Raw genomic sequence first — 55447 nt, forward strand, 5'->3', positions numbered from 1 at the left:
GACCTCGGCAGCCACCCGTACACGGTGAAGGTGCAGTTCCAGGACGTGCTCGACCTCGTGCCGCAGGCCGGGGTGAAGGTGAACGAGGTGCCGGTGGGGCGCGTCGAGTCGATCGGGCTCACGCCGGACCACTGGCACGCCGAGGTGACCCTCCAGGTCAACGGCGACGTGAAGCTCCCGGCCAACACGCTGGCGAACGTGAAGCAGTCGAGCCTGCTCGGCGAGAAGTACGTGGAGCTGTCCTCGCCCGGCGGGACCGAGGCGCAGGGGAAGCTGGCGGACAACGCCACCATCCCGCTCGCCCGCACCGGCCGTGACGTCGAGGTGGAAGAGGTGCTCGGCGCGCTGTCGCTGCTGCTCAACGGCGGTGGTGTCGCCCAGCTGAACACCATCACCAAGGAGCTGAACAACGCGACGGCCGGCAAGGAGCCGGACATCAAGGCGCTGCTGGACAACGCCAACGAGCTGGTGACCAACCTCGACCAGCAGTCGTCGAACATCACGCGCGCGCTCGACGGGCTGAACCGGCTTTCGATGACGCTGAAGGACCAGAAGGACAAGCTGGTCGGCGCCGTCGACAACCTCGGCCCCGGCCTCGGCGTGCTGGAGCAGCAGCGCGGCCAGCTCGTGACGATGCTGAACGCGCTGAACAACCTCTCCGGCGTCGCGACCGACACGGTGAACAAGAGCAAGGCGGACCTCGTGGCCGACCTCAAGGCCCTCACCCCGACGCTGCAGAAACTCGGCGAGGCGGGCAACGACCTGCCGAAGGCGCTGCAGATCCTGCTGACGTTCCCGTTCAGCGACCAGGCCTACAACGACGTGAAGGGCGACTACTTCAACCTCTTCGCGAAGGTCGACCTGAACCTGAAGGACATCATCGACAACCTCGGCAGCAGCCGGCAGAACGGGCTCTCCGGGATCCTGCCGGTGCCCGGCCTGACCGGCGGGGTCAGCGGCACGCCGGGCAACCAGGCGCCGCCGTTGCCGATCCCGGGCCAGACCGGTTCGGGCTCGCAGCCGAACGCTTCCGGCGGACAGGGCGGCGGGCAGCCGCAGCAGCAGAGCGGTCTCGCGGGCCTGTTCGGCCTGCTTTCGGGAGGAGCGGGCTGATGCTGCTGCGCAAGACGAAGGTCCAGCTGGTGGCGTTCGCGATCATCTCGATCGTGGCGCTGGTGTACGCGCTGATCCGGTTCGCCGGGCTCGGCACGGTGTTCGGCGGCAGCGGCTACACGGTGAAACTCGAGCTCAACACCTCGGGCGGCATCTTCACCAACGCCGAGGTGACCTACCGCGGCTTCAACATCGGGCGCGTCGGGCCGCTGCGGCTGACCCAGACCGGGCTCGAGGCGGACCTGAACATCGACCCGTCGGCGCCGCAGGTGCCCTCGAACCTCGCCGTGGTGGTCGCGAACCGGTCCGCGGTCGGCGAGCAGTACGTCGACCTGCAGCCGAAGGTGGACAGCGGCCCGTACCTGGCGGCGGGCTCGGTGATCCCGGCGGCGAAGACGTCCACGCCGGTGAGCACCGACCAGCTGCTCTCGGACCTCGACACGCTCGCCGCTTCGGTGCCGACGAACTCGCTGCGCACCGTCGTCGACGAGTCCTACGACGCGTTCCGCGGCACCGGCGGCGACCTGCAGACGTTGCTGGACACCGCGCGCAGCTTCACCACCACCGCGCAGCAGTACCTGCCGCAGACCGTCAACCTGCTGGACGCCGGCGGCCAGGTGCTGGACACGCAGAACCACGAGGCCGCCAACTTCGCCGACTTCTCGAAGAGCCTCAACGAGCTGACCGGCACGCTGAAGAGCTCGGACCCGCAGCTGCGCAAGCTGATCGGCATCACGCCGCAGGTGGCGAACCAGATCACCCAGGTGATCACGGAGACCGGGCCCGGGCTGGGCGCGCTGGTGGCGAACCTGCTGACCACCGCGAACCTCACCGTGACCCGCCTCGACGGCATCGAGCAGGGCCTGGTGACCTACCCGGCGCTGGCGGCCGCGGGGCCCAGCGTCGCGCCGGGCGACGGCACCGCGCACCTCGGGCTGGTGCTCAACCTGTTCAACCCGCCCTCGTGCACCAAGGGTTATCTGCCGTACAGCCAGTACCGCACCGGGGCGGACCTCGCGGCGCGGCCGGCGGACGACAACGCCTACTGCGCCGAGCCGAAGGGCAGCCCGATCAACGTCCGCGGCTCCCAGAACGCGCCGTACAACGGCGTTCCGGTCGCGCCGTCGCAGCAGGACGTGAACAACAACGCCGGGCGGCCCGCGCAGGAGCTGCAGGACCAGCGCGACGCGCAGGTGCCGGGCGTAGCCGGGAGCCCGGGTGTCTCGTTGAACAGCCTGGGAGCGCTGCTCGGGCTCGGCTGACATGGATTTGATGACCGTTACCTACTCTGGAGCGTTATGAGCACGAACCCAGCCACCACCGAGGAAGCCGAGGAAGAGGTGACCCCCTCGGTCGCTGCCCCGTCCCATCGGGCGCTGCCGGGGTCGCCGCGTATCTGGCTGTACGGCGCCGGCGCCTTCGCGCTCGCCGCGCTGGTGGTGGCGGTCGTGTTCGGCATCATGTGGTTGTCGGCGTCCTCGGGCGACAACGCCGCGCTGGCGAAGTCGCGTGACGACGTGGTCGAGCAGGGCACCAAGGCGGTGAAGGCCTACACCGAGGTCGACTACACCCACCTCGACGACTACTTCGCCAACCAGAAGGCCGTGTCGAACGCCGACATGGCCAAGCAGATCGACGCGGCCCGCCCCAACTACTCGAAGGCGCTGACCGACCAGAAGGTGAAGGTCAGCACCACCGTCCAGGACATCGCCGTCGAGGAACTCGACGACCACGAGGGCAAGGCGAGCTTCCTGGCCGCGATCACCACGATGAACAGCGCGGGCGGGCAGACCGCTTCGAAGGCCATCCGCCTCGAGGTCTCGATGGTCCGCGTCGGAAGCGACTGGAAGCTGTCCGGCATCGACAACGTCCCCCTCGTCGCCGCCGGCCAGTAGCTCCACCCAGAACGGAGTCCCGTAGTGCCCCCCTCTCGCCGCCAGCCGCCCCGCAGCAGCACCCCGCCGGCCCGCCGGCCGAAGGTGGCCGGGCTGCGCAAGCCGCCGAACGCGGACCCGGCACCAGAGCCCGTCGAGCCGGCGCCTTCGGTTTCGCCGGCGCCTTCGAAGCCCCGGCCGCGTCCGGTGCCGCGGCCCGGCCCGCTGACCAGCTCGGTCCCGTCGGCGGCCGAAACCACGCAGGAGATCCGGCTTCCCGGCGGCATCAGCCGGGCGAAGCCGGTCACCGAGGCTGAGTCCGTCGAGGCTGAAGCCCCGGCCGAGGTCGACGCGCTCACCGGCGAGGAGGTCAAGGAGGACTCGTCTGACGCCGCCGACGCTGATGCTCCGGCCCGGCCTCGCCGCAAGCGCCGCGACGAGGGCACGTCGAAGCCCGTCGACCTGGACGAGGCGGAGGCCGAGGCTCCTGGCTACGCGTACGCCCGCGTCCCGGCGCCGCATCCGGACCGCCGGATCGGCCAGACGCTGACCATCGGCCTGGTGATCGTCGGCCTGGTGCTCGCGGGCTTGGCGGTGTTCTTCAAGCTGCAGTACGACACCGCCGAGGGCGCCACGAGCAACACCGCGCTGCTGGACGTGGCGAAGACCGCGCAGGTCAAGGACCAGGTCTCGCAGGCGACCGAGTCCCTGTTCTCCTACGACTTCAACAACATCAAGAAGACCGAGGACGCCGCCAACAACCTGCTGGCGAACAACGACGTCAAGGCGAAGTACAACTCGCTGATGGGCGAGGTGAAGCGCCTGGCGCCGCAGCAGAAGATGGTGGTGACCTGCAAGGTCACCCGCAGCGCCGTGATCATGCTCGACGGCGACCGCGCGCGCGTCATGGTGTTCGTCGACCAGACCTCCACCCGCGCCGACACCAAGCAGACCACCGCCGGCAGCGCCCAACTCCACGTCGACGCCCAGCTCCAGGGCAACACGTGGAAGATCACGGACCTGGACACGTACAAGGCCCCCCCGGCGCCTTCCGGCCAGGCTCCGGCTTCGTCGGCTCCGGCCTCGCCGCCGCCTTCGAAGTAGGTCTTCTTCGCTGATGCCCCGCCCTGGGATTTTCCGGCGGGGCATCAGTCGTAAGAGCGCGATGCCGTCTTTGCGGGCCAGCCAGAGCACGTCCAGCTGACGGTCGTCGCGATGCCCAGCTCGATGACCTCCGGCGACCAAGCTTTGCTCAGAGGGCGCGGAGCTTCTGTCTGGCGGTACAGGCCCGCGCCCGCAACGCTTCCTCCTGCCGAGCACGGTCGTCCGCTGAAGTACCCGGCGGCACGAAGTACTCGTCGATGTGGAAGAACAACTCGTCGATGACACCGAAGGCGGGGTCGCCGTGAATGACCTCGTCGTCCTTGACCATGCGCAGGTATTCGGCCTCGAACTGTTCGGCGTCGATCTCCCGGCCGACGAACCGGTCGATCAATCCCACGTAGCCGACCAGATCACTTCGAGTTTCCAGCCTTGGTGTTCGCTGGATCCTCCGCGAATTTCTTCAACGCGTCCTCGTACGCCTTGGCGGCGGCATTGCTCCAATTCTGGTCAACGCCGAAGTCTTTCGCGTGCTTGAAGTGGCTTTGCAGCTGACTCTTGGGGTAGTTCGGCTCTGGCAGACCCCGATCCGCCACCTCATCGCTGATCTTGGTGGCGTCGGCGCCCTCGATGTCCGGGTTCGGGGTGTTGCTCATCGCCGCCTGCATGGCCGGTCCGACGCCCTGGGTGATGGTGATCGCGCCGCCGGCCACCACCAGGATGGTCTCGGCAGCGGCAGCGGCAGCGGCAGCGGCAGCGGCAGCGGCAGCGGCAGCGGCAGCGGCAGCGGCGGCGACTTCGGCGAGGGCTTCGATCACGCCGACGAGCAGGGCGTCCAAACCACCGTCGGTCACGATGCTGCCGACAGCCAGCAGCACGCCCAGCGCGCCGAGACCGTCGATCACCGACTTGATCTTGTCGCGGATTTTCTCCTGGGTGTCGGTGTTCCACACCCGAAAGCCGACCAGGCTGTCCGCCAGCTGGTCGAGTACGACTGGCAGCTCGGCCAGGATCGACTGCGGCCCGGCGGCTCGCTGCCAGAAGTCCTCCAGCGCGGTGACGTCGTCGGAAGTGTTGTTGCCGGTCAGGCTCAGCAGTTCGGTGTGCAGATTCCGCACGAGTTCCCGAATCGCACCGGCCGCGTTGCGGCAGGCCGCGGCCGCGTCCGAAGGCACGATCTTCACCGGCGTGACCGGGCCGCCGTCGGGTCCTCGGCCCATCAGCCGCGCCAGATGGTGACGTTGGTCCGCACTGCCTCGGCGTGGTTGTCGTGCGCGTTGGTCACGACGTCGCGGATCCAGTGGAGGCGGTCACGCAGATCGCGCGCGGCTGAGGACCATTCCGTGGCTGCTTCGTGGAACGCGTCGTGCGCGTCGCCAGTCCAGGTCGCGCCGAGATCGGTGACCACCTTGTCGACCTCGTCCACCCTTTCGGTGGTGGCGTCGATGTGGTCGGTGATCGAGTCGGCCCGCGCCGAGAGTAACCGTGTGCGGCTTCGGTGAACGCCTTTCCGTGAAGTGTCCGCGAAGCCGCCTATGCCCGTTTTCTCAGCAGACCGACCGCAAAGCCGTCCGCAAAGCGTTGCGGTGCAAGGCGTCCAGCCGGTCGATCACGATCGCCGACAGCTGGGCCTCCGCGACCTCCACGCGGCAGCCGATGCCCGGGTGTCGGACCCCGTCGGTGGCGACGAGCTGGGCCAGCAGGGAGGTGGTCAGCTGGTCGAGTTCCGCGCGGATCACGTTCAGGTCCGGGCGGGTGGTGGGGGCCTGGTCCGGGTGCCTGGTCCAGCGGTCGAACAGGCCGCGCTGGACGACCTTGCTCGCGGCGATCTGGTCCTCGAAGAAGGCCGCCGTGCGGTCCGGGTCGATGCCGAGGGTGGCGGCCTTCGCGCGGACCTCGGCCAGCTCCTGCTGTTCGCGCACCGGGTCGTCGATGGGCTTGCCGGTGCCGAACTTGGCCGCCGCGACCTGGTCGCTCACCTGCAGCCGCTGGACCACCAGGTCGGTCAGCGGGCCCAGCCGGCCGGCGGCGTCGGGTGCGGCCATGGCCTGAGTGCCTCCGATGGTGAGTGCTGCCAGAACCACCGCGATGGTCACGGCGAACCGCCGCGCGGACCTCGACACGGACATGGGTCTTTCCCTTCGACGCGCGACACCGGGATCGCGGGCGATCTTACCGGCGGTCGCGGCGCGGGGCCCGCGATTCCCGCCGGGTGGACGCGATTCCTGCCCGAACTCCACAGTGGACTCGCGCCGCGTCCCGGCTAGGTTGGGGCGGTGACTGATCAGCAAGCGTTCGCGAGCCTCCGTGGGCTCGCCGTCGGCGACGCGTTCGGGGCGCAGATCCTGCTGCCGGGGGACCATCCCGACGTCGTCGGACGGCAGTTGCCCGCCCCGCCGTGGCGATGGACGGACGACACCGAGATGGCGTGCTCCATCTTCGCGGTGCTGCGGCGCGAAGGTCACCTCGACCAGGGCGCGCTCGCGGCGTCCTTCGCCACCCACCACGATCCGGACCGCGGATACGGCTCCGGCGTCGCGCGTCTGGTGCAGGACATCCGCGCGGGGCAGCCGTGGCCGGAGCTGGCCGCGACGGCGTTCGGCGGCAACGGTTCGTGGGGCAACGGCGCCGCGATGCGAGTGGCCCCGCTGGGCGCCTGGTACGGCGCGGACTTGCCGCGAGTGCTGCGCGAGGCCGAGCAGTCGGCCGTGGTGACCCACGCGCACTTCGAAGGCGTGGCGGGTGCGATAGCGGTCGCGGCGGCTGCGGCGCTGCGGGCCGTCCAGCCGACACTCGGTGGCCCGGACCTGCTGTCCTCGGTGATCCCGTTCGTCCCGCCAGGCCGCGTCCGTGACGGCCTGACGACAGCGTTGGACCTCCGGCACGCCGACCCCGCCGACGCCGCGAGCGCGCTCGGCACCGGCCGCGAGATCGCGGCGCACGACACCGTCCCGTTGGCGCTCTGGATCGCCGCCCGCCACTCCGCCGCGTACGTCGAGGCGATGTGGCTGGTCGCCCGGCTCGCCGAGGACGTCGACACCGTGGCGGCCATCGCGGGCGGCGTGCTGGCCGCCGGCGCCCACGAGATCCCGCCGGAATGGCTCCAGGCAACGGAACCCCTGCCCGACTGGCTTTGACCGTGTCCGGGACGTGGCTACAGGTCCATCCCGGCCTCGACCAGATGAATGCTGTCCACGGTCACCCGGTGCTGCTGCGCCCAGCCGCCGACCACGCGGTTCCAGCTCGTCACCGACAGTTCGCGGCCGGTCAGCTCGATGCTGAACCCGCCGTACTGGCCGGGGATCGGGAACCACAGGCGTGGGCGCGTCAGCTCGGTCAGCGGGCCCAGCTGCGGCAGCCGCAGCCGGTGGCGCACGACGAGTTCCGCGGAGCGGCCCCGGATCAGGAGGTGGAGCTGCGCGCTGAGGCCGTCCAGGACGTCGTCCGGCACCTCGCGGCGCGGGGACGGCGCCAGCAAGCCCGCGGTCTCCTCGTGGCCGCGCTCCGCGGCGACGTCCGCGGCGCGCTGGCCGTACAGCCCGGTCCGCAGCGTTCGCCACGCGCCGCGGTCCAGCAGCTCATGGACGACGTCGCGAGGAGCGCCGTGCCAGGCCGCCTGGTGCAACGGCGAGCAACCCCGGCGGCTGCCCAGTCGCGACGCGTTGACCAGGTGCGGAGCCGTCTCCAGGGTGGTGAGCACCGTCGTCCAGTCGGCGGCCGAGGCGGCGTCGGCGAGCTGATCGCGCACGGCCAGGTCGCGCGGGTCGTGCCCGTCCCGGCTCGTCACGCCGTCCCACTCGGTCTGCTCCACAGGGTCAGCGGGGTCCACGAAGCGACCGTAGCCCGGCTGCCCGGTGGCCGGGGGCGTGACGGGGAACACCGCTCAAGGGCCCGATACCGGCTGCCCGAAACGGCCGCCGCGGCCCGATCCCGCAGGTACCCGGGGGTAACCGGGATGATCATCCCGGTTGTCACCCTCCGCACCCCCTGTTCAACGCTGCGCCAACCGGCGGGACCCCCGTGTGGCATCTTGACTCTCGCGCGCCGTGGGTTCAGGCTTACTGCCAACGGCGACAGCCGGGGAACGCGAACCTTGCGGGAGGGGCGCGAAACCGGGTAAGCCGGAGGCATTGCTGGGAGCGTTGCGCAGCAGGCTGGGCCCCATCGGGAGCGCCCCCTGGACAGACCGCGACGCTCGGGCTAGACTGGCTCTTTGCGCTGCCCTCTTTCAGGCTGCCCGGAGCCGGTAGTTAGAGTAGTGGGCACACGGCACCCTTGACAGTCCGCGACAGCTGTTGCCATCGCGGCTGCTCACCGCTCATTGTCCCCGGAAGGACGCATCTTGGCAGTCTCTCCCGCGAACCAGGCCACTGCTGCGACCACCTCGGCTGTATCTCGCTCGGAGTCCACAGGTATCCCCGGCGCACCCAAGCGAGTCTCTTTCGCAAAGATTCGCGAGCCTCTGAACACCCCCAACCTGCTGGACGTGCAGCTTCAGTCGTTCCAGTGGTTCACCGGAGCCGAGGCGTGGTTCGAGCGCCGCGTCAACGAAGGTGAAGAGAACCCGGTCGGCGGTTTGGAGGAGGTCCTCAACGAGATCTCCCCGATCGAGGACTTCTCCGGTTCCATGTCGCTGTCCTTCTCCGCCCCGCGCTTCGACGAGGTCAAGGCCTCGATCGAGGAGTGCAAGGACAAGGACATGACCTACGCGGCCCCGCTGTTCGTCACGGCGGAGTTCGTCAACAACAACACCGGCGAGATCAAGAGCCAGACGGTCTTCCTCGGCGACTTCCCGGTGATGACGGACAAGGGCACGTTCATCATCAACGGCACCGAGCGGGTCGTCGTGTCCCAGCTGGTGCGTTCTCCGGGCGTGTACTTCGACAGCAGTGTCGACAAGACGACCGACAAGGACGTCTTCAGCGTGCGCGTGATCCCGAGCCGCGGCGCGTGGCTCGAGTTCGACGTCGACAAGCGCGACACCGTCGGCGTCCGCATCGACCGCAAGCGCCGCCAGCCGGTCACCGTGCTGCTGAAGGCGCTCGGCTGGACCACCGAGGCGATCCGCGAGCGCTTCTCGTTCTCCGAGACGCTGCTCGCCACCCTCGAGAAGGACCACACGGCCGGCACCGACGAGGCGCTGCTCGACATCTACCGCAAGCTGCGCCCGGGCGAGCCCCCCACCAAGGAGAGCGCGCAGACGCTGCTGGAGAACCTGTTCTTCAAGCCGAAGCGCTACGACCTGGCCAAGGTCGGCCGGTACAAGGTCAACAAGAAGCTCGGCCTGACCACCCCGTACGACACGGGCACGCTGACCGAGGAAGACATCGTCAGCGCCATCGAGTACCTGGTCCGGCTGCACGCCGGCGAGGACAAGATGACCAGCGTGAACGACGTCGAGGTGCCGGTCGAGACCGACGACATCGACCACTTCGGCAACCGTCGCCTGCGCACGGTGGGCGAGCTGATCCAGAACCAGATCCGGGTCGGCCTCTCCCGCACCGAGCGCGTGGTGCGCGAGCGCATGACCACGCAGGACGTCGAGGCGATCACGCCGCAGACCCTGATCAACATCCGCCCGATCGGCGCGGCGATCAAGGAGTTCTTCGGCACCTCGCAGCTGTCGCAGTTCATGGACCAGAACAACCCGCTGTCGGGCCTGACGCACAAGCGGCGTCTGTCGGCCCTCGGCCCCGGTGGTCTGTCCCGTGAGCGCGCCGGCATGGAGGTCCGTGACGTCCACCCGTCGCACTACGGCCGCATGTGCCCGATCGAGACGCCGGAAGGCCCGAACATCGGCCTGATCGGCTCGCTCTGCTCGTACGCGCGGGTCAACCCGTTCGGCTTCATCGAGACGCCGTACCGCAAGGTCGTCGAGGGCCAGGTCACCGACCAGGTCGACTACCTGACCGCGGACGAAGAGGACCGCTTCGTCAAGGCGCAGGCCAACGCGCCGCTGACCGAGGACAGCCACTTCGTCGAGAGCAAGGTCCTGGGCCGTCGCAAGGGCGGCGAGGTCGAGCTGATCGACCCGCTCGACATCGACTACATGGACGTCTCGCCGCGGCAGATGGTCTCGGTCGCGACGGCGATGATCCCGTTCCTCGAGCACGACGACGCGAACCGCGCGCTGATGGGCGCGAACATGCAGCGCCAGGCGGTGCCGCTGCTGCGCAACCAGGCGCCGTACGTGGGCACCGGGGTGGAGCTGCGCGCCGCGGTCGACGCCGGTGACGTGCTCGTCGCCGAGCAGGCCGGCGTGGTCGAGGAGCTGTCCGCGGACATCATCACGATCATGCACGACGACGGCACGCGGAAGAGCTACGGACTGTACAAGTTCCGCCGCTCCAACCACGGCACCTGCTTCAACCACCGCCCGATCGTCAACGAGGGCGACCGGGTCGAGCAGGGGCAGGTCATCGCCGACGGCCCGTCCACCGAGAACGGTGAGATGGCGCTGGGCAAGAACCTGCTCGTGGCGGTCATGCCGTGGGAGGGCCACAACTACGAGGACGCGATCATCCTCTCCGAGCGCCTGGTGCAGGACGACGTGCTCACGTCGATCCACATCGAGGAGCACGAGATCGACGCCCGCGACACCAAGCTGGGCGCCGAGGAGATCACCCGGGACATCCCGAACGTCTCCGAGGAGGTGCTCGCCGACCTCGACGAGCGCGGCATCATCCGGATCGGTGCCGAGGTCCGCGACGGCGACATCCTGGTCGGCAAGGTCACGCCCAAGGGCGAGACGGAGCTGACCCCGGAAGAGCGCCTGCTCCGCGCGATCTTCGGGGAGAAGGCCCGCGAAGTCCGCGACACCTCGCTGAAGGTGCCGCACGGCGAGACCGGCAAGGTCATCGGCATCCGCGTGTTCTCGCGCGAGGACGACGACGAGCTGCCCCCGGGCGTCAACGAGCTGGTCCGCGTCTACGTGGCCCAGAAGCGCAAGATCCAGCCGGGCGACAAGCTCGCCGGCCGGCACGGGAACAAGGGTGTCATCGGCAAGATCCTGCCGGTCGAGGACATGCCGTTCATGGAGGACGGCACCCCGGTCGACATCATCCTGAACACCCACGGTGTGCCGCGACGGATGAACATCGGCCAGATCCTCGAGCTGCACCTGGGCTGGCTGGCCTCGCAGGGCTGGACGATCGAGGGCGACCCGAGCTGGGCCGCGAACCTCAACGAGGAGCTCTACGACGTCGCGCCGAACACGAACACCGCCACCCCGGTGTTCGACGGCGCGAAGGAGGAGGAGCTGACCGGGCTGCTCGGCTCGACCAAGCCGAACCGCGACGGCGAGCGCATGGTCAAGGAGAACGGCAAGGCCACGCTGCTCGACGGCCGCTCCGGCGAGCCGTACCCGTACCCGGTTTCGGTCGGCTACATGTACATCCTGAAGCTGCACCACCTGGTCGACGACAAGATCCACGCCCGCTCCACCGGCCCGTACTCGATGATCACGCAGCAGCCGCTGGGTGGTAAGGCGCAGTTCGGTGGCCAGCGCTTCGGTGAGATGGAGTGCTGGGCGATGCAGGCGTACGGCGCTGCCTACACGCTGCAGGAGCTGCTGACGATCAAGTCGGACGACGTGGTCGGCCGCGTCAAGGTGTACGAGGCGATCGTCAAGGGGGAGAACATCCCCGAGCCGGGCATCCCGGAGTCGTTCAAGGTGCTCCTCAAGGAGCTCCAGTCGCTGTGCCTGAACGTCGAGGTGCTCTCCAGCGACGGTGCGGCCATCGAGATGCGCGACTCCGACGACGAGGACCTCGAGCGCGCCGCGGCGAACCTCGGCATCAACCTGTCCCGCAACGAGTCGCCCTCGGTGGACGACGTCGTGCACTGATCGCGAGCTGAGCTGGGACCTGCCTCCCGCGGGTCCCAGCTCGCCCGCCAATTCCTCTAGTCGACTGGGATTTCTGGGGAGCGACCCCCAGACCCCCGAACTACCCCAAGGGGATGCAAAGACGTGCTGGACGTCAACTTTTTCGATGAGCTCCGGATCGGTCTCGCCACCGCCGACGACATCCGTCAGTGGTCCTTCGGCGAGGTCAAGAAGCCGGAGACCATCAACTACCGCACGCTCAAGCCCGAGAAGGACGGCCTCTTCTGCGAGAAGATCTTCGGCCCGACCCGGGACTGGGAGTGCTACTGCGGCAAGTACAAGCGGGTCCGCTTCAAGGGCATCATCTGTGAGCGCTGCGGCGTCGAGGTGACTCGCGCCAAGGTGCGCCGTGAGCGGATGGGCCACATCGAGCTGGCCGCGCCGGTCACCCACATCTGGTACTTCAAGGGTGTTCCGTCGCGCCTGGGCTACCTGCTGGACCTGGCGCCCAAGGACCTCGAGAAGATCATCTACTTCGCTGCTTACGTCATCACCGGCGTGAACACCGAGCTGCGCCACACCGACCTGCCGACCCTCGAGAACGAGATCGGCGTCGAGCGCAAGAACCTCGAGACCAAGCGTGACTCGGACATCGAGACCCGCGCGCAGAAGCTGGAAGCCGACCTGGCCGAGCTGGAGGCGGAGGGCGCCAAGTCCGACGTGCGCCGCAAGGTCAAGGAGGGCGGCGAGCGTGAGATGCGCCAGCTGCGCGACCGCGCCGGCCGCGAGCTGGACCGCCTCGAGGAGGTCTGGACGACCTTCACGAAGCTGGACACCCGCCAGCTGATCGCCGACGAGCTGCTCTACCGCGAGCTCGTCGACCGCTACGGCGAGTACTTCACCGGCGGCATGGGCGCGGAGGCCATCCAGAAGCTGGCCACCGAGTTCGACGTCGCGGCGGAGGCCGACAACCTGCGCGACACCATCCGCAACGGCAAGGGGCAGAAGAAGCTCCGCGCGCTGAAGCGGCTCAAGGTCGTCGCCGCGTTCCAGGCGACCGGCAACGACCCGCGCGGCATGGTGCTCGACGCCGTCCCGGTCATCCCGCCGGACCTGCGCCCGATGGTCCAGCTCGACGGTGGCCGGTTCGCCACCTCGGACCTGAACGACCTGTACCGCCGCGTGATCAACCGCAACAACCGCCTCAAGCGGCTGATCGACCTCGGCGCGCCCGAGATCATCGTCAACAACGAGAAGCGGATGCTGCAGGAGGCCGTCGACGCGCTGTTCGACAACGGCCGCCGCGGCCGCCCGGTGACCGGTCCCGGCAACCGCCCGCTGAAGTCGCTGTCCGACCTGCTCAAGGGCAAGCAGGGCCGGTTCCGCCAGAACCTGCTCGGCAAGCGCGTGGACTACTCGGGCCGTTCGGTCATCATCGTCGGGCCGCAGCTGAAGCTGCACCAGTGCGGTCTGCCGAAGGACATGGCGCTCGAGCTGTTCAAGCCGTTCGTGATGAAGCGGCTGGTCGACCTGAACCACGCGCAGAACATCAAGTCCGCCAAGCGGATGGTGGAGCGCTCGCGGCCGCAGGTGTGGGACGTGCTCGAAGAGGTCATCACCGGCCACCCGGTGATGCTGAACCGCGCGCCGACCCTGCACCGCCTCGGCATCCAGGCCTTCGAGCCGCAGCTGGTCGAGGGCAAGGCCATCCAGCTGCACCCGCTGGTCTGCGAGGCGTTCAACGCGGACTTCGACGGTGACCAGATGGCGGTGCACCTGCCGCTGTCGGCCGAGGCGCAGGCCGAGGCCCGGATCCTGATGCTGTCGGCGAACAACATCCTTTCGCCGGCGTCGGGCCGCCCGCTCGCCATGCCGCGTCTGGACATGGTGACCGGTCTGTACCACCTGACGCGGCTGAACGAGAAGGCCGACGGCGCGGGCGGCGCGTACTCCTCGCCGGCCGAGGCCATCATGGCCTTCGACCTCAAGGCGCTGAGCCTGCACGCTCCGATCAAGATCCGCGTGTCCGACCGTCAGCCGGCGAAGGCCGACGAGGCGCGGCTCGCGGAGGGCGGCTGGGAGCCGGGCAAGACCTGGCTGGCCGAGACGACCCTGGGTCGCGTGCTGTTCAACGAGCTGCTGCCGGCGGACTACCCGTTCATCAACGAGCCGATGCCGAAGAAGCGTCAGGCCGCGATCGTGAACGACCTCGCCGAGCGGTACTCGATGACGCAGGTCGCGCAGACCCTGGACCGGCTGAAGGACGCCGGCTTCTACTGGGCGACGCGCTCCGGCGTCACGGTGGCCATCTCGGACGTGCTGACCCCGGTCGGCAAGAAGGCCATCCTCGACGAGTACGAGGGCAAGGCCGACCAGGTCGAGAAGCGGTACCAGCGTGGTCAGCTGTCGCACACCGAGCGCAACAACGAGCTCGTCAAGGTGTGGACGCAGGCCACCGAAGAGGTCCACAAGATCATGGAGACGGCGCTGCCGGACGACAACCCGATCGCGATCATCGTGAAGTCGGGTGCGGCGGGCAACATGACGCAGGTCCGGTCGCTGGCCGGGATGCGTGGCCTGGTGTCGAACCCGAAGGGCGAGTACATCCCGCGTCCGATCAAGGCCAACTTCCGTGAAGGCCTGTCGGTGGCGGAGTACTTCATCGCGACGCACGGTGCCCGTAAGGGCCTGGCGGACACGGCCCTGCGGACCGCCGACTCGGGTTACCTGACCCGTCGTCTGGTGGACGTTTCGCAGGACGTCATCGTCCGCGAGGTCGACTGCGGCACCACCCGCGGCATCAACATGCCGATCGGCGAGGAGTTCGACGGCAAGGTCATCCGTGACCAGCACGTCGAGACCAGCGTGTACGCGCGGAACCTCGCGACGGACGCGGTGGACGCCAAGGGCAACGTCGTGCTCAACGCCGGTGACGACGTCGGCGACCCGGCGCTGGACAAGCTCATCTCCAGTGGCATCACCAAGGTCAAGGTGCGCTCCGTGCTCACCTGCGAGTCGGCGGTCGGCGTGTGCGCGACCTGCTACGGCCGTTCGATGGCGACGGGCGAGCTCGTCGACGTCGGCGAGGCCGTCGGCATCGTCGCGGCCCAGTCGATCGGTGAGCCGGGCACGCAGCTGACCATGCGTACGTTCCACCAGGGTGGTGTCGCCGGCGACGACATCACGACCGGTCTGCCCCGTGTCACCGAGCTGTTCGAGGCCCGGGTGCCGAAGGGCAAGGCGCCGATCGCGGACGTCGACGGCCGCGTGCGGATCGAGGAGAGCGAGCGGTTCTGGAAGATCACCCTGATCCCGGACGACGGGTCGGAGGAGATCGTCTTCGACAAGCTGTCCAAGCGGCAGCGGCTCGCCAACACCGCGAACGGCCCGCTGGGCGACGGTGACCACGTGTCGGTCGGCCAGCAGCTGCTCGAGGGCACGCCGGACCCGCACGAGGTCCTGCGGGTCATGGGGCCGCGCGAGGCGCAGATGCACCTCGTGGACGAGGTGCAGAAGGTGTACCGCGCCCAGGGTGTGTCGATCCACGACAAGCACATCGAGGTCATCGTGCGGCAGATGCTCCGCCGCGTGACGATCATCGACTCCGGTGCCACGGACTTCCTGCCGGGCGAGCTGCCCGAGCGGACCAAGTTCGAGGCGACGAACCGGGCGTCGGTCGCCGAGGGCGGCGAGCCGGCTTCGGGTCGCCCGGTGCTGATGGGGATCACGAAGGCGTCGCTCACCACGGACTCGTGGCTGTCGGCGGCGTCGTTCCAGGAGACCACCCGCGTGCTGACCGACGCGGCCATCAACGGCCGCTCGGACAAGCTCGTGGGCCTCAAGGAGAACGTGATCATCGGTAAGCTGATCCCGGCCGGTACGGGCATCAACCGCTACCGGAACATCCAGGTGCAGCCGACCGAGGAGGCGCGGGTCGCGGCGTACGCGATCCCGTCCTACGACGACGGCTACTACACCCCGGACGTGTTCGGTTCGGGCACCGGTGCCGCGGTTCCGCTGGACGACTACGACTTCGGTCGCGACTTCCGCTGATCCGCCGGCTAGACGAGAAGAGCCCCCATCCCGGTCCGCCGGGGTGGGGGCTCTTTCGTCGGCCGGGCTAGGGTGGCGTCATGCTGCGACAAGGGGTGACCAGGTCGATCGGGATCGCGGCGAGGCCGGCGGACGTGGTGGCGTTCGTCGCGGATCCGGAGACGATGCCGCGGTACGCGCCGGAGTTCGCGAAGTCCGTGACGCCGTCCGGGGCAGCGTGGGTGGCGGAGACCAGCCGCGGCACGCTTCAGGTTTCGCCGGTGGTCGCGGCCGCCGCCGGCACCGTGGACTTCCACCTGACCGCCGCGGACGGCTCGGTCACGGTGGCGCACACCCGCACGTTCGCGAACGGGGACGGCGCCGAGTTCGTCTTCACGCTGCTGCTGCCGGAGTCCGCGGCGGCGGACGTCCTCGCCGACCAGGGGCGGGTCCTCGAGGTCGAGCTGGCACGGTTGAAGGAGCTGTTGGAGACGTCCTGACGCAGTGGGAGTTCACGGACAGCTTCTCCGACCTGGACACCCGCGCCAAGCTCACCAACCGCCTGAGTTCCCGGAACTCGGTTACGAAAAGGTCACGAACATAATGGGCAAACGGCCCGTCGCCGAGCGCCGTTGTGACTACTCGTGACACCGCCGAACGGGCTATCGCAGGTCGCGAAAACGAGCCCACCCGTTCGGTCTAACAGGGCCGCGCAAGTCGGTCCAGGCTGTGGGACATTCACCCCTTTGACGGACGTTCCAGCCATTGATCACACGATTGACAGTAAGTCCGATTCGCAAGACGATTTCGCGCATGCCCTCTCCTGTCGCCTTGGTGTGGCGCCGGCACGTCGACCTGCGCCAGCAGGCCAGCGCGCTGTGTAGGGATTTCTGAATCAATTCCCGTCGACCGGACGCGACTCTTTCCCTTGTGCGGTAACGCTTCAAGCGGGTGCTGAGCTTCTCGGCATTCGCTGGTTCGTCGTGTCCGCTCGGCATTTTCGCATTACTGAGAACAGGGAGACACAATGCGATTCAGCTCCTCCTCGGGTGCCCCGCCCCGATGGCGGAAAGCGCTGACGGGCACCCTCGCGCTGGCGCTCGCCGTCGCCGCGGTGACCTACACCGGCGCCACCACCAGCGCGTACGCCGACGTCCAGGTCCTCACCGACTCGAAGACCGGTGCCGACGGCAAGCAGTACTGGGTGCAGAACCACCTGGTCACCAAGGACCTGGCCGCGCAGTCCCGCGCGGGCGGCACCCCGAAGAAGTGGCTGCTGGTGTGGGCCGGTGACGAGAACATCGCCGACACCGTGGTGAAGGACGTCAAGAACCTGCCCGGTTCACTCGGCGGCGGCCTGAACAAGGTGAAGAACGCGTTGCCCGGCCCGGACTTCCTCGCGGTGATCGACGCGACGCAGGGCTCGGCGACGTACGGCAAGGTGGTGAACACCGCCACCGTCGGGCCGCTGGTCGAGAACGAGCCGCACCACATGCAGTACGTGTGGCACAAGGGCGACACGGTCTACGCCGGCGCGCTGTTTGCCGCGGCGACGTATGCGTTCGACGTCAGCGCGCTGCCGCAGCTGAAGCTCAAGGGCGTCAGCCTGCCGACGCAGACGCTCGGCGGCTCGGTCCCGGACGCCTACTGGGTCCTCAAGGACGGCTCGGCGTACGGCACGTACATGGGCGGCCCGGTAGTCCCGGGGCCGTACACCTACCAGGACGGCTCCACGCAGATCGGCAACGGCTTCGCGGGCAGCCCCGGCGAGGTCGTGCACTTCGACCAGAACGGGCAGGTGCTGTCGCAGAACCCGGCGGCGACCCCGCAGGGCGACAACCCGAAGCTGTGCGACAACCTCCCGCAGCTGGGCAAGCCCTCCTGCGCGAACCCGCACGGCGTCCAGGCCCGTGAGGACCTGAACACCCTGGTCACCAGCGACTACGCCGAGCCGCGCAACATCATCCTCGATCCGGTGAAGCAGCCGTCGCCGTACCTGCGGCGGCCGACCATCCGCACCTGGGACATCTCCGACCGCAACCACCCGAAGCTGAAGACGGTGTCGTACCTGCCGGACGGCCCGCGCGCCGACCCGGCCGACCCGCTGCACTCGGAAAGCCGCGCGGCCATGGAGACCACGGTGACGAACCTGCCCGGCCACAAGGGCGCGTTCGCCGAAACCATGCAGGGCGGGGCGGTGTTCTACACACCGGACATCACGGCGAAGGAGCCGCACTGGATCGAGGTGTTCGACGACGGCGCCGCGAACAAGGCGATGTACGCGCAGAACGACTCGAACGGCGCCAGCTCCAACGGCGGCTGGATCCAGACGAGCCCGGACGACCGGTTCCTGTACCGCGCCATCGTCGGCCGCCAGAAGGGCACCCTCTCGGCGGACGACCCCGGCACCACCGGCGGCGTCTACGTGCTGGACATCCAGAAGCTGCTGGCCGCCGGCGACAACGTCGACGACATCAAGGGCCGCATAGATACCAAGGAAAAGGCGCAGCAGGGCGGCGGGGGCGACCTGCCCACCGTCGTCGGCGCCGCGCCGATCAACCCGGGCACCGCGGCGGCCGGGCCGCACTGGGGCGCGTACGACAACCTCACGCTCGGCAGCGACGGCTTCTACCACGAAACCACGCAGCCGCAGCACCTCGCGGTGTCGAACTACTTCGTCGCCCGGTCCGGTTTGGACGGTGACCACAAGGTCAACCTGCTGAACCTCTCGCCGGACGGCCAGGTCGCGGTCGACCAGAACTTCCGCGACGAGTTCACCGGCCAGGTCGGCATCAACTTCAACCGCAAGTCCTGGCCCCACGGGGACTTCGGCAACGCGAAGCCGCACGCGGAGCTGTTCGTGGTCGCGGACCAGAACCTGAAGTGACCCCGCCCGTGGCCGGTCGGCTGTGCTTCCCGGCCGGCCACGGCTTCCGTTCATTCCCGCCGGTGCCCCGGTTCTCGGGACACCGGGCCGCCGGCTCCCCGTTCCCCGGAAGGTCTCCATGGATCACCACGTCACGCCGGTGAGCACCGGTTCGTCCGGAGTGGACATCGCCGCGCTCGTGCTGCGGCTGGTGCTGCTGCTGGCCACCGCGTTCCTCGCCGGCACCGGGATTCTCCGCCCGCTGGTCGGTGACCTGCCACGGAAGCTGTGGCTGACCGTCGGCGGGCTGGGTGTGCTGTCCGCGGTGCTCGCGGCGGTTTCCGCGGCCACGGTCGAGGTGAACCTCGCCGCCCTGATCATCCACATCGTGCTCGCGCTGGCCGTGCCGGTGCTGCTGCGCCGGCCGTCGGCGGGCCGCTGGGCGTCGCTGGCGCTGGTGGTGCTCGTCGTCCTGGAGACGTCACTCGACGGCTCGGGCATCGACTTCGCCATCGACACCGTGTACGTCGCCGCCGCCGCGCTGTGGTTCGGCATCACGCTGCTTTCGGCCTGGGTGCCGGCAGATCAGTGGCGCGCGACGCAGTTCCGCGTCGGCCCGCTGTCGGTGACGCTCGGCGGGCTGCTGACGCTCGCGGGCGTGGTGCAGCTGGTGCTGTCCGGCGTCGGCTTCGATCGGCGGCTGTACGAGTCGCTGTTCGGCATCGCGTTGCTCGTGGTGGTCGCGCTGCCGGCCGCGGTCGCCGTGCTGTCCGGAATCCTGTTGTCCCGCAACGGTTCCACCCGCGTCTATCGCTATGGCGTGATCGGCGTCGCGGCGGGTTTCATCGCGTGGAGCGCGCTCGCGGCGGTGCCGCAGCCGCCGCCGTTGCCGATCCCGGGGGTACCGCTGCTGGCCGACGCGACCGTCGGCGGTGGTTCGGTGCCCGTGCTGCTCAGCCCGCAACGGCCGGGGCGCAACCTCGTGCATTTCCCGCCCAGTGCCGGTGAAGGCCTTTTCGCCGGCACCGAGGGCGGCCTGATTTCACCCGCCGTGGCACGCGGCGGCGCCGAGGGCACCTGGGCCGACGTCGATCTGCCGCCCGGCCGCAGTTCCCTGGTGATCAAACGCGGCGACGCCACCACCACCGTCGAGGTGGACGCCGGCACCGCGCCGGGCCCGGTCATCGCCGACGCCGACGCGCCCGAATGCGCCTCGGCCGCGCTCGGCGGGCTGGTGGCCGAGAAACACGACGTGCTCACGAGTTGCCCGTCCGACGCCCTTTCACCCGAAGACAGCGGCTCGCTGGTGAAGCTCGTCGAATTCCTGGCCGGCCGCAAGCCTTCGGCGATCACGTTGGTCGAGGACTCGTCGCCGCGCGGGGTGGCGGCCGCGCGGCTGGTGCGCGAAAACGCCGCGCGCCTCGGCCTGCCCGTGCAGCAGGACGCCGGCGCGGACACCGCGCTGGTGGTCGTCTCCGGCTGGTCCGGCGGCTACCTCGCGATGACGCGGGCCGCCGAGTCGCAACGCCTGAAGCCGACGCACCAGTACGGCCTGTACCTCGCGCCGTGGCTGCTGAACGGCCCGATCGTGAACGCCGTGGCCAGCTCGTCGATGCCCCTGCGCTTCGACCCGCGCGACCAGCTGGCGGTGAGCTACGCGGTCACGGTCGGCAACACCTTCGGCGGCGAAAGCCCCACCGTCGGCGGCTTCCGGACCTGGCTGGGCCCGCAGTGGCAGTCCGTGAACGGCGAGGTCCAGATGTTCGCCGCCGCCCAGGTCAACGCGATGCCCATGTACCCGGGCGAGCAGCACGCCCCCGGCATGGAGGCCGCCCGCGACTACGCCGGCCAGTGGATCCCGGACGGCACCATCGTGCCGGTCAGCGGACTGCTGCGATGAATTCCGGCGTGCCGGCCAGGACGCCGGTCCGGTGCGGTCCTGCGTCCTGGCCGCCGGTGCGGTCCGGCGTCCCGGTCGGCAAAGCCCACCGATTCGGCCCACCGGTTCGGCCCACCGATTCGGCCCACCGGTTCGGCCCGGCGTGCCGGCCGGTGTCACCGGCGAAGCCCCGTTCTTCCGCCCCGGCGGGCGGATTCCGCTCAACCGGGCGGAGAAGTGCCCCATCGAAGTGGCGCCGTCGAAGTGTCCCCGCAGTGTCCCCGAATTGCCCCGAGGAGAGGAACCCATGAAACGCACCATTGCCCGTGCCCTGCTGCCGCTCGCCGCGGCCGGCGCGTTCGCCGCCCTCGCCGGGGGAGTGGCCGACGCCGCTCCCTCCGCCCCGGCCGCACCGGCACCGGGCCTGCCCGCGCTGCCGAGCCTGCCGACCGCCGCCCTGCCGACCGCCGGCCTCCCGGCCCTGCCGACCGCCGGCCTTCCGGCCCTGCCGACCGCCGGTCTGCCTACGTTGCCGACCGGTGACGGCACGGCGATCTGGGCCATCCCGGGGCTCGACCTCGGCGGGCTGCTCGGTCCGACCGTGCAGGCGCCGACCGAGCTGCTCGCGCCCGTGTTCAACCTCATCACCCCGATTTCCTGAACCAGCGAAAGGAAAATCCCATGAAGAAGACCCTCACGCGGACCGTCGCGATCGTGGCGCTCGCGGGCGCCGGGGTGCTCGGCGCGGCCATGCCGGCGCTCGCCGCGACGGCGGACCAGCCGGGTGTTGTCGTGGTCGACGAGCCGGACACCAGTGGTCTGAACAACCTGTGGACGTTCGCCCCGCTGGGCGTTCCGGTGCTCGGCCTGCTCCAGTCGATCAACGGCGTGCCGGGCAAGCTCCTGCCGGCCCCCGCCGGCGGCTACTGACCGGCGATCACCCGGTAACGGCGGCCGGTGGCTCCCGCGCGGGAGCCACCGGCCCCTCGGCGAGAGGAACGGGGAAGTGGACAGACAGATCGTCGGCAGGCTCGCGATCGCCGGCATCGCGGTGGTGGCCGTCGCGGCCGTGGTGGTGATCCTCGGCTCGGGCGGCGACCCGGCGCCGGCCCCGGTGGCCGTGGTGGGGGAGCCGTCGAGGCCCGCGCCTCAACGAGGCCCGGACCAGACGGTGACCCGCACCCTCCCGCCGTCCACCTCGGTGGCCGCGGCCTCGAACGACTGGCCGGTCACCTACGAGCTCACCGGAGCGGGCACCGCCACCGTGGTCTACGACGAGAACGGCCTGGGCCTGGTGCACCAGGAGCTGTCCGTCGCGCTCCCGTGGCGCAAGGACCTGACGTGGCCGAACACCGGCGTCCCGCCGACCGTCCAGCTGATGGGCCAGGGCACCGGCGCGGTGGAGTGCCGGATCTCCATCCGCGGTGTGGTGGTCAAGACGGAGAAGTCCGCCCCCGGCGAAGTCGCCTCCTGCGCCGGCCGTCTCAGCTGACCCCGGCCCGTCGGGAGCCGGCTCAGGTCAGGTTCTTCGAGAACCAGTGCTCCGCGTACTTGTCGTTGTTGAAGGGCTCGACCTCGGCGTAGCCGGTGCGGGCGTACAGGGCCCGGGCTTCCACGAGGTCGTCTCGGGTGTCCAGGCGCATGACAGTCGCGCCGAGGCCCCGGGCGGCGTCCTCGGCGGCCGCGACCAGGCGCGCACCGGCGCCGTGCCCACGGTGGCCTGGACGGACGTACATCCGCTTCAGCACGCTCAAGCCCGGCTTCTCCACACGCGTGCCGACGCAGCCGGCCATCGTGGCGTCGGGCAGCCGCGCGATGAGGAAGACGCCGGTGGGCGCCACCAGATCGTCGGTCGGGTCCTCCGCCAGCGCGGTGTCCACCTCCGCCTCGGTGGCCGGCCGGCCCCAGTACCGCGACGCGATCTCGGCGATGTACTCCCGCATGATCAGCCGGGCGTCCGGATGGTCGACGGGGGTCTCGGTGATCGTCCAGCTCTCGTTCACCGCTCCATCGTCACCAGGTTGTCCACCGAAATTCACGCCCGGGCCAGGCCGCATCCAGCCGCCGCCAAGGGCCGTCAACCCCCGTCAACCCGCCGCCGAAGCCCGCAAGCACCGAGGCGTTCGTCACCTCGCTCCCCCGCCCGGGGGAGCACGCCGCCCGCTCCCCGGCCGGCCGCCACCGCGGCCCTCGAAGCGCGCGCCGGCGCCCCGGCACCACCGCCGGACCCACCCGCGAGCTGGCCGAACCCTCCCCGCCACCACGCCACTCCTCTCCTCGACCCCTCCTCGACGACGGCGCCTCCCGCGCCCTCTGCCCCCCGATGGTGACCGCCCACCCCGACAGAAACGGCGCGAATGGTGCGTTACGGCCATGTGTGTCACTCGAACGTGGAATGGGTACCGTGCGAGCCGCAAGGGGAAACCGAATACCAGGGGAGTGCGTCATGGACGGCAACGGGACCGAAGAGAAGAAGGACCAGCCGAAGGGGAGCCACGCGGCGCCGGAGGGAGCCGGGGTCCACCCGCTGATCGACCTCTCCCGCGACCCGCACCCGGGCCGGCCCGACCACGCCAAGCCGGACGAGGAATAGGCGCTCGTCGCACCATGTTCTAACCACTGGGAAGCTCTGCGCGGCTCGGTCGGACGAGGCCCGCGCGAGCCCCAGCTGGGGTTACGATGGGCGGTCGCCGTTCCTTCGGACCCCCCGCCCGGACCTACTGGGAAGTGGCCGGGTATCTTTGGAGACCGTGCCCGGCAGGCGTCGGGCCGCTCCGCGTGCCGTATGGCATGAGCGGGGTGCTCGCGCACCCGGTTCACCGGCCTGGTTCACGTGGGGTTCCGACGGAAATCCCTCCGGGAAGTTACCGGTCGAAAGACCGTGACGCGGGCCGACACGCCCGACCGCGGGGGCCGGTGAAGACACGAAGAAGCAAGATCACGACAGGAAGCTGGTCCATTGCCCACGATCCAGCAGCTGGTCCGCAAGGGCCGCCAGGACAAGGCTGCCAAGCAGAAGACCGCGGCCCTCAAGGGGAGCCCGCAGCGTCGTGGCGTGTGCACCCGCGTGTACACCACGACCCCCAAGAAGCCGAACTCGGCGCTGCGCAAGGTCGCGCGTGTGAAGCTGACCAGCGGCATCGAGGTCACGGCTTACATTCCCGGTGAGGGCCACAACCTCCAGGAGCACTCGATGGTGCTCGTGCGCGGTGGCCGAGTGAAGGACCTGCCGGGTGTCCGCTACAAGATCATCCGCGGCTCTCTCGACACCCAGGGTGTGAAGAACCGTAAGCAGGCGCGCAGCCGTTACGGCGCGAAGAAGGAGAAGAGCTAATGCCCCGCAAGGGTCCGGCCCCGAAGCGGCCGCTGATCTCCGACCCCGTCTACGCCTCCCCGCTGGTCACCCAGCTGGTGAACAAGGTGCTGAAGGACGGTAAGCGTTCGCTGGCCGAGCGCATCGTGTACGGCGCCCTCGAAGGCGCCCGCGAGAAGTCCGGCACCGACCCGGTCGTCACGCTGAAGCGCGCCCTGGACAACGTGAAGCCCACCATCGAGGTGAAGAGCCGACGCGTCGGTGGCGCCACGTACCAGGTGCCGATCGAGGTCAAGCCGAACCGCTCCACGACCCTCGCGCTCCGCTGGCTGGTCTCCTTCTCGCAGGCCCGTCGCGAGAAGACGATGATCGAGCGCCTGCAGAACGAGCTGCTCGACGCGAGCAACGGCCTCGGGGCCAGCGTCAAGCGCCGTGAAGACACGCACAAGATGGCCGAGTCCAACAAGGCCTTCGCGCACTACCGCTGGTGATTTCCGCCCGGCTGCCGATCCAAGCCATGCCGGGCCCCACGCTTGAGACAGGGGAACATTCTCGTGGCACGTGACGTGCTGACAGACCTGAACAAGGTCCGCAACATCGGGATCATGGCGCACATCGACGCCGGTAAGACCACCACCACCGAGCGGATCCTGTTCTACACCGGGGTCAACTACAAGATCGGTGAAGTCCACGACGGCGCCGCCACCATGGACTGGATGGAGGAGGAGCAGAAGCGGGGCATCACCATCACCTCGGCTGCCACCACCACCTTCTGGGACGACAACCAGATCAACATCATCGACACCCCGGGCCACGTCGACTTCACCGTCGAGGTGGAGCGCAACCTCCGGGTGCTCGACGGCGCGGTCGCGGTCTTCGACGGCAAGGAAGGCGTCGAGCCGCAGTCCGAGCAGGTCTGGCGGCAGGCGGACAAGTACGACGTCCCGCGCATCTGCTTCGTCAACAAGATGGACAAGCTCGGCGCGGACTTCTACTACACCGTGAAGACCATCGTCGACCGCCTCGGCGTCCGGCCGCTGGTCATCCAGCTGCCGATCGGTGCCGAGAACGACTTCGAGGGTGTTGTCGACCTGGTCCGCATGAAGGCGCTGACCTGGCGCGGCGAGGTCAAGAAGGGCGAGGACTACTCGATCGAGGACATCCCGGCCGAGCTTGCCGAGCTGGCCGCGGAGTACCGCGAGAAGCTCGTCGAGACCGCCGCCGAGGCCGACGACACGCTGATGGAGAAGTTCCTCGAGGGCGAGGAGCTGACGGAGGCCGAGATCAAGTCCGGCATCCGCAAGCTCACCATCGCCCGTGAGGTCTTCCCGGTGCTGGCCGGCTCCGCGTTCAAGAACAAGGGCGTGCAGCCCATGCTCGACGCGGTCGTCGACTACCTGCCGTCGCCGCTGGACATGCCGCCGGTCGAGGGCTTCCTCGCCGACGGCGAGACCCCGGTCACCCGCAAGCCCTCGGTGGACGAGCCGTTCGCCGCGCTCGCCTTCAAGATCGCGGCGCACCCGTTCTTCGGCAAGCTGACCTACATTCGGGTGTACTCGGGCAAGGTCGCCGCCGGCGCGCAGGTCGTCAACGCGACGAAGGAGCGCAAGGAGCGCATCGGGAAGATCTTCCAGATGCACTCCAACAAGGAGAACCCGGTCGAAGAGGCCCAGGTGGGCCACATCTACGCGGTCATCGGGCTGAAGGACACCACCACCGGTGACACCCTGGCCGACGCGCAGAACCCGGTCGTGCTGGAGTCGATGACGTTCCCCGAGCCGGTCATCCGGGTCGCGATCGAGCCGAAGACGAAGGCCGACCAGGAGAAGCTCTCCCTGGCGATCCAGAAGCTGGCCGAAGAGGACCCCACGTTCCAGGTGAAGCTGGACGAGGAGACCGGTCAGACGATCATCGCCGGCATGGGCGAGCTGCACCTCGAGGTGCTCGTCAACCGGATGAAGTCCGACTACAAGGTCGAGGCGAACATCGGTAAGCCGCAGGTGGCCTACCGCGAGACCATCCGCAAGACGGTGGACAAGCTCGACTACGTCCACAAGAAGCAGACCGGTGGTTCCGGCCAGTTCGCGAAGGTCATCGTGAAGCTGGAGCCGCTCGAGCGCACCGACGGTGCTCTCTACGAGTTCGACAACAAGGTCACCGGTGGCCGCGTGCCGCGGGAGTACATCCCGTCGGTCGACGCGGGCGCGCAGGACGCCATGCAGTACGGCATCCTGGCCGGCTACCCGCTCGTCGGGTTGAAGTTCACCTTGTTGGATGGTGCGTACCACGAGGTCGACTCTTCGGAAATGGCCTTCAAGGTCGCCGGTTCGATGGCGATGAAGGAAGCCGCGAGGAAGGCCAGCCCGGTCATCCTCGAGCCGATGATGGCCGTCGAGGTCACGACGCCCGAGGACTACATGGGCGACGTGATCGGCGACCTCAACTCCCGCCGTGGCCAGATCCAGGCCATGGAGGAGCGCGCCGGTACCCGTGTCGTCAAGGCACTGGTCCCGCTGTCGGAGATGTTCGGTTACGTGGGCGACCTGCGGTCTCGTACCCAGGGTCGTGCGAACTACTCCATGGTGTTCGACTCCTACGCCGAGGTTCCCGCGAACGTCGCGAAGGAAATCATCGCGAAGGCGACGGGGGAGTAGTCCCCGTTCGCTCGCGGGCATAAGGGACACTCCTGAACGTCCGCAGCACAGACGAGAACAATCGTGGGCCGGCAGCCACGCCGGCCCACGAGCACAAAAGCGAAATCAGTCCAGGAGGACATTCCAGTGGCGAAGGCGAAGTTCGAGCGGAGCAAGCCGCACGTCAACATCGGGACCATCGGTCACGTTGACCACGGTAAGACGACTCTGACCGCGGCGATCACCAAGGTTCTGCACGACAAGTACCCGGAGCTCAACGAGTCGCGTGCGTTCGACCAGATCGACAACGCGCCCGAAGAGCGCCAGCGCGGTATCACGATCAACATCTCGCACGTCGAGTACCAGACCGAGAAGCGTCACTACGCGCACGTGGACGCTCCCGGCCACGCGGACTACATCAAGAACATGATCACCGGTGCCGCTCAGATGGACGGCGCGATCCTCGTGGTCGCGGCGACCGACGGCCCGATGCCGCAGACCCGTGAGCACGTGCTGCTCGCCCGCCAGGTCGGCGTGCCCTACATCGTGGTCGCGCTGAACAAGGCCGACATGGTCGACGACGAGGAGATCCTCGAGCTCGTCGAGCTGGAGGTCCGCGAGCTGCTGTCCTCGCAGGAGTTCCCGGGCGACGACGCGCCGGTCGTGCGCGTGTCCGGCCTCAAGGCCCTCGAGGGCGACGAGAAGTGGGCCGAGGCCGTTCTCGAGCTCATGACCGCCGTCGACGACAACGTGCCGGACCCGGTGCGTGAGCTCGAGAAGCCGTTCCTGATGCCGATCGAGGACGTCTTCACGATCACCGGCCGCGGCACCGTCGTGACCGGCCGTGTCGAGCGTGGCGTGGTCAACGTCAACGAAGAGGTCGAGATCGTCGGCATCAAGGAGAAGTCGCAGAAGACGACTGTCACCGGTGTCGAGATGTTCCGCAAGCTGCTCGACTCGGGCCAGGCGGGCGACAACGTCGGCCTCCTGCTGCGTGGCATCAAGCGCGAGGACGTCGAGCGCGGCCAGGTCGTCGTGAAGCCGGGCACCACCACCCCGCACACGAGCTTCGAGGGCCGGGTCTACATCCTGTCGAAGGACGAGGGTGGCCGTCACACCCCGTTCTTCAACAACTACCGCCCGCAGTTCTACTTCCGCACCACGGACGTGACCGGCGTCGTGACCCTCCCCGAGGGCACCGAGATGGTCATGCCGGGCGACAACACCGACATCTCGGTGGAGCTGATCCAGCCGGTCGCCATGGACGAGAACCTGCGGTTCGCCATCCGTGAGGGTGGCCGGACCGTCGGCGCGGGCCAGGTCACCAAGATCAACAAGTGATTTAGACGCCCCGCCCGGAGGTCACTACACCCCCGGGTTCGGGGCGTCAAATCACCTGTGCGACACTAATCAGGTTGCTCGTCCCGGGGCGGCCGAATCCCAGAGTTGTGCGAATGACTCAGCGGGTTCCGGCCGCCCCTGTACGAGTGGCCACGGTCCGTCCAGCTCTTCCTTCGGGGTGCGGCTAGCGGGCAAAGGCCAGAGGTCGGCTGCGCTGTCAAAGGACGGCCGGCCCGCGGCCACCTCACGTTGAGGAAGACCAGGCAGGACGATCCCACGGGATCCGTCTGTGCGTCGGGCGCGACACGCCCGACCGCGTGGACCGGGGACAGGGCCGTTGAACTGCTGAAACCGAGGCTCAGGCCCAGGTTGACCAGACAAGCGGCACGAGACGACGAAGGAACGAGCAGCCACCATGGCGGGACAGAAGATCCGCATCCGGCTCAAGGCCTACGACCACGAGGCGATCGACACCTCGGCGCGCAAGATCGTGGAGACGGTCACGCGCACCGGCGCCCGTGTTGTCGGGCCGGTGCCGCTGCCCACCGAGAAGAACGTTTACTGCGTCATCCGCTCGCCGCACAAGTACAAGGACTCGCGCGAGCACTTCGAGATGCGCACGCACAAGCGTCTGATCGACATCCTCGACCCGACGCCGAAGACGGTCGACGCGCTCATGCGCATCGACCTGCCGGCGAGCGTCGACGTCAACATCCAGTAAGCGTTGGGCGAGCGGCGGAGATAGAGAAACTCATGTCTGACAGGCAGATGAAGGGCATCCTGGGCACCAAGCTCGGCATGACCCAGGTCTTCGACGAGCAGAACCGGATCGTTCCGGTCACCGTCGTGAAGGCCGGCCCGAACGTGGTGACCCAGGTTCGGACCCATGACAAGGACGGCTACGGGGCCGTGCAGCTGGCGTTCGGCGCGGTCGACCCGCGCCGGGTGAACAAGCCGCGCACCGGCCACTTCGACAAGGCGGGCGTGACCCCCCGACGGTTCCTCGCGGAGCTGCGTACCACCGACGCTGAGACCTATGAGGTCGGCCAGGAGATCACCGCCGAGGTGTTCGCCGCCGGCGTCGAGGTCGACGTCACCGGTACCAGCAAGGGCAAGGGCTACGCGGGTGTCATGAAGCGCCACGGCTTCAAGGGCCAGGGCGCGAGCCACGGTGCCCAGGCCGTGCACCGCAAGCCGGGCTCCATCGGTGGCTGTGCCACCCCCGGCCGCGTGTTCAAGGGCCTGCGCATGGCGGGCCGGATGGGCAACGACCGGGTCACCACGCAGAACCTGACCGTGCACGCCGTGCGTGCCGAGGACGGCCTGCTGCTGATCAAGGGCGCCGTGCCCGGTCCCAAGGGCGGTCTGCTGTTCGTTCGCAGCGCCGCGAAGGGTGGTATCACCGAATGACGAACGTCGAGCTGAAGACCCCGGCCGGTAAAGCCGACGGCACCGTGGAGCTCCCCGAGGAGATCTTCGATGTGCAGGCCAACATCGCGCTGATGCACCAGGTGGTGGTGGCCCAGCTGGCCGCCGCGCGCCAGGGCACGCACGACACGAAGACCCGTGGTGAGGTCTCCGGTGGCGGCAAGAAGCCGTACCGGCAGAAGGGCACCGGTCGCGCCCGCCAGGGCTCGACCCGCGCGCCGCAGTTCAACGGCGGTGGCGTCGTCCACGGCCCCACGCCGCGCGACTACTCGCAGCGCACCCCGAAGAAGATGAAGGCCGCCGCCCTCCGCGGTGCCCTCTCGGACCGGGCGCGCGCCGGGCAGCTGCACGTGGTGACCGAGCTGGTCGGTGGCGAGAAGCCGTCGACCAAGGCCGCCAAGTCCGCCATCGCCGCGGTGACGCAGGCGAAGCGCGTTCTCGTGGTGCTGCACCGCGACGACGAGCTCAGCTGGGTTTCCTTGCGGAACCTCGAGCAGATCCACCTGATCTGGGCGGACCAGCTCAACACCTACGACGTGCTGGTCAACGACGACGTCGTGTTCACCAAGGCCGCGTACGACGCGTTCGTCGCCGGCCCCGTCCGGGGCAAGGGCGCGAAGGCCGTCGCACGGTCGAGCGAGGTTTCGGAAGGGAGTGACGAGCAGTGAGTTCGGTCGCCATTGCCGACCCCCGCGACATCTTGCTCGCGCCGGTCATCTCCGAGAAGTCCTACGGGCTGCTCGAGGACCACAAGTACACGTTCATCGTCCGTCCGGACGCCAACAAGACCCAGATCAAGATCGCGGTCGAGAAGGTGTTCGGCGTCAAGGTGGTCAGCGTCAACACGGCCAACCGTCAGGGCAAGCGGAAGCGGACTCGCGCAGGCTTCGGCAAGCGCAAGGACACCAAGCGCGCCATCGTGACTCTTTCGCCTGAGAGCAAGGCGATCGAGATCTTCGGCGGACCCACCGCGTAAAGGACTGAGCTGACATGGGCATCCGCAAGTACAAGCCGACGACCCCGGGTCGTCGCGGTTCCAGCGTCTCGGACTTCGCCGAGATCACCCGGTCCACGCCGGAGAAGTCGCTGCTGCGTCCGCTGAGCGGCTCGGGCGGCCGTAACTCGTCCGGCAAGATCACCACCCGGCACAAGGGTGGCGGCCACAAGCGCGCTTACCGCGTCATCGACTTCCGTCGCAATGACAAGGACGGCGTGCCGGCCAAGGTCGCGCACATCGAGTACGACCCCAACCGCACCGCGCGCATCGCGCTGCTGCACTACGCCGACGGCGAGAAGCGCTACATCATCGCGCCGGAGAAGCTGAAGCAGGGCGACACCGTCGAGAACGGCCCGCGCGCCGACATCAAGCCGGGCAACAACCTGCCGCTGCGCAACATCCCGGTCGGCACCGTGGTGCACGCGATCGAGCTCCGCCCCGGTGGCGGCGCGAAGATGGCGCGCTCCGCCGGCGCCAAGGTGCAGCTGGTGGCCAAGGACGGGCCTTACGCCCAGCTCCGGCTGCCGTCGGGCGAGATCCGCAACGTCGACGTGCGCAACCGCGCCACGATCGGCGAGGTGGGCAACGCCGACCACGCCAACATCAACTGGGGCAAGGCCGGGCGTAACCGCTGGCGCGGCAAGCGCCCCACCGTCCGTGGTGTCGTGATGAACCCGGTCGACCACCCGCACGGTGGCGGTGAGGGCAAGACCTCCGGTGGTCGCCACCCGGTCAACCCGAACGGCAAGCCCGAGGGTCGCACCCGTCGCCGCAAGGCGAGTGACTCGATGATCGTCCGCCGCCGGCGTACCGGCAAGAACAAGCGCTGAGCAGGGAGGTAGAAGAACATGCCACGCAGCCTTAAGAAGGGGCCGTTCGTGGACGACCACCTGCTCAAGAAGGTGGACGTTCTCAACGAGGCCAACAAGAAGACCGTGATCAAGACCTGGTCGCGTCGCTCCACGATCATCCCGGACTTCCTGGGACACACGATCGCGGTGCACGACGGCCGCAAGCACGTGCCGGTCTTCGTCACCGAGGCCATGGTGGGTCACAAGCTGGGCGAGTTCGCCCCGACGCGGACCTTCAAGGGCCACATCAAGGACGACCGCAAGTCGCGCCGCCGCTGAGCGGGCACGAAACAAGACAAGGGAAGTAGCGATGAACGCCCAGAACGACGCGACGGTCGAGGCTCTGCCTACGGCTTACGCGCGGGCTCGCTTCGTCCGGGACTCGCCGACCAAGGTGCGCCGGGTGATCGAGCTCATCAAGGGACGTAGCGCCGCCGACGCCTTGGCCGTGCTCCGGTTCGCCCCCCAGGCGGCCAGCGAGCCGGTCGCGAAGGTGCTCGCCAGTGCCGTGGCCAACGCCGAGAACAATCTTCAGCTTGACCCGGAGACGCTCTGGATCAAGAACGCGTACGCCGACGAGGGCCCGACCCTCAAGCGCATCCGCCCGCGGGCCCAGGGCCGTGCGTACCGGATCCGCAAGCGGACCAGCCACATCACCGTCGAGGTGGAGTCGCGTCCCAAGGCCGACGTGAAGAAGGCGCAGAGCAAGAAGAAGGCAGGTGGCCGGTAGTGGGCCAGAAGATCAACCCGCACGGCTTCCGCCTGGGTATCACCACGGACTGGAAGTCTCGCTGGTACGCCGACAAGCAGTACGCGGAGTACGTGGCCGAGGACGTCAAGATCCGGAAGCTGCTCTCCACCGGCATGGAGCGCGCCGGCATCTCCAAGGTCGAGATCGAGCGCACCCGTGACCGCGTCCGCGTCGACATCCACACCGCCCGGCCGGGCATCGTCATCGGCCGTCGTGGTGCGGAGGCCGACCGGATCCGCGGCGCGCTGGAGAAGCTGACCGCCAAGCAGGTCCAGCTGAACATCCTCGAGGTCAAGAACCCCGAGGCCGACGCCCAGCTCGTTGCGCAGGGTGTCGCGGAGCAGCTGTCCAACCGCGTGGCCTTCCGCCGCGCGATGCGCAAGGCGATCCAGACCTCCATGCGCTCGCCGCAGGTCAAGGGCATTCGCGTGCAGTGCGGCGGTCGTCTCGGCGGTGCCGAGATGTCCCGCTCCGAGCACTACCGCGACGGCCGGGTCCCGCTGCACACGCTGCGCGCCGACATCGACTACGGCTTCTTCGAGGCCAAGACGACGTTCGGTCGCATCGGCGTGAAGGTGTGGATCTACAAGGGTGAGCTGGTCGGTGGCCTCAAGGCCCGCGAGGCGCGCGACGCCGCCGCGGCTGCCGAGCGGGCCCCCCGCCGCGACCGCGGTGACCGTCCGGCCCGCCCGCGTCGTTCCGGCGCGTCGGGCACGACGGCGACCTCGACCGAAGCCGCCCGGGCCGCTGCCCGGGAGGCGGAGACCACCGCCGCTGCTGCCAAGAGCGACGCCGCGACCGAGGCGGCCCCGGCTGCCGAGACCGCAGAAAAGACGGAGGGCTGAGACGTGCTCATCCCGCGCAGGGTCAAGCACCGGAAGCAGCACTCCCCGAAGCGCCACGGCGCCGCCAAGGGCGGTACGAAGGTCAGCTTCGGCGAGTTCGGCATCCAGGCGCTTGAGCACAGCTACGTGACGAACCGGCAGATCGAGTCCGCTCGTATCGCCATGACCCGTCACATCAAGCGTGGTGGCAAGGTGTGGACGACCATCTACCCGGACCGCCCGCTGACCAAGAAGCCGGCGGAGACCCGCATGGGTTCCGGTAAGGGTTCGCCCGAGTGGTGGATCGCCAACGTCAAGCCGGGCCGCGTGATGTTCGAGATCAGCTTCCCGAACGAGGAGACCGCCCGTGAGGCGCTCCGCCGCGCGATCCACAAGCTGCCCATGAAGTGCCGCATCGTGACCCGTGAAGGTGGTGAGTTCTGATGGCTAACGGAGCCGCTCAGGCATCGGAGCTTCGTGAGCTCACCGCGGAAGAGCTCGTGCTGCGTCTGAAGGAATTCAAGGAGGAGCTGTTCAACCTCCGCTTCCAGATGGCGACCGGGCAGCTGGACAACAACCGTCGGCTGCGCACTGTCCGCACGGACATCGCGCGGATCTACACGGTCATGCGCGAGCGTGAACTCGGCCTGTCCGTCGCGCCCGACGCCGAAAGTGAAGGTGCCGCATGAGCGAGCCGACGACCGAGAAGACCGTCCGCAACGACCGCAAGGTCCGCGAGGGCTACGTCGTTTCGGACAAGATGGACAAGACGATCGTGGTCGAGCTCGAGGACCGCAAGAAGCACCCGCGTTACTCGAAGGTTCTCCGCAGCACCACCAAGGTCAAGGTGCACGACGAGAACAACGAGGCGGGCCTCGGCGACCGGGTCACCCTGATGGAGACCCGTCCGCTGTCGGCCGCCAAGCGCTGGCGCCTCGTGCAGGTCGTTGAGAAGGCCAAGTAAGCAGGGCTCTTCGGAGTCCTTGGTTCCGCAAGGCTCGTGCTGTCTGAGACAGGCGAGAACCGGCGCGACATACAGGAGTTGACGTGATCCAGCAGGAGTCGCGGCTACGAGTCGCCGACAACACCGGTGCGAAGGAGATCCTTTGCATCCGGGTGCTCGGCGGTTCCGGGCGGCGCTACGCGGGCATCGGCGACATCATCGTCGCCACCGTGAAGGACGCCATCCCGGCTGCCGGGGTGAAGAAGGGCGATGTCGTCAAGGCGGTCATCGTCCGCACGGTCAAGGAGCGGCGTCGTCCGGACGGCTCCTACATCCGCTTCGACGAGAACGCCGCTGTCCTCATCAAGAGCGACAACGAGCCCCGGGGCACTCGCATCTTCGGCCCGGTGGGCCGCGAGCTGCGCGACCGAAAGTTCATGAAGATCATTTCGCTCGCGCCGGAGGTGTTGTAGAGCATGAAGGTGAAGAAGGGCGACACGGTCGTCGTCATCGCCGGCAAGGACAAGGGCGCCAAGGGCAAGGTCATCCAGGCCTACCCCGAGCGTGAGCGTGTGCTGGTCGAAGGCGTGAACCGGATCAAGAAGCACACTCGGATCACCCAGACCCAGCGTGGTGCGCAGTCCGGTGGCATCGTCACCCAGGAAGCGCCCATCCACGTGTCGAACGTGATGGTCGTGGACTCGGACGGCAAGCCGGCCCGTGTGGGCTACCGCTTCGGCGAGGACGGCAAGAAGGTCCGGGTCTCGCGCCGGAACGGTAAGGACATCTGATCATGACCACCGCAGAGAAGATGGTGCCGCGTCTGAAGACCCGGTACCGCGACGAGATCAAGGGCGAGCTCCAGAAGGAGTTCACCATCGCCAACGTGCACCAGATTCCCGGCGTCGTGAAGGTCGTCGTGAACATGGGTGTCGGCGACGCCGCCCGCGACAGCAAGCTGATCGACGGCGCGGTCCGCGACCTCGCCGCGATCACCGGCCAGAAGCCCGAGGTCCGCAAGGCCCGCAAGTCCATCGCGCAGTTCAAGCTGCGTGAGGGTCAGCCGATCGGTGCGCGCGTCACGCTGCGCGGCGACCGGATGTGGGAGTTCCTCGACCGGCTGCTGACCATCGCGCTCCCGCGTATCCGCGACTTCCGCGGCCTCTCGGGCAAGCAGTTCGACGGCAACGGCAACTACACGTTCGGTCTCAACGAGCAGTCGATGTTCCACGAGATCAACCCCGACGACATCGACCGCCCGCGCGGCATGGACGTCACCGTCGTCACCACCGCCACCACCGACGACGAGGGCCGGGCGCTGCTGCGCAAGCTCGGCTTCCCGTTCAAGGAGAACTGAGCCGATGGCCAAGAAAGCGCTAGTCCACAAGGCCTCGAAGAAGCCGAAGTTCGCGGTGCGCGGCTACACCCGCTGCCAGCGATGCGGCCGGCCGCACTCGGTGTATCGCAAGTTCGGGCTCTGCCGGATCTGCCTCCGGGAGATGGCGCACGCGGGCGAACTGCCCGGCGTCCACAAGTCCAGCTGGTAAGGCTCGAAACTATTTCCCAGTTCGCCACAGGCCCCGCCCGCTCTGCCCCCGGGATCACCCGGGGGCCGGGGGGCGGGGAACCAGGCGAGAAAGGTTGACAGGTCACCATGACGATGACCGACCCCATCGCAGACTTCTTGACCCGTCTGCGTAACGCGAACTCGGCGTACCACGACGAGGTCGTGCTTCCCCACTCGAAGATCAAGGCGAACATCGCCGAGATCCTCAAGCGCGAGGGCTACATCGCGAGCTACCGCGACGAGCCGGGCGAGAAGCACAAGAACCTCGTGGTGGAGCTGAAGTACGGCCCCAACCGTGAGCGGAGCATCGCCGGCCTCCGGCGCGTCTCCAAGCCCGGTCTGCGGGTCTACGCAAAATCGACCGAACTGCCGTCCGTTCTCGGTGGCCTCGGCGTCGCGATCATCTCGACGTCGTCCGGGCTCCAGACCGACCGGCAGGCCAAGCGCAACAGCGTGGGCGGCGAAGTCCTCGCCTACGTCTGGTAAGGAAGGGGGTACAGGCATGTCTCGTATCGGTAAGCTGCCGGTCGCCGTCCCTTCCGGGGTCGAGGTGACCATCAACGGTCAGCACATTCAGGTCAAGGGGCCCAAGGGCACCCTGGAGCACACCATCGCCGAGCCGATCGTCGTCGAGCGCGACGAAGACGGCACGCTGCTGGTCAAGCGCCCGGACGACGAGCGCACGAGCCGGGCCCTGCACGGCCTCACCCGCACCCTGGTGAACAACCTGGTGGTGGGCGTGACCACGGGCTACGAGAAGAAGCTCGAGATCCACGGCGTCGGTTACCGCGTGCAGGCCAAGGGATCGGACCTCGAGTTCGCCCTCGGCTTCAGCCACCCGGTCAAGATCGAGGCCCCGGAGGGCATCACCTTCAAGGTGGAGACCCCGACCCGGTTCTCGGTTTCCGGCATCGACAAGCAGAAGGTCGGCCAGATCTCGGCCGTCATCCGCAAGTTGCGCCGTCCCGACCCCTACAAGGGCAAGGGCCTGCGCTACGAGGGTGAGAAGATCCGCCGCAAGGTCGGAAAGACGGGTAAGTGATCATGAGCGACACGACTACGACGAAGCGCAAGCCGGTCGGCAAGGACATCTCGACCCGCCGCCGCGTCGCCAAGACCCGTCGGCACTTCCGCCTCCGCAAGAAGGTCAACGGCACCCCGGCGCGGCCGCGCCTGGTCGTCAAGCGCTCCTCGCGGCACATCGCCGTGCAGGTGATCGACGACCTCGCCGGCCACACCCTGGCCTCGGCGTCCACCCTCGAGGCGGACGTGCGGGCGACCGAGGGCGACAAGAAGGCCAAGGCCGCCAAGGTCGGCCAGCTGGTCGCCGCCCGGGCGAAGGACGCCGGCATCTCGGCTGTGGTGTTCGACCGTGGCGGCAACGCCTACCACGGCCGCATCGCCGCGCTCGCCGACGCCGCGCGCGAGGCGGGGCTGGAGTTCTGATGCACATGCTCGTTAATGGAAGGAAAGCCTGATGCCGGGACGTACACGGCAATTCGGCGGCGGCCAGGGCGGACCGGGCGGACAGGGCGGCAACGACCGCAATGATCGCCGCGGTGGCGGCCGGGACCGGCGCGACAGCGGCCGTGGCGGGGCCGGCCAGGACAAGACCCCGCACCTCGAGAAGGTCGTGACGATCAACCGCGTCGCCAAGGTCGTCAAGGGTGGTCGTCGCTTCAGCTTCACCGCCCTCGTCGTCGTCGGTGACGGCGACGGTCAGGTCGGCGTCGGCTACGGCAAGGCCAAGGAAGTTCCCGCGGCCATCGCCAAGGGCGTCGAAGAGGCGAAGAAGAACTTCTTCCGCGTGCCTCGCGTCGCCGGCACGATTCCCCACCCGATCCAGGGTGAGGCGTCCGCCGGGGTCGTGCTGCTCCGCCCGGCGTCCGCCGGTACCGGCGTCATCGCCGGTGGCCCGGTGCGCGCGGTGCTGGAGTGCGCGGGCGTCCACGACGTGCTGTCGAAGTCGCTCGGCTCCGACAACGCGATCAACATCGTGCATGCGACCGTGGCGGCCCTCAAGGGCCTGCAGCGTCCCGAAGAGGTCGCGGCCCGCCGCGGCCTGCCGCTCGAGGACGTCGCCCCGGCCCGGATGCTGCGCCAGCGCGCGGGCCAGGGGGTCTGACATGGCTCAGCTGAAGGTCACCCAGATCAAGAGCAAGATCGGCACGAAGCACGCTCACCGCGAGTCCCTGCGCACCCTCGGGCTGCACAAGATTCGCCAGTCGACTGTGCGTGAAGACACCCCCGAGGTGCGCGGCCTGATCCGGGCCGTCCGCCACCTCGTGGTGGTCGAGGAGGTCCAGTCATGACCGCCATCAAGATCCACCACCTCCGTCCCGCCCCCGGCGCGAAGCGCGAGAAGATGCGCGTCGGCCGTGGCGAGGGCTCGAAGGGCAAGACCGCCGGTCGCGGTACCAAGGGCACCAAGGCCCGGAAGAACGTGCCGGCCGGCTTCGAGGGTGGGCAGATGCCCATCCACATGCGGCTGCCGAAGCTGCGTGGCTTCAAGAACCGCTTCCGCACCGAGTACCAGCCGGTGAACGTGGGCGACATCGCCCGCGTCTTCCCGGACGGTGGCAAGGTCGGCGTCGAGGAGCTGGTCGCGGGCGGGCTCGTCCGCAAGGGCCAGCTCGTCAAGGTCCTCGGCAACGGCGACCTGAACGGCGTCAAGCTCGACGTCACGGCCGACGGCTTCTCCGGCTCCGCCAAGGAGAAGCTCGAAGCTGCCGGTGGCACCGCCACCACCAACTGACGCACCACCCGACGATGGCCCGTCCCGGCACTGCCCGGGGCGGGCCATCGTGCTGTGTCCGGGTACCGTTCGCAACGGGCGAAAACGCTTGGGGGAGCGGCAAAGCACGTCCGGAAAGCGACCTCCGGCCGGGGCCGAACAGGTGATCATCTCCGCCTGCGAACGGCCCAACCTGCGCCTCTGCCCGAGGCCCCCGGACGGTGCCCGGACGGAAAACGCACACACACTGCGGACACGCCCGGTGAAGCTGTTAGAGTCGGCGACACGCTTCGGGACCAGTGTGCCCTGAGGCGTTCCTGGCTTTACCGCCAGTGAGCTGTGTTCCCGCCGGTCCTGTGCCGGCCAAGCCGATCGTCGGTAGGACAGCCGACGACGCCGAGGAGGTCCCCCGCGTGCTCAGCGCCTTCCGCTCGGCTCTCGCGACGCCGGATCTACGCAAGAAGATCCTGTTCACGCTAGCCATCGTCGCGGTCTACCGGATCGGTGCCGCCATTCCGGCACCCGGGATCTCGTTCTCCGCAGTCCAGGCCTGTAGCTCTCAGGCGGACCAGCAGGGCGTCTACCAGCTGCTGAACCTGTTCAGCGGCGGGGCGCTGCTCCAGCTGTCGCTGTTCTCGACCGGCATCATGCCGTACATCACGGCGAGCATCATCATCCAGCTGCTGACCGTGGTCATCCCGCGGTTCGAGGAGCTGAAGAAGGAAGGCCAGTCCGGCCAGAACAAGCTGACGCAGTACACCCGGTACCTGACGATCGCGCTGGCGATCCTGCAGGCCACCGGCGTCGTCGCGCTGGCCGACCGCGGCACCCTGTTCCAGGGCTGCCAGCAGCAGATCATCCCGGACAACAGCGTCTACTCGCTGGCGATCATCGTCTGCACGATGACCGCGGGCACCGCCGTGATGATGTGGCTGGGCGAGCTGATCACCGAGCGCGGCGTCGGCAACGGCATGTCCGTGCTGATCTTCCTGAACATCGCGGCCCGCATCCCGTCCGAGGGCGCCAACATCCTGAGCAACGGCGGCGGCGTCGCCCTGGTCATGATCTGCATCTTCGGCCTGGTGATCATCGCCAGCGTCATCTTCGTGGAACAGGGCCAGCGCCGGATCCCGGTGCAGTACGCCAAGCGCATGGTCGGCCGCCGGATGTACGGCGGGACCTCGACCTACCTGCCGATCAAGGTGAACCAGGCCGGTGTCATCCCGGTCATCTTCGCCTCGTCGCTGCTCTACCTGCCGCAGCTGCTCAGCCAGCTCATCGGCGACCCGAACAGCAACTCCGGCTGGCAGTCGTTCATCCAGAACTTCGTGGTCAACCAGAGCAGCTGGGTGCACGTGCTGCTCTACTTCGCGCTGATCATCTTCTTCACGTACTTCTACATCACGATCACGTTCAACGTGGACGAGCGTGCCGACGAGATGAAGAAGTTCGGCGGCTTCATCCCGGGCATCCGCCCCGGGCGCCCCACCGCGGAATACCTGAGCTACGTCCTCGGCCGGATCACCCTGCCGGGCTCGCTCTACCTGGGCATCATCGCGATCCTCCCGAACTTCTTCCTGTCCCTCACCGGCAGCGGGAACAATCAGAACTTCCCGTTCGGTGGCACGGCTGTGCTGATCATGGTGGGTGTCGGCCTCGACACCGTGAAACAGATCGAAAGCCAGCTGATGCAGCGCAACTACGAAGGGTTCTTGAAGTGACGCGCCTGGTTCTCGTGGGCCCGCCCGGAGCGGGCAAAGGTACGCAGGCCATCGCCCTGTCCGAGCAGCTGCGGATCCCGCACATCTCGACCGGCGACCTGTTCCGCGCGCACGTCGGCCAGGAGACCCCGCTCGGCCAGGAGGCCAAGCGGTACCTGGACTCCGGCGAGCTGGTGCCGGACTCGGTGACGAACGAAATGGTGCGCGAGCGCCTGGCCGAGCCGGACGCCAAGGCCGGCTTCCTGCTCGACGGCTTCCCCCGCAACACCAAGCAGGCCGACGTGCTCGGCGAGATCCTCGGCGAGTCGGACGTCGAGCTCGACGCCGTGATCCAGCTCCAGGTGTCCGAAGACGTGGTGGTCGGCCGGCTGATGGCCCGCGGCCGCGCGGACGACACGGAGGACGTGATCCGCCGCCGCCAGCAGATCTACGTGTCGGAGACGGCGCCGCTGCTGGAGTACTACGCCGGCATCCTGATCAGCGTGGACGGGGTCGGCGAGGTCGGCGAGATCTCGGACCGCGTGCTGAAAGCGCTGCGCGACCGCACGTGAATCTCGGAGGGCTGCGTGTTCTGCAAGTGCTCCGCCGTGGGCGCATGATCGAGGTCAAGACGCCGGGCGAGCTGCAGGCGATGCGGGCGGCCGGGCTGGTCGTCGCGAAGACGCTGGCCGCCGTCCGGGCGCTGGCGGGCCCGGGGGTGAGCACCGCCGAGCTGGACGAGCTGGCCGAGCAGACCATCCGTGACGCGGGTGCGGTGCCGTCCTTCAAGGGCTACCACGGTTTCCCGGCGTCCATCTGCGCTTCGGTGAACGAGCAGATCGTGCACGGCATCCCGTCGAAGAAGCAGGTGCTCGCCGAGGGCGACCTGATCTCCGTGGACTGCGGCGCGATCCTCGAGGGCTGGCACGGCGACTCGGCCGTGACGCTGGCCATCGGCGAGGTCGGCGAGAAGGACCTGGCGCTGTCCGCGTCGACCGAGTCGGCCATGTGGGCCGGCATCAAGGCCGTCCTGGCCGGCGCGCGGCTCACCGACATCTCGTTCGCGGTGCAGACCGCGGCCGAGCAGGCGGGCCGCGACAACGGCGTCGAGTACGGGCAGATCGTCGAGTACGGCGGCCACGGCATCGGCCGCCAGATGCACATGGACCCGTTCCTGCCGAACGTCGGCAAGCCCGGCAAGGGCCCGCGGCTCAAGGTCGGCATGGCGCTCGCGATCGAGCCCATGCTCACCGGCGGCACCGGCGAGACGGTGGAGCTCGAAGACGGCTGGACCGTGGTCACCGCCGACGGCTCCCGGGCCGCGCACTGGGAGCACACCGTGGCGATCACCGAAGACGGCCCCTGGGTGCTCACCGCCCCCGAAGCGGACTGACCTGACGCCGGAGCGCTGCTCCGAACGGGCGGTTTCCGTCACCTGACCAGGTGTTTCCCCAGGTCGGGCCATTTTCCGGCATACTGGAGCCGAGGCGCACCGGTGCCGACTTCTAGCACAGTTACCCCCCGTTTGGGGACGCGACACGTGTTGCGTACACTGTCAAGTCGGCGTACTCATCGCGCCGATTCCAGCGCGCTCGTGAATCTCGCGGTCAATGGAGTCGGGGTGGAGTGTGCCGGAGCACCATCCAGGTAAGCAAGGACTCGAGCTCAACCGATCACGCTGTGTGCATCAAGCGTGCATTCAGGGATTGCGGAGGACATGGCTAAGAAAGACGGGGCCATCGAGGTCGAAGGCCGCGTAGTCGAGCCGCTCCCCAACGCGATGTTCCGCGTCGAGTTGGAGAACGGCCACAAGGTTCTTGCCCACATCAGCGGCAAGATGCGGCAGCACTACATCCGCATCCTGCCCGAGGACAGGGTTGTCGTGGAGCTCTCGCCCTACGACTTGTCTCGTGGTCGCATCGTCTACCGCTACAAGTGATCACGAAGAGCTGAGAAGAAGCAGGAGAGCAGGAGACGTGAAGGTCCAGCCGAGCGTCAAGAAGATCTGCGACAAGTGCAAGGTGATCCGCCGCCACGGCCGGATCATGGTGATCTGCGAGAACCTGCGTCACAAGCAGCGTCAGGGCTGACCACAGCACTTTCGACCAGAGTGGCTTGACGGCTACACACCCTCCCCGCACCTGCCGGGCCGCGCGAGCGGTCCGGTTCACCCCCGGACTTCAGGCCGGGGCCGGGACACCCGAGGCGCAAGCTCCGGGCACGACAGGCGAGTCGGTTCCGGAACCGGACGGGGAGAAGACCTGGAGACGAAACCGAAGAAGGAGCATCAGCGCCAATGGCACGACTCGCTGGCGTCGACCTCCCCCGCGAAAAGCGGTTGGAGATCGCGCTGACCTACATCTACGGCATCGGCCGTACGCGCTCGAAGCAGATGATCGCCGCCGCCGAGCTCAACGCGGACACCCGCGTCAAGGACCTCAGCGACGACGACCTCATCAAGCTGCGCGACTACATCGATGAGAACTTCAAGGTCGAGGGTGACCTTCGCCGTGAGGTGAACGCCGACATCCGTCGCAAGATCGAGATCGGCACCTACCAGGGCCTGCGCTGGCGTCGTGGTCTGCCCGTCCGCGGTCAGCGGACCAAGACCAACGCCCGCACCCGCAAGGGTCCGAAGAAGACGGTCGCCGGCAAGAAGAAGGCTGGCAAGAAGTGAGCGTCCAGGGCAAGAAGGTCGTGCAGATGCGTGGCGGCAACCGCCACAGCGCGGCTTGTGTCTCGCCCAAGGCGCTCTACGCCCGCCCGATGGCGCTGCGCAACCTGTACACCGACGCCGGTTCCATCATCCGGCGCGGACAGCACGAGGCAGCCGCCGCTCACCTTCAGAACGCGCGTTAACAGGAGAACCCTCAAAACATGCCACCGAAGTCCCGCACTGCGGCAGGGACCAAGAAGGTCCGCCGTAAGGAAAAGAAGAACATCGCGCACGGTCACGCGCACATCAAGAGCACCTTCAACAACACCATCGTCTCGATCACGGACCCGACCGGTGCCGTGATCGCGTGGGCGTCGAGTGGTCACGTGGGCTTCAAGGGCTCGCGCAAGTCCACCCCGTTCGCCGCGCAGATGGCCGCCGAGTCCGCCGCCCGCAAGGCGGCCGAGCACGGCATGAAGAAGGTCGACGTGTTCGTGAAGGGTCCCGGCTCCGGCCGCGAGACCGCGATCCGTTCGCTGCAGGCCGCCGGCCTCGAGGTCGGCACCATCCAGGACGTGACCCCGCAGCCTCACAACGGCTGCCGCCCGCCCAAGCGGCGCCGGGTCTGAGGAACGGGGAGGAGTAAGAAGAAATGGCTCGTTACACCGGCCCCGCGACGCGTATTTCGCGTCGCCTGAAGGTTGACCTCATCGGCGGCGACCAGGCTTTCGAGCGTCGCCCCTATCCGCCCGGCCAGCACGGCCGCGGCCGGATCAAGGAGTCCGAGTACCTCCTGCAGTCGCAGGAGAAGCAGAAGGCTCGTTACACCTACGGGGTGCTCGAGCGTCAGTTCGTCCGGTACTACAAGGAGGCCGTGCGGCGTCCGGGTAAGACCGGCGAGGTGCTGCTGCAGATCCTCGAGTCCCGGCTGGACAACGTGATCTACCGCGCCGGCATCGCCCGCACCCGCCGTCAGGCGCGTCAGCTGGTGAGCCACGGCCACTTCCTGGTCAACGGCGTCAAGGTCAACGTGCCTTCCTACCAGGTCTCCAAGTGGGACATCATCGACGTGCGGCCCAAGTCGTTCGCGATGCTGCCCTTCGTGGTGGCCAAGGAGTCCTTCGGCGAGCGTCCGATCCCGGCGTGGCTGCAGGTCGTCCCGTCCAACCTCCGCGTGCTGGTCCACCAGCTCCCGGAGCGTGCGCAGATCGACGTTCCGGTTCAGGAACAGCTGATCGTCGAGCTCTACTCCAAGTAGTTTTTGGGCGGCGGCGCAACAGGTGCGCCGCCGCCACGCCATCCCTTCGACGTCATATGGCGGGCGTCGTCTGGAAAGGAACAAGAAACAATGCTGATTTCCCAGCGGCCGGCTCTCGGCGAAGAGACGGTCAACGAGACCCGCTCCCGGTTCACCATCGAACCGCTGGAGCCCGGCTTCGGCTACACGCTCGGCAACTCGCTGCGGCGCACGCTGCTGTCGTCCATCCCGGGCGCGGCCGTGACGAGCATCCGCATCGACGGCGTGCTGCACGAGTTCACCACCGTCCCGGGGGTGAAGGAAGACGTCACCGACATCATCCTGAACCTCAAGGAGCTGGTGGTGTCCTCGGAGGAGGACGAGCCGGTCACCATGTACCTGCGCAAGCAGGGCCCCGGTGAGGTCACGGCTGCCGACATCGTGCCGCCCGCGGGCGTCACCGTGCACAACCCGGACCTGCACATCGCGGCGCTGAACGGCAAGGGCAAGCTCGAGATCGAGCTCGTCGTCGAGCGCGGCCGCGGTTACGTTCCGGCCCTGCAGAACAAGCAGGCCGGCGCGGAGATCGGCCGGATCCCGGTCGACTCCATCTACTCGCCGGTGCTGAAGGTGACCTACAAGGTCGAGGCCACCCGTGTCGAGCAGCGCACCGACTTCGACAAGCTGATCCTGGACGTCGAGACCAAGCCGTCGATCACGCCGCGCGACGCGGTGGCGTCGTCCGGCAAGACGCTGGTGGAGCTGTTCGGCCTCGCCCGCGAGCTGAACGTCGACGCGGAGGGCATCGAGATCGGCCCGTCGCCGCAGGAGGCGGACACCATCGCCGCCTACGCGATGCCGATCGAGGACCTGGACCTCACCGTCCGGTCGTACAACTGCCTCAAGCGCGAGGGCATCCACACGGTGGGCGAGCTGGTCTCGCGCAGCGAGGCGGACCTGCTCGACATCCGCAACTTCGGCGCCAAGTCGATCGACGAGGTCAAGCTGAAGCTGGTCGGCCTCGGCCTGGCGCTCAAGGACAGCCCGCCCGGGTTCGACCCGACCGCGGCGGCCACCAGCTACGACGGTGAAGGCTGGTCGGAGAGCGTTACCGGCATCGGTGGCGGGATTTCGGACGAGGGCCACGACGATGGCCAGGACTACGCAGAGACCGAGCAGCTCTGAGGCTTCGCGCCTGGACGCTGTGAGCTGAACTAGGAGAAACGATGCCCACCCCTACCAAGGGAGCCCGGCTCGGCGGGTCCGCCGCGCACGAGCGGCTGATCCTGGCCAATCTGGCCACGCAGCTGTTCGAGCACGGCAAGATCACGACGACCGAGGCGAAGGCCCGCCGGGTGCGCCCGCTGGCCGAGAAGCTGATCACCAAGGCGAAGCGGGGCGACCTGCACAACCGCCGTCAGGTGCAGCGCGTCGTCCGTGACAAGGACGTCGTCCACAAGCTGTTCGCCGAGATCGGCCCGCACTTCTCGGAGCGCGCCGGCGGTTACACCCGCATCACCAAGACGGTGCCGCGCAAGGGCGACAACGCCCCGATGGCGGTCATCGAACTGGTCGCGGAGCAGACCGTGACGTCGGAGGCCGAGCGGGCTCGCAAGACGAAGTTCGCGAAGGACGAGGCCGCTCAGGCCGCCCCGGTCGCCGAGGAGACCACTGAGGCCACCGAGGCCGCTGCCGAGGAGACGACCGAGACCGAGGCCCCGGCTTCGGACGAGGCCGCCGCTTCGGACGACGCGGACGCCAAGAAGGACTGAAGTCCTGACGGCACAGTCGACACCGGACGAGCCCGCCACTCCCCACGGGGAGGGCGGGCTCGTTCGTCTGCGCCTGGATGTGAGCTACGACGGCACGGACTTCTCGGGCTGGGCCCGGCAGCCGGGCCGTCGCACCGTCCAGGGCGTGCTGGAGGAGGCGCTGCAGCGTCAGCCTCCCGGCGCCGCGGTGCCGAAATCGGTGGTCGTGGCGGGCCGCACGGACGCCGGGGTGCATGCGACCGGGCAGGTCGCGCACGTCGACGTCGTGCCGCTGCCGCCGGACACCGCCGCCCGGATTCCCGTGGACGCCAAGGGAATCCCGGACCTGACCCGGATGACGGGCCGCTGGAACCGGCTCCTGCCCGGCGACGCCAGGGTGCTGCGCGCGCAGGTGGCCGCGCCGGGCTTCGACGCTCGTTTCTCCGCCATCCGACGGCATTACCGCTACCGGGTCTCCGACGCTCCCTGGGGCGTGGACCCGTTGCGCCGCAACGACACTCTCGCCTGGGGCCGTCCACTGTCGACGGACGCGATGAACGAGGCCGCGCGGGCCCTGCTGGGGCTGCAGGACTTCGCCGCGTACTGCAAGCAGCGTGAGGGCGGTACCACGATCCGCGAGCTGCAGCGGCTCGTGTGGCGGCGCGTGGACGAGCACCTCGTCGAGGTCGAGGTCTCGGCCGACGCCTTCTGCCACTCGATGGTCCGCAGCCTGGTGGGCGCGCTGCTGCTGGTCGGCGACGGCCGCCGCGGCGGTGACTGGCCCGCGGAAGTCCTCGCGAGCGGAGTCCGTGACAGCGCCGTCGCCCCGGCCCACGGCCTCACCCTGACGGCCGTGGACTACCCGCCGGACGCGGAGCTGGCCGCGCGGGCGGAGCAGACCCGGAACATGCGAACCTCGTCCTGACACGGAAAAGCGGGTGGGCCCCTGATTATCCACCCGCTTTTCCGTGTCCGGAAGTTTGCCCGAAAGGGCTCAGTCGCCGCGGCGGACCGGGCCGAGCAGCTGCTGCTCCTTCTGCGTGGTGACCAGCCGCAGCGGACGCCACAGGTTGCGGCCCAGCGCCACCACCTGGTCGTCCTTCAACGTGGTCAGCTGGCGCATCATCTGCGGTGGCAGGCGCCAGATGCGGGCGGCCAGCTCGGCCTGCCCGGCGGGCAGCCGCTGCATCAGCACGAGGTCGGCGGCGTTCGCCGTGGCACCGGCCTGCGGGTGCAGGTACGGCAGCACGTACACGGTGGTCTGCCAGGCCGAGCGCGGCGGGAACAGGTCCTGCGGCGTCGGCCCGCCGTCGGTGACGACCAGCAGCGGCGCGTCTTCCGACGGCCGCGGCAGCTCGACCGGCGAAAGGCGCCGGATCTGCACCAGCGGGGAGGGCCGCCCGTCGCGGTCGCCCGCGGCCTGGGGGAGCACCTGCCAGGCCGCCGGACGCCCGGTGGCCACCACCACCCAGGCGCCGACCGCCATCGCGCGCATGGCCACCTGGCGGGCCAGGTAGAGCCCGCCGACGAGCACGATGCGGGTCGGGGTGGAGCGCAGTGCCGAGATGGTCAGCGGCTCGCCCTTGAGGCCCGAGCCGAGCACGATCCCGCCGCGGTCGCCCGAGGGGCTGATCGCGTCGAGCATCGCGGGGTCGACGGTGAACTCCGGCGCCACGCCGGCGTTCTGACCGGCGTCGCGAAGGCGGGTACTCATGCCGTGCCTCCGATCGGCAGCGTCGCGGCGAAGGCCGAGATCTGCAGGCCCCGCAACGGCGTCAGGTCGACGCCCAGCCGTTCCGAGATGGTCTTCAGCCGCTGATCCGCGACGTCCAGCTCACGCGGGTTGCGCGCGCTGATGCGGACAACGCCGCGCAGCCCGATCCGGCCCTCGTCCGACGCGGGCGAGATCGACATGGCGACCGTGGCCGACAGCGCCCGGACACTCGTGAGCGCGTTCAGGCTGCCGCTGATCTTGCCCTTCGGCCAGCCGGTGATGGCGTAGCTGGAGTGCCCGATGCCGGCCGCGGTGACGCCCGTCCAGCTCTCCTGCAGGGTGACCGCCGAGGGCGAGCCAGCGACCGCGGTCAGCTCGGCCGCGGAGATGCTGGAGCGCAGCAGCTCGTCCGGGTCCAGCGGCCGCGTCGGCACGCCTTGGGACTCCAGCGCGTTGCGCACGCGGGACATCGCGCCGATCAGCGCGCGGTGGGCGCCGACGACGCCGCCGCCACGCTCCCGGATCGCCGCCGGGCAGCGCCGCGGGTCGAGCCGGATGGCGATCCACGTGGTCCGCCGGGCCGCCGCGGGCAGCGGGCCGAGCACCTCCATGTACGAGCTGAGCGCCGGCGAGTCCGACGGCAGGGCCGCGGAACCGGGGTAGCTGTGCCAGATCATCTGGATCGAGTCGAGGACCACACCGCGGTCCTCGAGGCACGGGGCGAGCGCGGACAGCGGCAGGCTCGGCGCGCCGCCGGCCTGCGTGATCAGCGCGGGCGCCGGCTCGACGAGCAGCACGGCCGTCCAGGTGCCGTCGTTCCAGGCCATGCCGACCTGCTGGCGCTCGTGGTCGACGCCGTGCGCCACCACGAGATCCGGAACCGCGAGGCGCAGCAGGTTCACCCGCGCGTCGTCGGGACCGGTGACCGCGTTGTCCTCGCCCTCGGCCGCCAGCGCCTCGAGGCTGCTCGGCGGCGGCGGGGTCGCCACCCGGTCGTGTGAACGGAACCGGTAGCGCATGGTCAGGCCGAGCCACTGGGTGAACCAGCGGCCGCCCCAGCGCAGGAACGCGAAGATCAGGCCGAGCGCCGCGATGCCGATCGCGACGTACTTGAGCGACATGTTGATCGCGAGCAGCACCAGCCCGATCGCCACGCCGACTTCGAGCAGCACGAGGTTCGCCACCGGCAGCGGGCCGAGGCTGATGCCGCCGGAGCGGCGACGTGAGGGAGGGGCCATCCGGGCCGAGGACGCGGCGCTCGGCTGAGGCGCGTCGCCGGGGCCGTCCGGTCCCGGGCCGCCGGAGCCGCCGGGTCCGCCCGGGCCACCAGGTCCGCCCGGTCCACCCGGTCCACCCGGTCCACCCGGTCCGCCGGAACCGCCACCGGGACCACCGGGGCCACTGGGTCCGCCCGGGCCGCCGGGACCACCAGAGCCACCGCCGGGACCGTTAGGGCCGCCACCAGGTCCGCCGGGACCCTTGGGCCCGCCGGGACCGCCCGGTCCACCAGGACCGTTGGGACCACCAGGACCACCGGGACCGCCCGGGCCCTTGGGGCCACCAGGCCCGCCCGGTCCGCCGGGACCCTTGGGCCCGCCGGGACCACCCGGTCCACCAGGACCCTTCGGACCGCCAGGACCGCCAGGACCCTTGGGCCCGCCCGGTCCTCCGGGTCCATTCGGGACACCAGGTCCGCCGGGACCACCCGGGGCGCCGGGACGAGGGCCGGGTCCGCCAGGGCCCGCCGGGCCCGCCGGGCCGCCAGGGATGCCCGGTCCACCCGGGCCACGCGGCGGCATGCCGGGTCCACCAGGACCGCCCGGTCCGCCGGTTCTCCCCGGCCGCTGAGGCGGGCCGAGGGGGCGTCCCCCTGGTGGCGGTGGCGGCCCCGGGGGACCAGGTTGGCGTGGAGGCGTGCTGACGGACATCCGCGCGTTCTCTTCCCCTCGTGCGTGCTGCGTACCCGGAAAGCCGGTCCCGGGGTGTCCGACCCTAGCTTGAGTTGGTAGAAACCCCACACCAGACGGTCCCCGTACGGCTATCCTGCGGAACCGTACCGCGACGGGGAGGACTGTAGGTCGAGAATGCCATCAACACCCACGACTAAGTCTCAGGTTCAGGCCTACAAGTTCGTTCTGCGCCGGATGCAGTCGGCGCTGGTCCGGCGTGATGCCGTCATGCTCCACGACCCCATGCGCACGCACTCGCGCGCGACGGTCGTCGGCGTGATCCTCGGTGTCCTCGGCGGGGTCGTCTTCGTGCTGGTCGCCCTGCTCAGCCCCGCGCCGTCCCTGCCGGCGACGGACAACATCGTGATCGGGCAGCAGTCCGGCACCGTGTATGTCGTCTCGGGCAACCCGGAGAAGCTGACCCCGACGTTCAACCTCGCGTCCGCGCGGCTGATCCTGATGGCGCAGAAGAAAGCCGCGTCCCAGGGACAGGGCCAAGGGCAGGCCGGGCAGCCGGCCGCGGCGACGGATCTGAAGGTCCCGACCGTCGTGTCGGATGAACAGCTCAAGAACATCCCGCGCACGAAGCTGACCGGAATCCCGGACGGCCCGCAGCTGCTGCCCGACGCGCAACAGCGGATCACCCCCAACTGGGCCGTCTGCGACCAGGTGGAGCTCGACCCCCAGCTGCCGCAGCCGGACAGCCTCAACAAGACCGACACCACGGTCGTGGCCGGGGTGGCGAACGTCGGCGCCGAGCTGCAGCAGGGCCAGGCGCTGCTGGGCTCCGCCGACGACGGCAAGACGTACCTGATCTACCGGCTCTCGGCCAGCCAGGCCCGGCCGGACGCGAACACGGTGCGCGCCGAGGTCAGCATGGACCCCAGCGACCCGGCGCACTCGGCGCTGCAGCTGCCGTCGCACGCGCGCAAGGTCTCCCAGGCCTTCCTGAACGCGATCCCGAACGTGGAAGGGCTGGCGGCGCCGAAAATCGCCGGCACGGGCAGCAGCCCGTCCGCGGACTTCGACGGCCTGACCGTCGGCGACGTCTTCTCGACCACGCCGGCCGGCCAGGAGCCGGAGTTCTGGCTGATCGCGCAGAACGGCATCCAGAAGGTGACCCCGGCCGTCGCCGACATCATCCGCGTGGCGCGCAACGGCGACAGCGGCACCATCAAGTCGCTCGGCCTCGACAAGACCAAGATCACCAAGCAGCTGCAGCCGACCGACGACGGCTACATCAAGGTCGACAACTTCCCGGCCAAGGTGCCGACCGTCCTCGACGCCACCCAGGGCTCGCCGGTCGCCTGCCTCGGCTGGTCGCTCAGCGCGGACAAGACAAACGCCCACACTTCCGTCTACGTGGGCAGCAACCTGCCCGTGGACAAGAACGCGGACGGCTCGTCGAAGGTGCTCCCGGTCAGCGCGACGGGGCCGAACGGGCTGCCCATCACCGGCTTCTACATGACGCCGGGCTACGGCGCGGTGGTGCAGTCGGCCACCGAGTCGCCCGCGACCTTCGGCAAGGGCCCGATCCAGCTGATCTCCGACCGCGGCATCCGCTACGGCGTGCCGGACACCGCCACGGCCGACGGGCTCGGCCTCACCGACCGGCTGCCGGCCCCGGAATCGATCATCGGCCTGCTACCGACCGGCTCGTCGCTGAACACGCAGAACGTGCTGAAGCAGTTCGACTCCGTGCCGATCGACCCGAACGCCGGCGCCTTCCCGACCCCGTCCGCGCCGCCGGCCGGTAACTAAGGGCACCGGAGCCGGGGCGCCGGAACCACGGGCGGTTCCCAGCCGTCCACACTCGAACACACCTCGGGTGAAGTGGAGGGCGTTGTGGCCCCAGGGCAGAGCGCGTTGCGGATCGACGGCGTCGTCGTCGGTGGCTACGCGAAGAAAGTCGCGCAGGCGGCAGAGGAGCTGGACGCCGCGGCGGCCGACGTGGGCGACGGCGCGAACACCGCCGAGCCGTTCGGCGAGCTGGGCGGGCGGCTCGGCGTGGGCCAGTCGTACACGCGGGCGTCGGACGCGCTCCGGCAGCAGCTCGCCACCGGGGCCGTCGCGCTCCGGTCGGCGGCTGCCGCGCTGGAGCAGCTCGCCTCGGGTCACGCCCAGCGCGACGCCGACGCGGCCGAGCGGATCACCAGTGCCGGGAGGACCTCGTGACGGAACCCTCGCTCACGTTCGTCTCGGAGCTCGCGCGTGAACTCGGCGCGACCGACCCCGTCGAGACGTACTACCGGCCGCTCGTCGGAAATTGGGCGGAGCTGAGCGCGGAGGCCGAACGCCTGCGGGCGGCGGCGAAGACCGCGGCCGGCGCCTCCGGCGGCCTGACCGACGAGCTGGGCCGCCTCGACGCGTCGTGGTCCGGCGCGGACGCCGACGCGTTTGTCGCCTATATGGGTGAAATCCGGTCGGCGAGCGAAGGCGTCGAGGACGCCCTCGACGCGCTCGCGGCCGCGTTGGACGAGCTGGTGACCTCGCTGACCGGGATCGTCCACGACGCCGAGGAAGTGCTCGTGGACGCGGCCGACGTCCTGTCCGAGTCGGCGATGCTGCCCTCCGGCGGCACCAGCCGGGCCCGCGCGCAGCTGCGTGAGACCGAGCAGTCGGTGAAGTCGCTCCACGACGCCGCCGAGCACCTGCTCCAGGGCTTCGGCCAGCTGTGCGACGGCGTCGACGCCCCGCCCGGCACGGCGTCGAGCATCGAGGTCCGGCATCGGTACCCGCAGGAGCAGTTCCGCCTGCACGACGAGGAAGCCCAGCCGGCCGCGGGTGGTTCGGCACCGGCCTCGGGGACGGTTCCCGCCGATCCCGCGTCGCCCAGCGATCCGGTTCAGCCCGCGGCGGCTTCGGCCGCGGGGGCGTCGGCTGACGACGGCGTTTCTCCTTCCAGCGCGGACGATTCCGTGTCCCCGTCGGCGGCCGGCGACCTCCACGACGGCAAGCACAGCGCCGCGTCCCCGGGGATCGAGCAGGGTCAGGCGGGCGCCGTCCCGGTCGCGCCCGAACCGATCGCCGCGGCCGCGCCGCCCGCCGCGCAGAACCAGTCGGGCGGAATGGCGATGATGCCCATGATGGGCGGCATGGGCGGCGGTATGGGTGGCGGCGGCGGTGGCGGTTCGCAGCACAAGACGAAGCACCGGACGTCGGCCAACCGGTCGGAACTGTTCGGCGAGCCGGCCAACGTCACCCCGCCGGTGCTCGGCGAGGACCCCAAGAAGCCCGTCAAGAAGCCGAAATCCGGGACCTGACGAAGAAAGGCCCCTCCCCGCTCGGAAAAGCGGGGAGGGGCCTTCTCAGCCCGAGTAAATCAGCGAGATGGCGACGCCGAGCGGTTCCGCCGGATCGTGTGCATGACGAACAGCGTGATCAGCAACGCCATCACGCCGCCGCCGGTGCCGGCCAGCGCGACGATCATCGGCGTGGAGCTCTGGCCGTCGCCGGGCGGCAGCTGGGCCGGCTGCACCATGGGCTTCGGCGTCGCCAGCACGCCGACGTCGCCGGGGAGGTTGGCGGTCAGCGCGGCCACCGGGTCGATCACGCCGTAGCCGACGTACTCGTCACGCCCGCCCGGGGCCGCCGGGTGCTGCGCGGTGACTTCGAGGCGCTGGATCACCTGGCGCGCGTTGAGCTGCGGGTACATCTGCCGCACGAGCGCGGCCACCCCCGCGACGTACGGCGACGCGAAGCTGGTGCCCTGGATCGCCGAGGTCTGGCTGCCGCTGGAGATGGTCAGGTTGGCCAGCCCGGTCGAGCCGGCGGCCGGGTCCAGCGACACGATCTCGGTGCCCGGCGCCGCGACGCCGACCCACGGGCCGTGCACGCTGAAGCTCGCCACGCCACCGGTGCGGTCGATCGCGCCGACCGAAAGCACGTCGTTGGCGAACCACGGCGGCGTGACGATCGACTTCGGCTTGTTCGCGTCCGCCTGGTCGTTCTGCGGGCAGGTGTCGGAGACGTTGCCCGCGGCCGCGACGATGACCACGTCGTTGTCCGCCGCGTACTTCACCGCGGCCTGGACCTTCTGCTCGCCTTCCTGGATGTTGCCGTCGGCCGCGCGGCAGTGGTCCACCGACATGTTGACGACCTTGATGTCGTGCCGGTCGGCGATGCCGCGGATGATCTCGGCGAGCGTGTCGAGCGTGCCCGCCGTGCCTTCCTTCTGCAGCTGGCGCTGGTCGCCCTTGTCGTCCTGCTGGGAGTTGGTCCCGCCGGGCTGGCCACCGCCGCCTGAGGTCGACGGCGGGAGCGAGGAGCCGCCGTTCGGCTGCCCGCTGCTGTTCGGCTGGCTCGAACTCCCGGCGCCGCCGGACGAGCTGTTCGTGTCCTGGGCGTAGTTCTCGCTGAGCTGCCGGAAGGAGACGATCGTCGCGTCCGGCGCGACGCCGATGAAGCCGACCGCGGGGTTGTCCGGCTTGGCCGCGATGATGCCGGCCACCTCGGTGCCGTGACCGTCGCAGTCCTGCAGGCTCGGCTGGATGCCGTTGTCCGGCTGGGCGACGTAGTCGGCGCCGCCGCTCTCCACCCGGCCGCCGAACCACGGGTGCTGGGTGACGCCGGTGTCGATCACGCCGATCTTCTGGTCACCGCCGACGCTCTGCTTCTTGGCCCGGACGATGTCCTGCGCCTTCTGCAGCTCCAGGTAGTCCTGGCCCCATGGCTTGTAGTTGATCTCGACGTTGTTGCCGAGCGTGCTGCGCTGCACGCAGTTGGTCTTCTTGGTGTAGGTCTTGTCCGGCTTCTTCTGGTCCGCCGGCAGCTTGCTCATGTCCACCGGCGGCGGTGTCGCCCAGAAGCCCGTGGTGTTGCCGGTGGTCTGGGCGGACGCCGGCGAGGCGACGGCGAACGGGGACAGCACTCCCAGCCCGGCGGTCAGGAGGACGACCCCGGCGCGGCCGGTGAAGCCGAGCCTTCGGGTGGCGGGACGCATGCGGCCGGTCATCACTTGAGGTTCAGGTGTCGCAGTGTCGTGTAGAGGTCCATCACGCCCAGCGCGAGCGGGATCACCACGGCGATGCAGATCGCCTCGAGGATCTCCACGGTCCGCCGCAGCGGCGGCGAGAAGCGCTGGTTCGGGAAGATCACGCCGACCACGAGCGCGCCCGCGCCGACCAGGATCAGCGCGCCGAAGACGTACATCACGCGCTGGTCCGCGCTGGCCGAGGTCATCCAGCCGATCAGGATGCCCGCGGCCGAAACCATGCCGGTGGTCAGCAGCGCGATGGCCTGCGCGCCGTTCGCGTACGCCCGCGCGCGCAGCAGAAGCACGAGCGTGGCGACCACGCCGAGGATGATGCCGAAGACGCCGGGGGCGGTCGCCGCGATCACGGCCGAGATCGCCGTGACGGTGCCGCAGCCGATCATCAGGCCGGTCATGTAGTCGTGTGCGATGGAGGTGCGCTGCTCGATGGCGCGGTAGTCCGGGAAGCCGGTGTCCTCCTTCAGCTCCTCCGCGGTGCTGGGCACGTGCGGCAGGGGGAGCTTCGCGAGCCAGATGGTCGCGCGGGGCAGGATCGAGATGCAGGCGAGCGCGACGGCGACCGCGCCGGCCGCGATGCCCGCGGCGGGCTCGTTCGAGATCAGCATCGCGGCCAGGAAGGCGAGCGCGCCGAACGTGCCGACCGTGGCGGCGGCGATGAAGACGGTGATGCCCGCGCCGATGACCGCGATGCAGACGGACGCGACGATCAGCACCAGCACGGCGCCGAGCAACAGGTTCGCGCGCACCGAGAGCCCCGGCACGATGTAGAACCCGCTCACGAACGCCAGCGGCAGGCCGCCCGCGGCGGCGATCAGCACGCCCGTGGCCTCCGCCTGGTACGCCTTCGCCAGTGTCGCGCCGAGTGCGACGCACGCGATCGCGCCGATGCCGCCGGCGATGGCGGGGGCGATCGAGCTGCCGCCGTAGAGCGAGCCGCTCAGGAACAGCGCGAGCGCGGCCAGCACCAGTGCCAGGCCGCCCGCGACGTGGCCGAAGCGGCGCGCGGTCTCCTTGGTCCAGGGCCGGAAGCTGTCCGGCGCCGACTCCGCGATGGCGTCGACGACGTCGTCGTACAGCGGCGGCGGCGGGTTCTCGTTGCGCTTGCGCAGCTGCAGCAGCTCGCCGTCGATGATCCCGAGGGACGCCAGCGTCCGGCTCGGGTCGAGCGCGGCGTCGCCGAGTTTCGCCAGCGCCCAGCCGCCGTGGCGGGCGCCGCCGTCCGGCGATGTCTCCTTCGCCATGTCCAGCAGCATGGGCAGCAGGTCGGCCACCGCGACGTCCGCCGGCAGCGCGACGTCGATCCGGGTGTTGGGTGCCACCACCGTCACCCTGCTGAAAACCGTCGTGCCCGTTGCCACTAGTTGCCCCCGCTCTG

Annotated in this window: 64 protein-coding genes (1 of these 64 running past the window's edge); 54 read left to right on the plus strand and 10 right to left on the minus strand. The window is 69.1% G+C overall.

Annotated elements, in window-relative coordinates:
- The 4 genes in view from BMY97_RS20535 to BMY97_RS20550 are tightly spaced (at most 36 nt apart) and all read left to right on the plus strand, a layout consistent with a single transcriptional unit that may run on beyond the window.
- On the plus strand, positions 1 to 1113 hold the 3' portion of the coding sequence (locus tag BMY97_RS20535; protein WP_091618471.1) for an MCE family protein. Its footprint begins 114 nt before the window's first position; the window shows 1113 of its 1227 coding nt (coding positions 115-1227); its start codon lies beyond the left edge, outside the window; the stop codon is at positions 1111 to 1113.
- The gene (locus BMY97_RS20540; RefSeq protein ID WP_091618472.1) at positions 1113 to 2375 is read left to right on the plus strand and encodes an MCE family protein; all 1263 of its coding nucleotides are present in this window, start codon (positions 1113 to 1115) and stop codon (positions 2373 to 2375) included. Before BMY97_RS20535 ends, BMY97_RS20540 begins: the two co-directional genes overlap by 1 nt.
- Before the next feature lie 36 nt (positions 2376 to 2411).
- Positions 2412 to 3008 carry a hypothetical protein gene (locus BMY97_RS20545; protein WP_091618473.1) on the plus strand — a complete coding sequence of 199 codons (597 nt, stop codon included), beginning with the start codon at positions 2412 to 2414 and terminating at the stop codon, positions 3006 to 3008.
- A 24-nt stretch (positions 3009 to 3032) separates the two neighbouring features.
- Positions 3033 to 4091 carry a hypothetical protein gene (locus tag BMY97_RS20550; protein ID WP_245787404.1) on the plus strand — a complete coding sequence of 353 codons (1059 nt, stop codon included), beginning with the start codon at positions 3033 to 3035 and terminating at the stop codon, positions 4089 to 4091.
- 148 nt (positions 4092 to 4239) lie between these two features.
- On the opposite strand, the gene BMY97_RS20555 is transcribed toward BMY97_RS20550, so the two are convergent.
- Genes BMY97_RS20555 through BMY97_RS20570 form a run of 4 tightly spaced genes read right to left on the minus strand, consistent with a single transcriptional unit; the run spans position 4240 to position 6217 of the window.
- The gene (locus BMY97_RS20555; protein WP_177231454.1) at positions 4240 to 4488 is read right to left on the minus strand and encodes a colicin immunity domain-containing protein; all 249 of its coding nucleotides are present in this window, start codon (positions 4486 to 4488) and stop codon (positions 4240 to 4242) included.
- 13 nt (positions 4489 to 4501) lie between these two features.
- Complete coding sequence (locus BMY97_RS20560; protein WP_143086242.1) at positions 4502 to 5272, minus strand: colicin D domain-containing protein; 771 nt, start codon at positions 5270 to 5272, stop codon at positions 4502 to 4504.
- A 35-nt stretch (positions 5273 to 5307) separates the two neighbouring features.
- A complete protein-coding gene (locus tag BMY97_RS20565; RefSeq protein WP_091618477.1) occupies positions 5308 to 5625 on the minus strand; it encodes a WXG100 family type VII secretion target in 318 nt (105 codons plus the stop codon).
- 10 nt (positions 5626 to 5635) lie between these two features.
- Complete coding sequence (locus tag BMY97_RS20570; protein ID WP_091618478.1) at positions 5636 to 6217, minus strand: chorismate mutase; 582 nt, start codon at positions 6215 to 6217, stop codon at positions 5636 to 5638.
- A 147-nt stretch (positions 6218 to 6364) separates the two neighbouring features.
- Between BMY97_RS20570 and BMY97_RS20575 the strand changes: the two genes are divergently transcribed.
- Positions 6365 to 7225, plus strand: a complete 861-nt coding sequence (locus BMY97_RS20575; protein WP_091618479.1) for an ADP-ribosylglycohydrolase family protein — start codon at positions 6365 to 6367, stop codon at positions 7223 to 7225.
- Between the two features lie 17 nt (positions 7226 to 7242).
- On the opposite strand, the gene BMY97_RS20580 is transcribed toward BMY97_RS20575, so the two are convergent.
- A complete protein-coding gene (locus BMY97_RS20580; RefSeq protein ID WP_143086243.1) occupies positions 7243 to 7917 on the minus strand; it encodes an ankyrin repeat domain-containing protein in 675 nt (224 codons plus the stop codon).
- A 513-nt stretch (positions 7918 to 8430) separates the two neighbouring features.
- On the opposite strand from BMY97_RS20580, the gene rpoB reads away from it, so the two are divergent.
- The 8 genes from rpoB (at position 8431) to BMY97_RS20620 (ending at position 22182) form a co-directional block, all read left to right on the plus strand.
- Positions 8431 to 11934 (plus strand): DNA-directed RNA polymerase subunit beta, encoded by a 3504-nt coding sequence (rpoB, locus tag BMY97_RS20585; RefSeq protein WP_091618481.1) that lies wholly within the window; start codon positions 8431 to 8433, stop codon positions 11932 to 11934.
- Between the two features lie 123 nt (positions 11935 to 12057).
- Positions 12058 to 15966, plus strand: a complete 3909-nt coding sequence (locus BMY97_RS20590) for a DNA-directed RNA polymerase subunit beta' (RefSeq protein ID WP_091618482.1) — start codon at positions 12058 to 12060, stop codon at positions 15964 to 15966.
- A gap of 80 nt (positions 15967 to 16046) precedes the next feature.
- Positions 16047 to 16445 (plus strand): SRPBCC family protein, encoded by a 399-nt coding sequence (locus tag BMY97_RS20595; RefSeq protein WP_091618483.1) that lies wholly within the window; start codon positions 16047 to 16049, stop codon positions 16443 to 16445.
- A 527-nt stretch (positions 16446 to 16972) separates the two neighbouring features.
- Complete coding sequence (locus tag BMY97_RS20600; protein WP_091618484.1) at positions 16973 to 18832, plus strand: hypothetical protein; 1860 nt, start codon at positions 16973 to 16975, stop codon at positions 18830 to 18832.
- A 118-nt stretch (positions 18833 to 18950) separates the two neighbouring features.
- Positions 18951 to 20711, plus strand: coding sequence for a hypothetical protein (locus BMY97_RS20605; protein ID WP_091618485.1), 1761 nt, complete (start codon positions 18951 to 18953; stop codon positions 20709 to 20711).
- Between the two features lie 286 nt (positions 20712 to 20997).
- Positions 20998 to 21351: a hypothetical protein gene (locus BMY97_RS20610; RefSeq protein ID WP_091618486.1), complete on the plus strand. Its 354-nt coding sequence runs from the start codon at positions 20998 to 21000 to the stop codon at positions 21349 to 21351.
- 20 nt (positions 21352 to 21371) lie between these two features.
- Complete coding sequence (locus BMY97_RS20615; protein ID WP_091618487.1) at positions 21372 to 21620, plus strand: hypothetical protein; 249 nt, start codon at positions 21372 to 21374, stop codon at positions 21618 to 21620.
- A gap of 76 nt (positions 21621 to 21696) precedes the next feature.
- Positions 21697 to 22182 (plus strand): MmpS family transport accessory protein, encoded by a 486-nt coding sequence (locus tag BMY97_RS20620; protein WP_091618488.1) that lies wholly within the window; start codon positions 21697 to 21699, stop codon positions 22180 to 22182.
- 22 nt (positions 22183 to 22204) lie between these two features.
- Here BMY97_RS20620 and BMY97_RS20625 read toward each other — a convergent pair whose 3' ends face one another.
- Positions 22205 to 22633: a GNAT family N-acetyltransferase gene (locus tag BMY97_RS20625; protein ID WP_245787412.1), complete on the minus strand. Its 429-nt coding sequence runs from the start codon at positions 22631 to 22633 to the stop codon at positions 22205 to 22207.
- A gap of 503 nt (positions 22634 to 23136) precedes the next feature.
- Between BMY97_RS20625 and BMY97_RS47115 the strand changes: the two genes are divergently transcribed.
- The 38 genes from BMY97_RS47115 to truA all read left to right on the plus strand — a co-directional run bounded on the left by BMY97_RS47115 (position 23137) and on the right by truA (position 46341).
- A complete protein-coding gene (locus tag BMY97_RS47115; protein ID WP_091618490.1) occupies positions 23137 to 23283 on the plus strand; it encodes a hypothetical protein in 147 nt (48 codons plus the stop codon).
- 366 nt (positions 23284 to 23649) lie between these two features.
- Positions 23650 to 24024 (plus strand): 30S ribosomal protein S12, encoded by a 375-nt coding sequence (gene rpsL / locus BMY97_RS20635; RefSeq protein WP_003102113.1) that lies wholly within the window; start codon positions 23650 to 23652, stop codon positions 24022 to 24024.
- Complete coding sequence (gene rpsG / locus BMY97_RS20640; protein ID WP_091618491.1) at positions 24024 to 24494, plus strand: 30S ribosomal protein S7; 471 nt, start codon at positions 24024 to 24026, stop codon at positions 24492 to 24494. Before rpsL ends, rpsG begins: the two co-directional genes overlap by 1 nt.
- Positions 24495 to 24557: 63 nt before the next feature.
- Positions 24558 to 26657 (plus strand): elongation factor G, encoded by a 2100-nt coding sequence (gene fusA, locus BMY97_RS20645; RefSeq protein ID WP_091618492.1) that lies wholly within the window; start codon positions 24558 to 24560, stop codon positions 26655 to 26657.
- Between the two features lie 126 nt (positions 26658 to 26783).
- Entirely contained in the window at positions 26784 to 27977 is a 1194-nt protein-coding gene (tuf, locus tag BMY97_RS20650; RefSeq protein ID WP_091618493.1) for an elongation factor Tu, read from the plus strand.
- Between the two features lie 415 nt (positions 27978 to 28392).
- A complete protein-coding gene (gene rpsJ, locus BMY97_RS20655) occupies positions 28393 to 28698 on the plus strand; it encodes a 30S ribosomal protein S10 (protein WP_003102098.1) in 306 nt (101 codons plus the stop codon).
- A gap of 32 nt (positions 28699 to 28730) precedes the next feature.
- Positions 28731 to 29387 (plus strand): 50S ribosomal protein L3, encoded by a 657-nt coding sequence (gene rplC / locus BMY97_RS20660; protein ID WP_091618494.1) that lies wholly within the window; start codon positions 28731 to 28733, stop codon positions 29385 to 29387.
- Positions 29384 to 30073, plus strand: coding sequence for a 50S ribosomal protein L4 (rplD, locus tag BMY97_RS20665; RefSeq protein ID WP_091618495.1), 690 nt, complete (start codon positions 29384 to 29386; stop codon positions 30071 to 30073). The genes rplC and rplD overlap by 4 nt, the downstream gene beginning before the upstream one ends.
- Positions 30070 to 30381 (plus strand): 50S ribosomal protein L23, encoded by a 312-nt coding sequence (rplW, locus tag BMY97_RS20670; RefSeq protein WP_091618496.1) that lies wholly within the window; start codon positions 30070 to 30072, stop codon positions 30379 to 30381. The genes rplD and rplW overlap by 4 nt, the downstream gene beginning before the upstream one ends.
- A 14-nt stretch (positions 30382 to 30395) precedes the next feature.
- Positions 30396 to 31232 carry a 50S ribosomal protein L2 gene (gene rplB / locus BMY97_RS20675; RefSeq protein ID WP_091618497.1) on the plus strand — a complete coding sequence of 279 codons (837 nt, stop codon included), beginning with the start codon at positions 30396 to 30398 and terminating at the stop codon, positions 31230 to 31232.
- Between the two features lie 18 nt (positions 31233 to 31250).
- Positions 31251 to 31532, plus strand: coding sequence for a 30S ribosomal protein S19 (rpsS, locus tag BMY97_RS20680; RefSeq protein ID WP_091618498.1), 282 nt, complete (start codon positions 31251 to 31253; stop codon positions 31530 to 31532).
- A gap of 31 nt (positions 31533 to 31563) precedes the next feature.
- A complete protein-coding gene (gene rplV / locus BMY97_RS20685; RefSeq protein WP_091618499.1) occupies positions 31564 to 31983 on the plus strand; it encodes a 50S ribosomal protein L22 in 420 nt (139 codons plus the stop codon).
- A complete protein-coding gene (gene rpsC, locus BMY97_RS20690) occupies positions 31983 to 32849 on the plus strand; it encodes a 30S ribosomal protein S3 (RefSeq protein WP_091618500.1) in 867 nt (288 codons plus the stop codon). Before rplV ends, rpsC begins: the two co-directional genes overlap by 1 nt.
- A 3-nt stretch (positions 32850 to 32852) precedes the next feature.
- On the plus strand, positions 32853 to 33272 hold the full coding sequence (rplP, locus tag BMY97_RS20695) for a 50S ribosomal protein L16 (protein ID WP_091618501.1): 420 nt from the start codon (positions 32853 to 32855) through the stop codon (positions 33270 to 33272).
- The gene (gene rpmC / locus BMY97_RS20700; RefSeq protein ID WP_091618502.1) at positions 33272 to 33517 is read left to right on the plus strand and encodes a 50S ribosomal protein L29; all 246 of its coding nucleotides are present in this window, start codon (positions 33272 to 33274) and stop codon (positions 33515 to 33517) included. Before rplP ends, rpmC begins: the two co-directional genes overlap by 1 nt.
- Complete coding sequence (gene rpsQ, locus BMY97_RS20705) at positions 33514 to 33792, plus strand: 30S ribosomal protein S17 (protein ID WP_091618503.1); 279 nt, start codon at positions 33514 to 33516, stop codon at positions 33790 to 33792. Before rpmC ends, rpsQ begins: the two co-directional genes overlap by 4 nt.
- Positions 33793 to 33875: 83 nt before the next feature.
- On the plus strand, positions 33876 to 34244 hold the full coding sequence (rplN, locus tag BMY97_RS20710; RefSeq protein ID WP_091618504.1) for a 50S ribosomal protein L14: 369 nt from the start codon (positions 33876 to 33878) through the stop codon (positions 34242 to 34244).
- A gap of 3 nt (positions 34245 to 34247) precedes the next feature.
- Positions 34248 to 34562, plus strand: a complete 315-nt coding sequence (rplX, locus tag BMY97_RS20715) for a 50S ribosomal protein L24 (RefSeq protein WP_091618505.1) — start codon at positions 34248 to 34250, stop codon at positions 34560 to 34562.
- A gap of 2 nt (positions 34563 to 34564) precedes the next feature.
- Positions 34565 to 35128 (plus strand): 50S ribosomal protein L5, encoded by a 564-nt coding sequence (gene rplE, locus BMY97_RS20720; RefSeq protein WP_091618508.1) that lies wholly within the window; start codon positions 34565 to 34567, stop codon positions 35126 to 35128.
- A gap of 4 nt (positions 35129 to 35132) precedes the next feature.
- Positions 35133 to 35318: a type Z 30S ribosomal protein S14 gene (locus BMY97_RS20725; RefSeq protein WP_091618510.1), complete on the plus strand. Its 186-nt coding sequence runs from the start codon at positions 35133 to 35135 to the stop codon at positions 35316 to 35318.
- Positions 35319 to 35425: 107 nt separating this feature from the next.
- Positions 35426 to 35824 carry a 30S ribosomal protein S8 gene (gene rpsH / locus BMY97_RS20730; protein WP_076163008.1) on the plus strand — a complete coding sequence of 133 codons (399 nt, stop codon included), beginning with the start codon at positions 35426 to 35428 and terminating at the stop codon, positions 35822 to 35824.
- Positions 35825 to 35840: 16 nt separating this feature from the next.
- On the plus strand, positions 35841 to 36380 hold the full coding sequence (rplF, locus tag BMY97_RS20735) for a 50S ribosomal protein L6 (protein ID WP_091618512.1): 540 nt from the start codon (positions 35841 to 35843) through the stop codon (positions 36378 to 36380).
- A 2-nt stretch (positions 36381 to 36382) separates the two neighbouring features.
- A complete protein-coding gene (gene rplR / locus BMY97_RS20740; protein WP_091618514.1) occupies positions 36383 to 36784 on the plus strand; it encodes a 50S ribosomal protein L18 in 402 nt (133 codons plus the stop codon).
- Between the two features lie 31 nt (positions 36785 to 36815).
- Complete coding sequence (rpsE, locus tag BMY97_RS20745) at positions 36816 to 37463, plus strand: 30S ribosomal protein S5 (protein WP_091618516.1); 648 nt, start codon at positions 36816 to 36818, stop codon at positions 37461 to 37463.
- 1 nt (position 37464) lies between these two features.
- Positions 37465 to 37650 (plus strand): 50S ribosomal protein L30, encoded by a 186-nt coding sequence (gene rpmD / locus BMY97_RS20750; RefSeq protein ID WP_091618518.1) that lies wholly within the window; start codon positions 37465 to 37467, stop codon positions 37648 to 37650.
- Complete coding sequence (gene rplO / locus BMY97_RS20755) at positions 37647 to 38093, plus strand: 50S ribosomal protein L15 (RefSeq protein WP_091618520.1); 447 nt, start codon at positions 37647 to 37649, stop codon at positions 38091 to 38093. Before rpmD ends, rplO begins: the two co-directional genes overlap by 4 nt.
- A gap of 392 nt (positions 38094 to 38485) precedes the next feature.
- Entirely contained in the window at positions 38486 to 39793 is a 1308-nt protein-coding gene (secY, locus tag BMY97_RS20760) for a preprotein translocase subunit SecY (protein ID WP_091618625.1), read from the plus strand.
- On the plus strand, positions 39790 to 40344 hold the full coding sequence (locus BMY97_RS20765; RefSeq protein WP_091618522.1) for an adenylate kinase: 555 nt from the start codon (positions 39790 to 39792) through the stop codon (positions 40342 to 40344). The genes secY and BMY97_RS20765 overlap by 4 nt, the downstream gene beginning before the upstream one ends.
- Before the next feature lie 44 nt (positions 40345 to 40388).
- Positions 40389 to 41165: a type I methionyl aminopeptidase gene (map, locus tag BMY97_RS20770; RefSeq protein WP_091618524.1), complete on the plus strand. Its 777-nt coding sequence runs from the start codon at positions 40389 to 40391 to the stop codon at positions 41163 to 41165.
- A gap of 324 nt (positions 41166 to 41489) precedes the next feature.
- A complete protein-coding gene (infA, locus tag BMY97_RS20775) occupies positions 41490 to 41711 on the plus strand; it encodes a translation initiation factor IF-1 (RefSeq protein ID WP_004558881.1) in 222 nt (73 codons plus the stop codon).
- Between the two features lie 37 nt (positions 41712 to 41748).
- Positions 41749 to 41862, plus strand: coding sequence for a 50S ribosomal protein L36 (gene rpmJ, locus BMY97_RS20780; protein WP_004558882.1), 114 nt, complete (start codon positions 41749 to 41751; stop codon positions 41860 to 41862).
- A gap of 206 nt (positions 41863 to 42068) precedes the next feature.
- Positions 42069 to 42449 carry a 30S ribosomal protein S13 gene (gene rpsM, locus BMY97_RS20785; RefSeq protein WP_091618526.1) on the plus strand — a complete coding sequence of 127 codons (381 nt, stop codon included), beginning with the start codon at positions 42069 to 42071 and terminating at the stop codon, positions 42447 to 42449.
- Positions 42446 to 42631 (plus strand): hypothetical protein, encoded by a 186-nt coding sequence (locus tag BMY97_RS20790; protein ID WP_091618528.1) that lies wholly within the window; start codon positions 42446 to 42448, stop codon positions 42629 to 42631. Before rpsM ends, BMY97_RS20790 begins: the two co-directional genes overlap by 4 nt.
- Positions 42632 to 42649: 18 nt before the next feature.
- Positions 42650 to 43057: a 30S ribosomal protein S11 gene (gene rpsK / locus BMY97_RS20795; RefSeq protein ID WP_091618530.1), complete on the plus strand. Its 408-nt coding sequence runs from the start codon at positions 42650 to 42652 to the stop codon at positions 43055 to 43057.
- Between the two features lie 23 nt (positions 43058 to 43080).
- Positions 43081 to 43686 carry a 30S ribosomal protein S4 gene (rpsD, locus tag BMY97_RS20800; RefSeq protein ID WP_091618532.1) on the plus strand — a complete coding sequence of 202 codons (606 nt, stop codon included), beginning with the start codon at positions 43081 to 43083 and terminating at the stop codon, positions 43684 to 43686.
- A gap of 90 nt (positions 43687 to 43776) precedes the next feature.
- Positions 43777 to 44850 (plus strand): DNA-directed RNA polymerase subunit alpha, encoded by a 1074-nt coding sequence (locus BMY97_RS20805; RefSeq protein WP_091618534.1) that lies wholly within the window; start codon positions 43777 to 43779, stop codon positions 44848 to 44850.
- A gap of 41 nt (positions 44851 to 44891) precedes the next feature.
- Positions 44892 to 45437 carry a 50S ribosomal protein L17 gene (gene rplQ / locus BMY97_RS20810; protein ID WP_091618536.1) on the plus strand — a complete coding sequence of 182 codons (546 nt, stop codon included), beginning with the start codon at positions 44892 to 44894 and terminating at the stop codon, positions 45435 to 45437.
- A gap of 73 nt (positions 45438 to 45510) precedes the next feature.
- On the plus strand, positions 45511 to 46341 hold the full coding sequence (gene truA / locus BMY97_RS20815) for a tRNA pseudouridine(38-40) synthase TruA (RefSeq protein WP_091618538.1): 831 nt from the start codon (positions 45511 to 45513) through the stop codon (positions 46339 to 46341).
- A 69-nt stretch (positions 46342 to 46410) separates the two neighbouring features.
- Here truA and BMY97_RS20820 read toward each other — a convergent pair whose 3' ends face one another.
- The gene (locus tag BMY97_RS20820; protein ID WP_091618540.1) at positions 46411 to 47130 is read right to left on the minus strand and encodes a hypothetical protein; all 720 of its coding nucleotides are present in this window, start codon (positions 47128 to 47130) and stop codon (positions 46411 to 46413) included.
- Positions 47127 to 48368: a type VII secretion protein EccE gene (eccE, locus tag BMY97_RS20825; protein ID WP_091618627.1), complete on the minus strand. Its 1242-nt coding sequence runs from the start codon at positions 48366 to 48368 to the stop codon at positions 47127 to 47129. Before eccE ends, BMY97_RS20820 begins: the two co-directional genes overlap by 4 nt.
- An 846-nt stretch (positions 48369 to 49214) precedes the next feature.
- Between eccE and eccB the strand changes: the two genes are divergently transcribed.
- The 3 genes from eccB (at position 49215) to BMY97_RS20845 (ending at position 52342) form a co-directional block, all read left to right on the plus strand.
- Entirely contained in the window at positions 49215 to 50840 is a 1626-nt protein-coding gene (gene eccB, locus BMY97_RS20835) for a type VII secretion protein EccB (protein ID WP_091618542.1), read from the plus strand.
- An 84-nt stretch (positions 50841 to 50924) separates the two neighbouring features.
- Positions 50925 to 51254 (plus strand): hypothetical protein, encoded by a 330-nt coding sequence (locus tag BMY97_RS20840; protein WP_245787407.1) that lies wholly within the window; start codon positions 50925 to 50927, stop codon positions 51252 to 51254.
- A complete protein-coding gene (locus BMY97_RS20845; protein WP_091618544.1) occupies positions 51251 to 52342 on the plus strand; it encodes a WXG100 family type VII secretion target in 1092 nt (363 codons plus the stop codon). The genes BMY97_RS20840 and BMY97_RS20845 overlap by 4 nt, the downstream gene beginning before the upstream one ends.
- 59 nt (positions 52343 to 52401) lie before the next feature.
- Here the strand turns inward: BMY97_RS20845 and BMY97_RS20850 are convergent, their stop codons facing one another.
- Both BMY97_RS20850 and eccD read right to left on the minus strand, forming a co-directional pair.
- The gene (locus BMY97_RS20850) at positions 52402 to 54033 is read right to left on the minus strand and encodes a type VII secretion-associated serine protease mycosin (RefSeq protein WP_245787408.1); all 1632 of its coding nucleotides are present in this window, start codon (positions 54031 to 54033) and stop codon (positions 52402 to 52404) included.
- Positions 54033 to 55400 carry a type VII secretion integral membrane protein EccD gene (gene eccD, locus BMY97_RS20855; protein ID WP_091618546.1) on the minus strand — a complete coding sequence of 456 codons (1368 nt, stop codon included), beginning with the start codon at positions 55398 to 55400 and terminating at the stop codon, positions 54033 to 54035. The genes BMY97_RS20850 and eccD overlap by 1 nt, the downstream gene beginning before the upstream one ends.
- Positions 55401 to 55447: the final 47 nt, after the last annotated feature.

The sequence above is a fragment of the Amycolatopsis saalfeldensis genome (genome assembly GCF_900110575.1).
Classification (GTDB): domain Bacteria; phylum Actinomycetota; class Actinomycetes; order Mycobacteriales; family Pseudonocardiaceae; genus Amycolatopsis; species Amycolatopsis saalfeldensis.

Bases quoted from the DNA above. Each gene is read 5' to 3' on its own strand.
- rpsE (WP_091618516.1), top strand. From the start codon at position 36,816: ATGCCGGGACGTACACGGCAATTCGGCGGCGGCCAGGGCGGACCGGGC.
- BMY97_RS20595 (WP_091618483.1), top strand. From the start codon at position 16,047: ATGCTGCGACAAGGGGTGACCAGGTCGATCGGGATCGCGGCGAGGCCG.
- eccB (WP_091618542.1), top strand. From the start codon at position 49,215: ATGCCATCAACACCCACGACTAAGTCTCAGGTTCAGGCCTACAAGTTC.
- BMY97_RS20600 (WP_091618484.1), top strand. From the start codon at position 16,973: ATGCGATTCAGCTCCTCCTCGGGTGCCCCGCCCCGATGGCGGAAAGCG.
- BMY97_RS20820 (WP_091618540.1), bottom strand. From the start codon at position 47,130: ATGAGTACCCGCCTTCGCGACGCCGGTCAGAACGCCGGCGTGGCGCCG.
- rpmD (WP_091618518.1), top strand. From the start codon at position 37,465: ATGGCTCAGCTGAAGGTCACCCAGATCAAGAGCAAGATCGGCACGAAG.
- rplR (WP_091618514.1), top strand. From the start codon at position 36,383: ATGAGCGACACGACTACGACGAAGCGCAAGCCGGTCGGCAAGGACATC.
- BMY97_RS20605 (WP_091618485.1), top strand. From the start codon at position 18,951: ATGGATCACCACGTCACGCCGGTGAGCACCGGTTCGTCCGGAGTGGAC.
- BMY97_RS20615 (WP_091618487.1), top strand. From the start codon at position 21,372: ATGAAGAAGACCCTCACGCGGACCGTCGCGATCGTGGCGCTCGCGGGC.
- BMY97_RS20570 (WP_091618478.1), bottom strand. From the start codon at position 6,217: ATGTCCGTGTCGAGGTCCGCGCGGCGGTTCGCCGTGACCATCGCGGTG.
- BMY97_RS47115 (WP_091618490.1), top strand. From the start codon at position 23,137: ATGGACGGCAACGGGACCGAAGAGAAGAAGGACCAGCCGAAGGGGAGC.
- rplD (WP_091618495.1), top strand. From the start codon at position 29,384: ATGACGAACGTCGAGCTGAAGACCCCGGCCGGTAAAGCCGACGGCACC.
- rplO (WP_091618520.1), top strand. From the start codon at position 37,647: ATGACCGCCATCAAGATCCACCACCTCCGTCCCGCCCCCGGCGCGAAG.
- BMY97_RS20805 (WP_091618534.1), top strand. From the start codon at position 43,777: ATGCTGATTTCCCAGCGGCCGGCTCTCGGCGAAGAGACGGTCAACGAG.
- eccE (WP_091618627.1), bottom strand. From the start codon at position 48,368: ATGGCCCCTCCCTCACGTCGCCGCTCCGGCGGCATCAGCCTCGGCCCG.
- rpsJ (WP_003102098.1), top strand. From the start codon at position 28,393: ATGGCGGGACAGAAGATCCGCATCCGGCTCAAGGCCTACGACCACGAG.
- rpmC (WP_091618502.1), top strand. From the start codon at position 33,272: ATGGCTAACGGAGCCGCTCAGGCATCGGAGCTTCGTGAGCTCACCGCG.
- rplQ (WP_091618536.1), top strand. From the start codon at position 44,892: ATGCCCACCCCTACCAAGGGAGCCCGGCTCGGCGGGTCCGCCGCGCAC.
- rplV (WP_091618499.1), top strand. From the start codon at position 31,564: ATGAACGCCCAGAACGACGCGACGGTCGAGGCTCTGCCTACGGCTTAC.
- rpsG (WP_091618491.1), top strand. From the start codon at position 24,024: ATGCCCCGCAAGGGTCCGGCCCCGAAGCGGCCGCTGATCTCCGACCCC.
- BMY97_RS20545 (WP_091618473.1), top strand. From the start codon at position 2,412: ATGAGCACGAACCCAGCCACCACCGAGGAAGCCGAGGAAGAGGTGACC.
- rpsH (WP_076163008.1), top strand. From the start codon at position 35,426: ATGACGATGACCGACCCCATCGCAGACTTCTTGACCCGTCTGCGTAAC.
- rpsK (WP_091618530.1), top strand. From the start codon at position 42,650: ATGCCACCGAAGTCCCGCACTGCGGCAGGGACCAAGAAGGTCCGCCGT.
- rpsQ (WP_091618503.1), top strand. From the start codon at position 33,514: ATGAGCGAGCCGACGACCGAGAAGACCGTCCGCAACGACCGCAAGGTC.
- BMY97_RS20625 (WP_245787412.1), bottom strand. From the start codon at position 22,633: ATGCGGGAGTACATCGCCGAGATCGCGTCGCGGTACTGGGGCCGGCCG.
- BMY97_RS20610 (WP_091618486.1), top strand. From the start codon at position 20,998: ATGAAACGCACCATTGCCCGTGCCCTGCTGCCGCTCGCCGCGGCCGGC.
- rplX (WP_091618505.1), top strand. From the start codon at position 34,248: ATGAAGGTGAAGAAGGGCGACACGGTCGTCGTCATCGCCGGCAAGGAC.
- rpsS (WP_091618498.1), top strand. From the start codon at position 31,251: ATGCCACGCAGCCTTAAGAAGGGGCCGTTCGTGGACGACCACCTGCTC.
- infA (WP_004558881.1), top strand. From the start codon at position 41,490: ATGGCTAAGAAAGACGGGGCCATCGAGGTCGAAGGCCGCGTAGTCGAG.
- BMY97_RS20540 (WP_091618472.1), top strand. From the start codon at position 1,113: ATGCTGCTGCGCAAGACGAAGGTCCAGCTGGTGGCGTTCGCGATCATC.
- rpsD (WP_091618532.1), top strand. From the start codon at position 43,081: ATGGCTCGTTACACCGGCCCCGCGACGCGTATTTCGCGTCGCCTGAAG.
- rplF (WP_091618512.1), top strand. From the start codon at position 35,841: ATGTCTCGTATCGGTAAGCTGCCGGTCGCCGTCCCTTCCGGGGTCGAG.
- rplB (WP_091618497.1), top strand. From the start codon at position 30,396: ATGGGCATCCGCAAGTACAAGCCGACGACCCCGGGTCGTCGCGGTTCC.
- map (WP_091618524.1), top strand. From the start codon at position 40,389: ATGATCGAGGTCAAGACGCCGGGCGAGCTGCAGGCGATGCGGGCGGCC.
- BMY97_RS20850 (WP_245787408.1), bottom strand. From the start codon at position 54,033: ATGACCGGCCGCATGCGTCCCGCCACCCGAAGGCTCGGCTTCACCGGC.
- rpsM (WP_091618526.1), top strand. From the start codon at position 42,069: ATGGCACGACTCGCTGGCGTCGACCTCCCCCGCGAAAAGCGGTTGGAG.
- BMY97_RS20725 (WP_091618510.1), top strand. From the start codon at position 35,133: ATGGCCAAGAAAGCGCTAGTCCACAAGGCCTCGAAGAAGCCGAAGTTC.
- rplE (WP_091618508.1), top strand. From the start codon at position 34,565: ATGACCACCGCAGAGAAGATGGTGCCGCGTCTGAAGACCCGGTACCGC.
- rplC (WP_091618494.1), top strand. From the start codon at position 28,731: ATGTCTGACAGGCAGATGAAGGGCATCCTGGGCACCAAGCTCGGCATG.